General features: G+C 66.6%; 52 protein-coding genes and 3 tRNA genes (2 of these 55 only partly in view). 10 read left to right on the top strand and 45 right to left on the bottom strand.

The genetic code is table 11. The features are described 5' to 3' along the window. From rpmI to thrS, 3 genes are all read right to left on the bottom strand, one after another. Nucleotides 1-113, bottom strand: partial view of a 50S ribosomal protein L35 gene (gene rpmI / locus AC5P76_RS02980; RefSeq protein ID WP_005410436.1) — the 5' portion only. 85 nt of this gene lie to the left of the window's left edge; only the first 113 of its 198 coding nucleotides appear in the window; the start codon lies at nucleotides 111-113; its stop codon lies beyond the left edge, outside the window. A 266-nt stretch (nucleotides 114-379) separates the two neighbouring features. Then, on the bottom strand, nucleotides 380-922 hold the full coding sequence (infC, locus tag AC5P76_RS02975; RefSeq protein ID WP_079222586.1) for a translation initiation factor IF-3: 543 nt from the start codon (nucleotides 920-922) through the stop codon (nucleotides 380-382). 48 nt (nucleotides 923-970) lie between these two features. Continuing rightward, a complete protein-coding gene (thrS, locus tag AC5P76_RS02970) occupies nucleotides 971-2,872 on the bottom strand; it encodes a threonine--tRNA ligase (protein WP_065175534.1) in 1,902 nt (633 codons plus the stop codon). Nucleotides 2,873-3,303: 431 nt separating this feature from the next. Between thrS and AC5P76_RS02965 the strand changes: the two genes are divergently transcribed. Genes AC5P76_RS02965 through AC5P76_RS02955 form a run of 3 tightly spaced genes read left to right on the top strand, consistent with a single transcriptional unit; the run spans nucleotide 3,304 to nucleotide 5,433 of the window. Further along, nucleotides 3,304-3,600: a hypothetical protein gene (locus tag AC5P76_RS02965; RefSeq protein WP_053518685.1), complete on the top strand. Its 297-nt coding sequence runs from the start codon at nucleotides 3,304-3,306 to the stop codon at nucleotides 3,598-3,600. Beyond that, nucleotides 3,600-3,863 (top strand): hypothetical protein, encoded by a 264-nt coding sequence (locus AC5P76_RS02960; RefSeq protein ID WP_053518684.1) that lies wholly within the window; start codon nucleotides 3,600-3,602, stop codon nucleotides 3,861-3,863. Before AC5P76_RS02965 ends, AC5P76_RS02960 begins: the two co-directional genes overlap by 1 nt. Before the next feature lie 10 nt (nucleotides 3,864-3,873). Further along, entirely contained in the window at nucleotides 3,874-5,433 is a 1,560-nt protein-coding gene (locus AC5P76_RS02955) for a PepSY-associated TM helix domain-containing protein (protein ID WP_128988813.1), read from the top strand. 37 nt (nucleotides 5,434-5,470) lie between these two features. Here AC5P76_RS02955 and AC5P76_RS02950 read toward each other — a convergent pair whose 3' ends face one another. Further along, on the bottom strand, nucleotides 5,471-6,661 hold the full coding sequence (locus tag AC5P76_RS02950) for a glycoside hydrolase family 18 protein (RefSeq protein WP_253118687.1): 1,191 nt from the start codon (nucleotides 6,659-6,661) through the stop codon (nucleotides 5,471-5,473). A gap of 248 nt (nucleotides 6,662-6,909) precedes the next feature. Between AC5P76_RS02950 and AC5P76_RS02945 the strand changes: the two genes are divergently transcribed. Further along, the gene (locus AC5P76_RS02945; protein WP_197571686.1) at nucleotides 6,910-7,968 is read left to right on the top strand and encodes a serine hydrolase domain-containing protein; all 1,059 of its coding nucleotides are present in this window, start codon (nucleotides 6,910-6,912) and stop codon (nucleotides 7,966-7,968) included. Here the strand turns inward: AC5P76_RS02945 and AC5P76_RS02940 are convergent. The 28 genes from AC5P76_RS02940 to AC5P76_RS02805 form a co-directional block, all read right to left on the bottom strand. Beyond that, nucleotides 7,937-9,499 (bottom strand): winged helix-turn-helix domain-containing protein, encoded by a 1,563-nt coding sequence (locus AC5P76_RS02940; RefSeq protein WP_253118686.1) that lies wholly within the window; start codon nucleotides 9,497-9,499, stop codon nucleotides 7,937-7,939. The genes AC5P76_RS02945 and AC5P76_RS02940 overlap by 32 nt on opposite strands. A 136-nt stretch (nucleotides 9,500-9,635) precedes the next feature. Beyond that, a complete protein-coding gene (gene pnp, locus AC5P76_RS02935) occupies nucleotides 9,636-11,744 on the bottom strand; it encodes a polyribonucleotide nucleotidyltransferase (RefSeq protein ID WP_053518678.1) in 2,109 nt (702 codons plus the stop codon). A 151-nt stretch (nucleotides 11,745-11,895) separates the two neighbouring features. Next, a complete protein-coding gene (rpsO, locus tag AC5P76_RS02930; protein ID WP_005417886.1) occupies nucleotides 11,896-12,156 on the bottom strand; it encodes a 30S ribosomal protein S15 in 261 nt (86 codons plus the stop codon). Between the two features lie 172 nt (nucleotides 12,157-12,328). Then, nucleotides 12,329-13,237: a tRNA pseudouridine(55) synthase TruB gene (truB, locus tag AC5P76_RS02925; RefSeq protein ID WP_253118685.1), complete on the bottom strand. Its 909-nt coding sequence runs from the start codon at nucleotides 13,235-13,237 to the stop codon at nucleotides 12,329-12,331. 111 nt (nucleotides 13,238-13,348) lie between these two features. Beyond that, entirely contained in the window at nucleotides 13,349-13,732 is a 384-nt protein-coding gene (rbfA, locus tag AC5P76_RS02920; protein WP_053518676.1) for a 30S ribosome-binding factor RbfA, read from the bottom strand. A gap of 123 nt (nucleotides 13,733-13,855) precedes the next feature. Next, entirely contained in the window at nucleotides 13,856-16,498 is a 2,643-nt protein-coding gene (gene infB, locus AC5P76_RS02915; protein ID WP_065181857.1) for a translation initiation factor IF-2, read from the bottom strand. Between the two features lie 92 nt (nucleotides 16,499-16,590). After that, nucleotides 16,591-18,102 (bottom strand): transcription termination factor NusA, encoded by a 1,512-nt coding sequence (gene nusA / locus AC5P76_RS02910; protein ID WP_053518673.1) that lies wholly within the window; start codon nucleotides 18,100-18,102, stop codon nucleotides 16,591-16,593. A 4-nt stretch (nucleotides 18,103-18,106) separates the two neighbouring features. Further along, nucleotides 18,107-18,697 (bottom strand): ribosome maturation factor RimP, encoded by a 591-nt coding sequence (gene rimP, locus AC5P76_RS02905; protein ID WP_053518672.1) that lies wholly within the window; start codon nucleotides 18,695-18,697, stop codon nucleotides 18,107-18,109. Between the two features lie 367 nt (nucleotides 18,698-19,064). Next, a tRNA-Met gene (locus AC5P76_RS02900) sits at nucleotides 19,065-19,141 on the bottom strand. An 82-nt stretch (nucleotides 19,142-19,223) separates the two neighbouring features. Beyond that, nucleotides 19,224-19,300: transfer RNA gene (locus tag AC5P76_RS02895), tRNA-Met, on the bottom strand. 126 nt (nucleotides 19,301-19,426) lie between these two features. After that, nucleotides 19,427-20,887 (bottom strand): NADH-quinone oxidoreductase subunit NuoN, encoded by a 1,461-nt coding sequence (nuoN, locus tag AC5P76_RS02890; RefSeq protein ID WP_253118684.1) that lies wholly within the window; start codon nucleotides 20,885-20,887, stop codon nucleotides 19,427-19,429. A 15-nt stretch (nucleotides 20,888-20,902) separates the two neighbouring features. Continuing rightward, nucleotides 20,903-22,411 (bottom strand): NADH-quinone oxidoreductase subunit M, encoded by a 1,509-nt coding sequence (locus tag AC5P76_RS02885; protein WP_053519919.1) that lies wholly within the window; start codon nucleotides 22,409-22,411, stop codon nucleotides 20,903-20,905. 23 nt (nucleotides 22,412-22,434) lie between these two features. After that, entirely contained in the window at nucleotides 22,435-24,597 is a 2,163-nt protein-coding gene (nuoL, locus tag AC5P76_RS02880; protein WP_053519918.1) for an NADH-quinone oxidoreductase subunit L, read from the bottom strand. A 7-nt stretch (nucleotides 24,598-24,604) separates the two neighbouring features. After that, nucleotides 24,605-24,910: an NADH-quinone oxidoreductase subunit NuoK gene (gene nuoK / locus AC5P76_RS02875; protein ID WP_053519917.1), complete on the bottom strand. Its 306-nt coding sequence runs from the start codon at nucleotides 24,908-24,910 to the stop codon at nucleotides 24,605-24,607. Further along, nucleotides 24,907-25,566 (bottom strand): NADH-quinone oxidoreductase subunit J, encoded by a 660-nt coding sequence (locus AC5P76_RS02870; protein ID WP_053519916.1) that lies wholly within the window; start codon nucleotides 25,564-25,566, stop codon nucleotides 24,907-24,909. The genes nuoK and AC5P76_RS02870 overlap by 4 nt, the downstream gene beginning before the upstream one ends. 9 nt (nucleotides 25,567-25,575) lie before the next feature. Further along, nucleotides 25,576-26,064: an NADH-quinone oxidoreductase subunit NuoI gene (gene nuoI / locus AC5P76_RS02865; protein WP_053519915.1), complete on the bottom strand. Its 489-nt coding sequence runs from the start codon at nucleotides 26,062-26,064 to the stop codon at nucleotides 25,576-25,578. A gap of 4 nt (nucleotides 26,065-26,068) precedes the next feature. After that, nucleotides 26,069-27,163: an NADH-quinone oxidoreductase subunit NuoH gene (gene nuoH / locus AC5P76_RS02860; RefSeq protein WP_053519914.1), complete on the bottom strand. Its 1,095-nt coding sequence runs from the start codon at nucleotides 27,161-27,163 to the stop codon at nucleotides 26,069-26,071. Next, entirely contained in the window at nucleotides 27,160-29,394 is a 2,235-nt protein-coding gene (gene nuoG, locus AC5P76_RS02855; RefSeq protein WP_253118683.1) for an NADH-quinone oxidoreductase subunit NuoG, read from the bottom strand. Before nuoG ends, nuoH begins: the two co-directional genes overlap by 4 nt. Further along, the gene (gene nuoF, locus AC5P76_RS02850) at nucleotides 29,391-30,731 is read right to left on the bottom strand and encodes an NADH-quinone oxidoreductase subunit NuoF (protein ID WP_065175540.1); all 1,341 of its coding nucleotides are present in this window, start codon (nucleotides 30,729-30,731) and stop codon (nucleotides 29,391-29,393) included. The genes nuoG and nuoF overlap by 4 nt, the downstream gene beginning before the upstream one ends. 4 nt (nucleotides 30,732-30,735) lie before the next feature. Beyond that, entirely contained in the window at nucleotides 30,736-31,263 is a 528-nt protein-coding gene (gene nuoE, locus AC5P76_RS02845) for an NADH-quinone oxidoreductase subunit NuoE (protein ID WP_006381132.1), read from the bottom strand. 97 nt (nucleotides 31,264-31,360) lie between these two features. Next, a complete protein-coding gene (locus AC5P76_RS02840; RefSeq protein ID WP_053519911.1) occupies nucleotides 31,361-32,668 on the bottom strand; it encodes an NADH-quinone oxidoreductase subunit D in 1,308 nt (435 codons plus the stop codon). Then, a complete protein-coding gene (locus tag AC5P76_RS02835) occupies nucleotides 32,665-33,411 on the bottom strand; it encodes an NADH-quinone oxidoreductase subunit C (RefSeq protein WP_065181852.1) in 747 nt (248 codons plus the stop codon). The genes AC5P76_RS02840 and AC5P76_RS02835 overlap by 4 nt, the downstream gene beginning before the upstream one ends. A gap of 33 nt (nucleotides 33,412-33,444) precedes the next feature. Next, on the bottom strand, nucleotides 33,445-33,999 hold the full coding sequence (locus AC5P76_RS02830; protein WP_005410463.1) for a NuoB/complex I 20 kDa subunit family protein: 555 nt from the start codon (nucleotides 33,997-33,999) through the stop codon (nucleotides 33,445-33,447). Next, nucleotides 33,990-34,346 (bottom strand): NADH-quinone oxidoreductase subunit A, encoded by a 357-nt coding sequence (locus tag AC5P76_RS02825; RefSeq protein ID WP_053519909.1) that lies wholly within the window; start codon nucleotides 34,344-34,346, stop codon nucleotides 33,990-33,992. The genes AC5P76_RS02830 and AC5P76_RS02825 overlap by 10 nt, the downstream gene beginning before the upstream one ends. Before the next feature lie 111 nt (nucleotides 34,347-34,457). Continuing rightward, nucleotides 34,458-34,542, bottom strand: a tRNA-Leu gene (locus AC5P76_RS02820). Nucleotides 34,543-34,593: 51 nt separating this feature from the next. Then, nucleotides 34,594-35,031 (bottom strand): preprotein translocase subunit SecG, encoded by a 438-nt coding sequence (secG, locus tag AC5P76_RS02815; RefSeq protein ID WP_065175541.1) that lies wholly within the window; start codon nucleotides 35,029-35,031, stop codon nucleotides 34,594-34,596. A gap of 33 nt (nucleotides 35,032-35,064) precedes the next feature. Then, a complete protein-coding gene (tpiA, locus tag AC5P76_RS02810) occupies nucleotides 35,065-35,820 on the bottom strand; it encodes a triose-phosphate isomerase (protein WP_053519907.1) in 756 nt (251 codons plus the stop codon). Between the two features lie 620 nt (nucleotides 35,821-36,440). Beyond that, nucleotides 36,441-37,418 carry an isopenicillin N synthase family dioxygenase gene (locus AC5P76_RS02805; RefSeq protein ID WP_495222618.1) on the bottom strand — a complete coding sequence of 326 codons (978 nt, stop codon included), beginning with the start codon at nucleotides 37,416-37,418 and terminating at the stop codon, nucleotides 36,441-36,443. 149 nt (nucleotides 37,419-37,567) lie between these two features. On the opposite strand from AC5P76_RS02805, the gene AC5P76_RS02800 reads away from it, so the two are divergent. Genes AC5P76_RS02800 through AC5P76_RS02790 form a run of 3 tightly spaced genes read left to right on the top strand, consistent with a single transcriptional unit; the run spans nucleotide 37,568 to nucleotide 41,466 of the window. Further along, a complete protein-coding gene (locus tag AC5P76_RS02800; RefSeq protein WP_253118682.1) occupies nucleotides 37,568-39,451 on the top strand; it encodes a DUF3413 domain-containing protein in 1,884 nt (627 codons plus the stop codon). Nucleotides 39,452-39,470: 19 nt separating this feature from the next. After that, nucleotides 39,471-40,616 (top strand): glycosyltransferase family 4 protein, encoded by a 1,146-nt coding sequence (locus tag AC5P76_RS02795; RefSeq protein ID WP_253118681.1) that lies wholly within the window; start codon nucleotides 39,471-39,473, stop codon nucleotides 40,614-40,616. Next, nucleotides 40,609-41,466: a polysaccharide deacetylase family protein gene (locus tag AC5P76_RS02790; RefSeq protein ID WP_065181850.1), complete on the top strand. Its 858-nt coding sequence runs from the start codon at nucleotides 40,609-40,611 to the stop codon at nucleotides 41,464-41,466. Before AC5P76_RS02795 ends, AC5P76_RS02790 begins: the two co-directional genes overlap by 8 nt. 85 nt (nucleotides 41,467-41,551) lie before the next feature. On the opposite strand, the gene glmM is transcribed toward AC5P76_RS02790, so the two are convergent. From glmM to trpB, 5 genes are all read right to left on the bottom strand, one after another. Continuing rightward, nucleotides 41,552-42,916, bottom strand: coding sequence for a phosphoglucosamine mutase (gene glmM, locus AC5P76_RS02785; RefSeq protein WP_053520077.1), 1,365 nt, complete (start codon nucleotides 42,914-42,916; stop codon nucleotides 41,552-41,554). Further along, nucleotides 42,916-43,791, bottom strand: coding sequence for an acetyl-CoA carboxylase, carboxyltransferase subunit beta (gene accD, locus AC5P76_RS02780; RefSeq protein WP_053520076.1), 876 nt, complete (start codon nucleotides 43,789-43,791; stop codon nucleotides 42,916-42,918). The genes glmM and accD overlap by 1 nt, the downstream gene beginning before the upstream one ends. 205 nt (nucleotides 43,792-43,996) lie before the next feature. After that, a complete protein-coding gene (gene trpA / locus AC5P76_RS02775; RefSeq protein ID WP_065174902.1) occupies nucleotides 43,997-44,806 on the bottom strand; it encodes a tryptophan synthase subunit alpha in 810 nt (269 codons plus the stop codon). Nucleotide 44,807: 1 nt separating this feature from the next. Next, entirely contained in the window at nucleotides 44,808-45,497 is a 690-nt protein-coding gene (locus AC5P76_RS02770; RefSeq protein WP_155760155.1) for a hypothetical protein, read from the bottom strand. Continuing rightward, nucleotides 45,494-46,711: a tryptophan synthase subunit beta gene (gene trpB / locus AC5P76_RS02765; RefSeq protein ID WP_053520073.1), complete on the bottom strand. Its 1,218-nt coding sequence runs from the start codon at nucleotides 46,709-46,711 to the stop codon at nucleotides 45,494-45,496. The genes AC5P76_RS02770 and trpB overlap by 4 nt, the downstream gene beginning before the upstream one ends. Nucleotides 46,712-46,807: 96 nt before the next feature. Between trpB and AC5P76_RS02760 the strand changes: the two genes are divergently transcribed. Then, nucleotides 46,808-47,695: a LysR family transcriptional regulator gene (locus tag AC5P76_RS02760; RefSeq protein ID WP_053520072.1), complete on the top strand. Its 888-nt coding sequence runs from the start codon at nucleotides 46,808-46,810 to the stop codon at nucleotides 47,693-47,695. Between the two features lie 23 nt (nucleotides 47,696-47,718). On the opposite strand, the gene AC5P76_RS02755 is transcribed toward AC5P76_RS02760, so the two are convergent. From AC5P76_RS02755 to prmB, 8 genes are all read right to left on the bottom strand, one after another. Continuing rightward, on the bottom strand, nucleotides 47,719-48,375 hold the full coding sequence (locus AC5P76_RS02755; protein ID WP_053520071.1) for a phosphoribosylanthranilate isomerase: 657 nt from the start codon (nucleotides 48,373-48,375) through the stop codon (nucleotides 47,719-47,721). Next, nucleotides 48,372-49,142 (bottom strand): tRNA pseudouridine(38-40) synthase TruA, encoded by a 771-nt coding sequence (gene truA / locus AC5P76_RS02750; protein WP_053520070.1) that lies wholly within the window; start codon nucleotides 49,140-49,142, stop codon nucleotides 48,372-48,374. Before truA ends, AC5P76_RS02755 begins: the two co-directional genes overlap by 4 nt. Before the next feature lie 32 nt (nucleotides 49,143-49,174). Then, nucleotides 49,175-49,534, bottom strand: coding sequence for a VOC family protein (locus AC5P76_RS02745; RefSeq protein WP_065174912.1), 360 nt, complete (start codon nucleotides 49,532-49,534; stop codon nucleotides 49,175-49,177). Between the two features lie 26 nt (nucleotides 49,535-49,560). Next, nucleotides 49,561-51,477 carry a motility hub landmark protein FimV gene (locus AC5P76_RS02740; protein WP_253118680.1) on the bottom strand — a complete coding sequence of 639 codons (1,917 nt, stop codon included), beginning with the start codon at nucleotides 51,475-51,477 and terminating at the stop codon, nucleotides 49,561-49,563. Between the two features lie 70 nt (nucleotides 51,478-51,547). Further along, on the bottom strand, nucleotides 51,548-52,576 hold the full coding sequence (locus AC5P76_RS02735; protein WP_053516858.1) for an aspartate-semialdehyde dehydrogenase: 1,029 nt from the start codon (nucleotides 52,574-52,576) through the stop codon (nucleotides 51,548-51,550). Between the two features lie 89 nt (nucleotides 52,577-52,665). Next, entirely contained in the window at nucleotides 52,666-53,703 is a 1,038-nt protein-coding gene (locus tag AC5P76_RS02730; protein WP_053516856.1) for a 2-hydroxyacid dehydrogenase, read from the bottom strand. Further along, nucleotides 53,696-54,799 (bottom strand): chorismate synthase, encoded by a 1,104-nt coding sequence (gene aroC, locus AC5P76_RS02725; RefSeq protein WP_253118679.1) that lies wholly within the window; start codon nucleotides 54,797-54,799, stop codon nucleotides 53,696-53,698. Before aroC ends, AC5P76_RS02730 begins: the two co-directional genes overlap by 8 nt. Next, nucleotides 54,796-55,725, bottom strand: a complete 930-nt coding sequence (prmB, locus tag AC5P76_RS02720; RefSeq protein WP_053516852.1) for a 50S ribosomal protein L3 N(5)-glutamine methyltransferase — start codon at nucleotides 55,723-55,725, stop codon at nucleotides 54,796-54,798. Before prmB ends, aroC begins: the two co-directional genes overlap by 4 nt. Nucleotides 55,726-55,847: 122 nt before the next feature. Between prmB and AC5P76_RS02715 the strand changes: the two genes are divergently transcribed. Both AC5P76_RS02715 and asd read left to right on the top strand, forming a co-directional pair. Beyond that, the gene (locus AC5P76_RS02715) at nucleotides 55,848-56,498 is read left to right on the top strand and encodes an SCO family protein (protein ID WP_065174897.1); all 651 of its coding nucleotides are present in this window, start codon (nucleotides 55,848-55,850) and stop codon (nucleotides 56,496-56,498) included. Further along, a protein-coding gene (gene asd / locus AC5P76_RS02710) for an archaetidylserine decarboxylase (RefSeq protein WP_053516850.1) crosses the window boundary here: on the top strand, nucleotides 56,495-57,222 show its 5' portion. 115 nt of this gene lie beyond the right edge of the window; 728 of the gene's 843 nt are visible here — the first part of the coding sequence; it begins with the start codon at nucleotides 56,495-56,497; the stop codon falls past the right edge of the window. Before AC5P76_RS02715 ends, asd begins: the two co-directional genes overlap by 4 nt.

Raw genomic sequence — 57,222 nt, 5'->3', positions numbered from 1 at the left:
GTCGCTTTCTTCGTGAGGATGTGGCTACGGTTGGCGTGGCCGCACTTGTACTTGCCCGAGGCGGTCTTGCGGAAACGCTTGGCCGCTGCCCGGTTGGTCTTGATCTTGGGCATTGCAATGTCCTTGATGGGATTTGACCCTGGTTTCTGACTGATCTGGCGGCGGCCTGGGCCGCTCTTTCCGTCCTGCCATGATCGGCGTACGACCCGTCCTGGGTGGGTCGAGCCGGGCATGATACAGGCAAAACCGCCCTGCCACCAGCCCCAGCACCCCTTGCGCCGGCATTTCACCGGCATCCTGCAAAAGCAAAGGGACGCCAGTGGCGTCCCCTTACCCTGAACCATTCAGCCAGGCGCCCCGGAAGGCGGCCCGTCAGGCCTCAGGTCTTCTTCTTCGGCGCGATCATCATGACCATCTGACGCCCTTCCAGGCGCGGACGGGATTCAATGACGATGTCCTCGCCCAGATCGGTCTCGATCCGGTTGGCCATTTCGCGACCCAGTTCCTGGTGGCTCATTTCACGGCCACGGAAACGGATGTTGACCTTGATCTTGTCGCCTTCTTCAAGGAACCCGCGCATCTTGCGCAGCTTGATCTGGTAGTCGCCCTCGTCCGTGACCGGACGGAACTTCACTTCCTTGATCTCGACCTGCTTGGTCTTCTTCTTGGCCTCGCTGGCCTTCTTCTGCGCTTCGAACTTGAACTTGCCGAAGTCCATGATCTTGCAGACCGGCGGATCGGCCTGCGGCTGGATTTCGACCAGGTCCAGGCCTTCATCTTCGGCCATGGACAGCGCTTCGTCGCGCGACAACACGCCGATCATTTCTCCGTCACTGCCGATCACGCGGACGCGCGGCACACGGATTTCCTGATTCTTGCGGTTCTGTTTGTTGTCAGGGGTGCTGATATTACGTTCTCCCAAGGGTATCGAACCGGTCCGGGTGCCTGTGCCCCCGGACCGGACCTTTGCTTACGCGCCCTCGGCCTGGAGCCGCTCGATGAAGGCCTGCAGGCTCATGCTGCCCAGGTCTTCGCCAGAACGCGTACGCACCGCCACAGCCCCATTTTCCTTCTCGCGGTCACCAATGACCAGCAGGTAGGGCACGCGCTGCAACGTATGCTCGCGGATTTTATAGCCGATCTTCTCGTTACGCAAATCCGAGCTGACGCGGAAGCCTTGCTCCGCAAGGGTTTTGGTCACGCCCGAGACGTAGTCGGCCTGGGCGTCGGTAATGTTGGCCACCACCACCTGGGTCGGCGCCAGCCAGGCCGGGAACTGGCCGGCATGGTGCTCGATCAGGATGCCGATGAAACGCTCCATGGAGCCGACGATCGCCCGGTGCAGCATGACCGGGTGCTTCTTCTGGCTGTTCTCGTCCACGTACTCGGCGCCCAGGCGGCCGGGCATCATGAAGTCGACCTGCATCGTGCCCAGCTGCCAGGTACGGCCGATGGCGTCCTTCAGGTGGTACTCGATCTTCGGGCCGTAGAAGGCGCCCTCGCCCGGCAGTTCCTGCCACTCCACGCCGCAGCTGGCCAGCGCCGAGCGCAGTGCGCCCTCGGCCTTGTCCCAGGTGGCGTCATCGCCCAGCCGCGATTCCGGCCGCAGCGCGATCTTGATCTGGATCTCCTCGAAGCCGAAGTGCCGGTAGACCGCCAGCGCCTGCTGGTGGAAGGCGGTCACCTCGGATTCGATCTGCGCCTCGGTGCAGAACACATGGCCGTCGTCCTGGGTGAAGCCGCGCACGCGAAGGATGCCGTGTAGTGCGCCGGAGGGCTCGTTGCGGTGGCAGGAACCGAACTCACCGTAGCGGATCGGCAGGTCGCGGTAGCTGTGCAGGCCCTGGTTGAACACCTGGACGTGGCCCGGGCAGTTCATCGGCTTGACCGCGTAGGTGCGCTTCTCCGACTCGGTGAAGAACATGTTGTCCTGGTAGTTGTCCCAGTGACCTGACTTCTTCCACAGGCTCACGTCCAGGATCTGGGGGCAGCGCACTTCGCCATAGCCGCTGTTGCGATAGACCTTGCGCATGTACTGCTCGACCACCTGCCACAGCGCCCAGCCCTTGGGGTGCCAGAACACCAGGCCCGGCGCCTCTTCCTGCAGGTGGAACAGGTCCTGCTGCTTGCCGATGCGGCGGTGGTCGCGCATTTCGGCTTCCTCGATGCGCTTGATGTAGGCATCGAGCTGCTTCTTGTCGGCCCAGGCGGTGCCGTAGATGCGCTGCAGCTGCTCGTTCTGCGCGTCACCACGCCAGTACGCACCGGAAATGCGGGTCAGCTTGAAGGCCTTCAGGAAGCGCGTGTTCGGCACGTGCGGGCCACGGCACATGTCCACATACTCCTGGTGGTAGTACATGCCCATGGCCTGGATGTCGTCGGACATGTCCTCGATCAGGCGCAGCTTGTAGTCCTCGCCACGCGCCTTGAAGATCTCGATCACTTCCGCGCGCGGCGTCATCTTCTTGATGACGTCGTAGTCCTGGGCGATCAGTTCACCCATGCGCTTCTCGATCGCGGCCATGTCGTCCGGGGTGAACGGGCGCTCGGAGTAGATGTCGTAGTAGAAGCCCTCGGCGATCACCGGGCCGATGACCATCTTCACGTCCGGGTACAGCTGCTTGACGGCATGGCCGACCAGGTGGGCGCAGGAGTGGCGGATGATCTCCACGCCCTCCTCGTCCTTGGCGGTGATGATGCGCAGGCTGGCATCGTGATCGATGACGTCGCTGGCATCGACCAGCACGCCATCGACCGAGCCGGCGATGGTCGCCTTGGCCAGGCCGGCACCGATCGACTGGGCGACGTCCATGACGCTGACGGGGTTTTCGAACTCGCGGCGGCTGCCGTCGGGAAGGGTAATGTTGATCATCGCAGTGGCTTCGTGCGGGGGCCCGCGCTGCGGGCTGGAAAGCGGCTCCGGGCAGGCGCCCGGGCAATAAAAAAGCGCCGCGAGGGCGCCTGGAACGCAGGGCCTTCGGGGGCAGGTCAACCGTGGGCGGTGGTAGTGCTCATGTCGCACGCTCGGCCGGCGCTGGGCGCGGGCCACCTTGTTCCAGTCAGGATAATGACTGCGATTTTAGACCAGTGCGCGGGAAAGCCCAAGCACTCCCCGTCGCGCCCCTGAATGGCCGTCGCTGGCAGCTTGAAATCGCAATGATTACCATATCCAGGCAGCCCGCCCCGTGCCAGCCTGCCCGCTTTCCCCCAGGACCTCGTGATGCGCCACCCGCTCCGACCGGCCTACGCCGGCCCCGCCCGTGTCCCGCGTTCGCCGCCCTCGCGCCGCGCAGGCTGCCGGCAATGATCACTGTCGGCCTTTCCACGCTCGGCTTCTGCAGCCTGGGCGTGCTGTCTGCGATGTTCTCGGCGACGGCCTTCTATGCCGCCTCGCCGCATTGCCGCTGGCCGCGCCTGCGCCGGGCTGGCCGGCTTGGCCGACAGATCGGCCTGGTTGCCGCTGCGGCCGCACTGTGGCTGTGGATGGCCGAACTGGGCTTCGCCGCCGGGCTGGTGGCGATGCTGTGCACCTGGATGCTGGCGGCGATGCTGCTGCCGGCCATCGCCGCCTGGCACCGCCCCGGCGCGGAGCCGCGCTGATGTGGGCCCGCGCCCTCGCCGGCATCTTCGCCGGCTTCCTGCTGGCCGCGGCCGCCACCGGACTGGTGGCCTGGCTGCCGCCCGGCCCATGGCAGCACGCCCTGGTACCGGCCCTGATCGCCTTCATCCCGCTGTGGATGCTGGCCGCCCTCTGGGCGTTCAGCTTCCGCCGCGCCGCGCACGCCTGGCTGGCCCTGGCCGGCAGTGCTGGCGCCGGCTTCGCCGTGCTCGGCCTGCTGCGCCTGGCCGGTGCGGTGCAATGAGACCGTCCCCATGAAGTTCTCCTCGCAGACGCTGCGAACGTTCACCACCCTGCACACCTGGGTCGGCCTGGTCGCCGGCTTTGGCCTGTTCGTGGCCTTCTATGCAGGCGCCCTGACCCTCTTCCACCATGACCTGCCGTTGTGGCAGACGCCGGGCGCGGCGACGGCATTGCCCGCGGACCTGGATGACGCACAGCACCTGCTCGAGGACGTGCTGGCAGCCCACGCGGAGGCACGCCGCCATGTCGGCATGACCTTCCCCGGCACCGACCATCCGCAGCCGCTGGCCTACTGGCAGACCGATGACGGCAGCTGGCGCTATGCGTGGCCGGGACACACCGCCGGCAGCCCGACGCCGCCGCAGACCGGTCTGGCCGAACTGGTCAACGAGCTGCATTACAGCCTGGGCCTGCCGGTGGCCGGCGTGTATGTAATGGGCATCGTCAGCCTGCTGTACGGCATGGCCCTGCTCAGCGGCCTGGTGATCCACCTGCCGAAACTGCTGGGTGACCTGTTCGCGTTGCGCCCGGGCCGCAACCTCAAGCAGCAGTGGCAGGATGCGCACAACGTGATCGGCGTGCTCAGTCTGCCCTTCCATCTGATGTTCGCCGTTACCGGCGCCCTGCTCTGCCTGGCGTTCGTACAGATGGCACTGCTCAATCCGCTGATCTTCGATGGCAAACTGCTGCAGGCCGTGCCGACCGCGATGGATACCGCTCCGGTGCGCGAGGCCAGCGGCGTTCCGGCACCGCCGGGCAGCCTGCAGGTCCTGCATGCGCGCGCCCTGGAAGTGGCCCGCGCCCAGGGCGTGGCCAACTTCGAACCGGCCTATCTGAAACTGGCCAATGGTGGCGACGCAAAGGCCACCATCGAGATCACCGGCGAATCCACCGGCACGCTGGGCCCGCTGGGGGCGGTCGCCCTGGACGTGGCCACCGGCGACGTGCTGGCCACGCAGCTGCCGGGCCAGCGCGATGCCAATCACGCTACGCTGAGCGCCGCCTATGCGCTTCATTTCGGTGAGTTCGGCAACGGCGTGGTGGTCTGGTTGTACTTCCTGATGGGGCTCGGCGGCGCCTTCCTGTTCTATTCCGGCAACCTGCTGTGGATCGAATCGCGACGCAAGCGACGCCAGCCCGAGCAGTCGCGTGCGGCCGTCAACATGGCGCGTGCCACCGTCGGTGTCTGCATCGGCCTGTGCGTGGCGATCTCGTTGGCGTTCGTGGTGGCGCTGGTGCTCGAACGCGCAGCACCCGCGGCGGTCGACCCGGGCATCCGTTGGGCCTGTTTCAGCAGCTGGGCCGCGTGCGCGCTGTGGGCATTCCTGCGCAGGCCCGCACAGGCTGCCCGGGAACTGCTGTGGGCCGCTGCGGCCGCGACCGCGCTGGTGCCGGTCCTGCATGGTGCATTGAACGGTGACTGGCTGTGGCGTGCCGCCGCTGCCGGGCACTGGCCGCTGTTCTGGATCGACGCCGTCGCCCTGGCGATGGCCTTCGGCTTTGCGCGCCTGGCGCTGGCCAGCCAACGCCGGGCGCGCAACGGCGACCCCAACAGCGTCTGGGCCGACTGACCGCCCCGCCGGGCCATGCCGGCGGAGCGCGGCGCCTTCAATCGCCCACGCGGGCCTTGTGCCAGGGCGCCAGCATCGCGTTGAGCAGGCTGGCCTGTTCATCGTCGCCGGTCAGCTCCCACATGAAGACACCGGCCAGCCCCTGTTCGCGGGCGACCTGCGCCCGCAGGCCGATCGAACGCGGGTCTTCATAGCTGATGAAGACGTTCTCCCGCGGGTTGTACAACCACGGGCTCTGCGCCTGCGGGTGCCAGTGCCTGGTCCAGCCCGGCTGATCGAGGTAACGCGCCTTGATCACCCGCCAGTCGCCGGCATCGGCCGGCGCACTGTAAGCCTGGTACAGGCCGTCGGCAGTCTCCCCGGTCACCTTGAAGCCGCGCCCGTAGAACGGCACGCCCAGCACCAGTTTGTCCGCCGGCACGCCATGTTCGCGGTAGTACTGCACCGCACCGGCCACGTTGTTCCAGCGCCGCAGTTCCGGCGCCAGCGGGTCGGCCGGCACTTCATGCAATGGCGCGTTGAAGGTCGACACGGCCGAAAAACCGGTACCCATGTCGTAGCTCATCAGGTTGATGAAATCGAGTATCCGGGCCAGCGCCGGCAGGTCGTAGCTGGCGGCGGGATCATAGGGGCCATCGGTCTGCAGCCGGCCAGCGGCCAGCGCGGCGGTCAGCAGCATCGGCTGCCCTGCCCTGCGCCCGTACGTATCGAGCGCGGTACGGAACGCCTGCGCCAGGCGCGTCATGTTGGCCCGGTCCTGCGGACGATGCGCCAGTTCCCTCGGGCCGCCACTGACCGGGAACTCCCAGTCGATGTCCACGCCGTCGAAGCTGCCTGCGTGCCGTTCGAAGAACAGTGTCATGCAGGAGTCGACCAGGCGCCTGCGGCTGGCTTCGGTCAGCGCGGCATCGGAGAACCCACCGGCGCCCCAGCCGCCGATCGAGATCAGCGTGCGCAGATGCGGATGCGCTTTTTTCAGGTCAGCCAGCTCGGCAACGTTCTTCGATGCGTCCGCACCGATCACGCATCGGCCGTCTTCGATGGTGGAGAACGCGTAGAACAGATGCGTCAGGCGCTCGGCTGGAATGCTCGAAACCGGATAGCGCCCGGCCGAGCCACCGGGGTAGTAGGCGCCGAAGATCGGCGACTGCGCCGGCGCAGCGTGCACTGCGCCGGGCACGGCAGCGGTGACGAGTACGGCAAGGACGGCCAGGGGCTGGCGGAACATGGGATCTCCCGGTTCGAAGGCGCAGCCACGGTAGCAAACCGATCACGCCCCGGCGCGGCTTCATCGAATGTCGTCCACTGGACAGGCACGGACGCCCGCAGGATGACATCGGCATGTCCCTGACGCCCCACGGCAGGACAGCGCGCTGCCGTCGCCGGTACTGGCCCTTCAGAATTCTTCAGACACGCTTCCAGCACTTCAGCGAAGGACCGGGCTCAATCCAGTCTCCTTTCCGATGGAGCCCGACCATGCGTCCGTTGATGCCCTTCCTCCTTCTGCTGCTGGCATTCATACCCCACACCACCGGCGCCGCAACGCCTGCCTCCGTCCGCCTGCCCGCCCTGGAGCAGGCCATCGCCCGCGATGACCTCAAGCAGATCCGCAGCGTGCTGCTGCAGGTCGACGGCAACGTCGTCTACGAGGGCTACTTCAACGGCGCGGACGCGGGCACCCTGCACGATGTGCGCTCGGCCAGCAAAAGCGTGACAGCACTGCTGATCGGCGCCGCCATCGGCGAGGGGGCGCTGCCGGGCGTGCAGGCCCGGGTCTACGACTACTTCCCCGGATTCACCGCGCGCCACGTCGTCGACCCGCGCCTGCGCGCCATCACCCTGCAGGATCTGCTGACCATGAGCAGCCTGTGGGAATGCGACGACGAGAACCCATTCTCGAGCGGCCACGAAGAGCGCATGTACGTGAGCGAGCGTTGGCTGGACTTCGCCCTGTCCCTGCCGGTGAAGGGCTTCGCGCCCTGGATGCAGCGACCGGAGGACAGCCCTCATGGCCGTTCCTTCGCGTACTGTACGGCCGACTCGTTCGTGCTCGGCGCCGTGCTCGAGAGGGCCACCGGCATGCCACTGTCGGACTATGCCGCCCGGGCACTGGAGCGTCCGCTGGGCATCACCGAGAGCCACTGGAACCGTTCACCGGAGGGCATCGGAATGGGAGGCGGCGGCACGCGCTACCGCAGCCGCGACCTGGCGCGGCTGGGGCAGCTGGTGCTGGATCAGGGGCGCGGCAATGGCCGGCAACTGGTTCCCCGTGATTTCATCGCTGCAATGATCCAGCCACAGGCCCGCACTGGCGATGGCAGCGAGTACGGCTACCAATGGTGGGGCCTGCAGCTGACGGTGCAGGGCAGGCAGCGGACCGTGTGGGCGATGTCCGGCAACGGCGGCAATTATGTCTTCCTGATTCCTGACAGGAATGCCGTGGCCGTAGTCACCAGCCAAGCCTACAACCGCAGCTTCGCCCATCCGCAGTCGCGGCGGATTCTCACTGAGTTCCTGCTTCCGGCACTGCGCTGAGACCGGACAGATCGGAGGGTCGCCATGCGGCGGCGAGGACCTGCGCGCGCTGCCTGGCGACATCCGCATCGATACGCGCCAGCAGCGGCTCCCACTCCGGCGCGCTGCGCAGCGGAGCATACAGCGGCGTGGCACGCAGCCATGCCGCATCGCGGAAGCCATCGTCCACCGCTTGGTGCAGCGCGGCCACGGCGGCCTTCGCATCACCCACCGACTGCAACAGCAGAGCCCGCTCGAGCGCAGCATCGGCCCAACCATCACCACTCCCCGCCGGCAGGCGCTGCAATCGCGCACGTGCCCATGCCGGATCGATGGCCGTCGATCCGTACAGGCCCGCCAGCGTCTCTCCCAACGATTGCTGCGGCCGCAGCCGGTGCGCCGTCGCGAACGCCTCGGCCGCCGCCGCGGTGTCACCGGCCAGCAATGCCAGTTCTCCCTGTAGGCGCAGCAGCTGGGGGTGTGGTGTGCCACGCGTCAATGCGATGGCCAGCTCCTCCCGGGCGCGCCCGGCGGCCCCGGCAACGTACAGGCTGCGCGGCCACGCGATGTTGGCGAACACGTTGTCCGGGTAAAGCTGGAAGTTGCGCGCATGGCGCTGCGCTGCCGCCTGGGTGAAACCGAGCAGTTCCATTTCGCGCGCCACCTGCACATCACGGAAGCGGATGCGTTCGGGTGCCTTGAGCGCGAGGTTGGCGCGCAGCGCCAGCGACAGGTAGCCCTGCTCCTGCTGCAGGTAGGCCAGCGATGCGCGGGTGCGCTCGTCCGCAGGATCGAGCTGGATCGCGCGCGCGTAGTCGGCTACCGCATCGTCCATCCGCCCAAGGCAATCATGCGCATACCCGCGCAGGGCGTACGTGGCACCGTCATGCGGCGCTCGTGCACGTTCGGAGTCGGCCAGCGCCAGCGCTTCGCGCATCTGCTGCGGAGAACCGTTGAACAGGCATCCCTGCGCCGACAATGCACGTGCCAGCCCACGCCGGGCCGCGCTGGATTCTGGATCGACCTGGAGTGCCTGGCGGTAGAGGGCGATCGCGCGTTCGTTGTTGCTCGCCTGGCCGATGCCGGCGTAATAGTCCGCGCGCTGCAGCAGGGACGTCGCTGCGGCGGGCGGAGCCTGGTCCGGCCACGCCAGCACCGCCACCGCCAACCCGCCCACCGCCACCAGCGCTGCAGCCCACCACCAGCGCCCTCGTGACGATCCGATCACTGGCGGCGGTGCCATCGGTATCGGTGCGGCGCACAGCTGATAGCCGCGCCCGCGCACCGAACGGATGTAGCGCGGCCGACGGCTGTCATCGCCGAGTGCCTGCCGCAGCAGTTTCACCCGCTGACTGACCGCATCCTCACCAACCACCGCAGGTGCCCAGACCTGGGCCGCCAACGTGTCGAAATCCACTACACGGGTGCCGTGTGCAAGCAGCACGTCGAACAGGGTCCAGCTCAGGCCACTGATGGGCAGGGCCTCACCGGCCCGGCTCACGCGCTGCGCCGGGCGGTCGATGTCCAGGTCGAGCAGGCGCAGGAGGTCCATGACAACAGCATAGCGGCAAGCCCGCTCAGGATGCCGGACAAAGAAAAAGCGGGCCGAAGCCCGCTTTCTCATTCCAGCGATGTCAGCGGCGGTGCTCAACCCGGGTTGACACCTGCCGTGATCGACCGTGGGTCGATCATTCGGCGCTGGCGCCCTCGCCTTCTTCCACGGCCTTCATCGACAGGCGGATACGGCCCTGCTTGTCGACTTCCAGCACCTTGACCTTGACCACATCGCCTTCCTTCAGCTTGTCGCCGACCTTCTCGACGCGCTCGCTGGAGATCTGCGAGACGTGGACCAGGCCGTCCTTGCCCGGCAGGATGGTGACGAACGCGCCGAAGTCCATGATCTTGGCGACCTTGCCTTCGTAGATGCGGCCCGGCTCGACGTCCGAGGTGATCTGCTCGATGCGGGCCTTGGCGGCCTGGGCAGCGATCGCGTTGACCGAGGCAATGACGATGGTGCCGTCATCCTGGATGTCGATCTGGGTGCCGGTTTCCTTGGTGATGGCCTGGATGGTCGAGCCACCCTTGCCGATCACTTCGCGGATCTTGTCCGGGTGGATCTTGATGGTCAGCAGGCGCGGCGCGTAGTCGGACAGTTCCGAACGCGGAGCGGTCAGGCCGTGGGCCATTTCGCCCAGGATGTGCAGACGGCCAGCCTTGGCCTGCTGCAGCGCCTGCTTCATGATCTCTTCGGTGATGCCTTCGATCTTGATGTCCATCTGCAGGGCGGAGATGCCCTCAGCGGTACCGGCCACCTTGAAGTCCATGTCGCCCAGGTGATCTTCGTCGCCCAGGATGTCGGACAGGACGACGAAGCGGTCACCTTCCTTGACCAGACCCATGGCGATACCCGCCACCGGGGCCTTCACCGGCACGCCGGCGTCCATCAGGGCCAGCGACGAACCGCAGACCGAGGCCATCGACGAGGAACCGTTCGACTCGGTGATTTCCGAGACGACGCGGATGGTGTACGGGAAGGCTTCCAGCGACGGCATGACAGCCAGCACGCCGCGCTTGGCCAGGCGACCGTGGCCGATCTCGCGGCGCTTCGGACCCATCATGCGGCCGCACTCACCCACCGAGAACGGAGGGAAGTTGTAGTGGAACAGGAAGTTTTCCTTGTACTCACCGGCAACGGCATCGATGACCTGACCGTCGCGGGCGGTGCCCAGGGTGATGGTCACGATGGCCTGGGTTTCGCCGCGGGTGAACAGCGAGGAGCCGTGGGTACGCGGCAGCACGCCGGTCTTCACGGAGATCGGGCGGACGGTATCCAGCGCACGGCCGTCGATGCGGACCTTGGTGTCCAGCACCGAGTCGCGCATGGTGCGGTATTCCAGTTCGCCGAATTCCTTCGACAGCTCGGCCGGGTTCCAGCCTTCGGCAGCCACGCGGCCGGCCAGGGCTTCGACCACGTCCTTCTTGATCGCCGAGATGGCATCGCGACGCTGCAGCTTGTCACGCACCTGGAAGGCTTCGCCCAGGCGCGGGCCGATGGCTTCCTTCAGGGCGGCGATCAGCGCTTCGTTCTTGGCCGGGGCTTCCCAGGTCGACGGCTTGGTGCCGGCTTCGACGGTCAGCTCGTTGATCGCGTTGATGACCTTCTGCATTTCGCGGTGACCGAAGGTCACGGCGCCCAGCATCACTTCTTCCGACAGCAGCGCGGCTTCGGATTCGACCATCAGCACGGCGTTGGAGGTACCGGCAACGACCAGTTCCAGCTGCGAGTCAGCCAGTTCACTGACGGTCGGGTTCAGGATGTACTCGCCGTTCTTGTAACCGACCTTGGCAGCGCCGATCGGACCCATGAACGGAGTGCCGGCCAGAGCCAGGGCCGCCGAAGCACCGATCAGGGCCGGAATGTCACCGTCCACGTCCGGGTTCAGCGACATCACCGTGGCGATGATCTGCACTTCGTTCTTGTAGTCTTCCGGGAACAGCGGACGGATCGGACGGTCGATCAGACGCGAGATCAGGGTTTCCTTCTCGGTCGCACGGCCTTCGCGCTTGAAGAAACCACCCGGAATGCGGCCGCCGGCGTAGAACTTCTCCTGATAGTCGACGGTCAGCGGGAAGAAGTCCTGGCCTTCGCGCGCGCTCTTGGCGGCGACGGCGGTGACCAGCAGTACGGTGTCGTCCATCTTGACGATGACGGCGCCGCTGGCCTGACGGGCGACTTCGCCGGTCTCAAGCGTGACGGTGTGCTTGCCGTACTGGAAGGTTTTGGTGATTTTTGCCACGGAGGGTGTCCTTGGGGATGCTGTCTGCGAATTTGGACCGTCGGCGACCCTTGCCGCCAGCGGGTGACCGGATCGTTCCGGCCTGAATCGGGGATTGCGGTACTACAAAACAAAACCGCGGCGCATCGCTGCGCCGCGGGGGATTCGTTGCTTAGCGACGCAGGCCAAGCTTCTCGATCAGGGCCTTGTAACGCTCGACGTCCTTCTTCTTCAGGTAGTCGAGCAGGCTGCGACGGCGGTTGACCATCTGCAGCAGGCCGCGGCGGCTGTGGTGATCCTTCTTGTGGGTCTTGAAGTGGCCGGTCAGCAGTTCGATGCGGGCGGTCAGCAGGGCCACCTGGACTTCCGGGGAGCCGGTGTCGGCGGCGCTGCGCTTGTTGTCTTCAATGACCTTCTGGGTGTCGATCGACATGTCTTTTTCTCAGTGATGCGTGGCCGGCAGGAACGCGCTTCGCGCACCGCCAGGCTCGCCGTGGACTACAGGGATGAAACCTGCGCGGGGCAGGCTGCCAGAAAATGGCCGCGAAATTGTAACGGCCAGGGGCTCCGGGGACAAGGACCGGGGCTGAACCGCCCCGCCCTGCTCAGAGGTTGAAGCGGCGCTGCGGGGCCAACAGGCCACTGTCATCGACCTGACCGAGGCCCTGGACAGCGGCGTCCGGACCGAACACCGCCACCAGACCGCGCGGCCAGCCGGCATCGCGCAACCGCTGCCCCATGCAGAACCGTTGCGTCTGGCCGGCGTCCAGCTCGACCCGCGGATACCCGGCCAGACCGTCGGCCAGCGGCAGCAGCAGCGCATCCATGGCCGCCAGGTCGCCCGCTTCGACCATGGCCCGCAGCTGGTCCAGGGTGACCATCGCCGGCTCGCGGAACGGCTCCACCCACAGCCGGCGCAGGGCGCTGATGTGCGCACCACAGCCCAGCGCCTCGCCGAGATCACGCGCCAGGCTGCGGATGTAGGTACCCGAGCCACAGGTGACGCGCAGGCGCAGCCGCTCGGGCTGCTGTTCCAGGACCTCGATGGCATGCACCTGGACCTGCCGCTCCGGCGCCTCGATGGCGTCGCCGCGGCGGGCCTTCACGTACAGCGGCTCGCCTCCCTGCTTCAGCGCTGAATAGATCGGGGCCCGCTGGCGGATGCTGCCGGTCAGCTGTGCCAGCGCGGCCTGCAGGACGTCAGCAGTGATCTGCGGCACCGGGCGCTGCAGCAGCACCTCGCCTTCGGCGTCATCGGTGTCGGTGGTCTGGCCGAGCACGATCTCGGCGTCATAGGCCTTGGCCGAGCCCAGCAGCAGGCCGGCGATCTTGGTCGCCTCGCCGAAGCACAACGGCAGCAGGCCGGTGGCCAGCGGGTCGAGACTGCCGGTATGCCCGCCCTTCTCGGCACGGAACAGGCGGCGCGCCACCTGCAGGGCAGCGTTGGAGCTCATGCCGGTCGACTTGTCGAGCAGCAGGATGCCGTCCAGGCGGCGGAACTGAATTCGGGTCATGACAGATACGGGTGTAGCGCCGGACCATGCCCGGCAAGCGCGCGGCGCGGCCTGCATCAGACATCGCGCAGCCGGAATGCAGCAACGCCGGGCATGCCCGGCGTCGCGCGGTTATTCTTCGTCGCTTTCGCGGCGCTTCTCGGCAGCCACGGTGTCGGGCAGATCGCGCAGGATGTTGTCGATGTGCTCGCCCCGATCAACGGAGTCGTCGTAATGGAAATGCAGCTCCGGCACGTGACGCAGCTTCATCGCCCGGGCCAGGTCCATGCGCAGGCGATAGCCCAGTTCCTTCAGGCCGGCCACCGCTTCGGCCGAACGTTCCGGCATCAGCGCGGTGACAAAGACCTTGGCATGGGCCATGTCGCGGGTGATTTCCACGTCGGACACGCTCACCGAGGGCAACCCGTGCTCGCGCACGGCGTTGTGCACCAGGGTGCCGAGTTCACGGCGCAGCTGGGCGGAGACACGGTCGGTTCGATGGAAAGTCTTGGGCACGCGGTCGGGCTCTTGAATTGAATGTGACCCGACCAAGGTCGGGCCCTACCGGGAGAGACGGCCCGACCGGGGTCGGGCGCCACCAGGGGTGGACCCGCCCGCGAGGGCCGGTCCGTTGCAGCATTACAGGGTACGCGGCACTTCGATGCGCTCGAAGCACTCGATCTGGTCGCCCGGCTTGACGTCGTTGTAAGCCTTCACGCCGATACCGCATTCGGTACCGTTGCGGACTTCCTCGACGTTTTCCTTGAAGCGACGCAGCGATTCCAGCTCGCCTTCGAACACCACCACGCTGTCGCGCAGGACGCGGATCGGCTTGCTGCGCTTGACCACGCCTTCGATGACCATGCAGCCGGCGACGGCGCCCAGCTTGGAGCTGCGGAAGACATCGCGGACCTCGGCGATACCGATGATCTCTTCGCGGATCTCCACGCCCAGCAGACCGGAGGCCACCTGCTTCACCTGATCGATCACGTCATAGATGATCGAGAAGTAACGCAGGTCCACGCCGTTGGATTCGATGATGCGACGGGCCGAAGCATCCGCACGCACGTTGAAGCCGATGACGGTGGCCTTGGAGGCGGCAGCCGAATTGGCGTCCGACTCGGTGATGCCGCCCACGCCGGAGTGGATCACGTTGATGCGGATGTCGTCGTTGGACAGAGCGACCAGGGCCTGGCTCAGCGCCTGCACCGAACCCTGCACGTCGGCCTTGATGACCAGGTTGAGGACCTGCTGGCCCTCACCCTTGCCCAGGGTCGCCATGATGTCTTCCATCCGGCTGCCCGCCGTGGCGACCAGGCGCGACTCGCGGCGCTTGGTCTCACGCTGCTGGGCAACGTCCTTGGCCAGACGCTCGTCCTCGACCACCACGAAGTCGTCACCGGCCTCCGGCACGCCGGACAGGCCCAGGACCTGCACCGGGATGGACGGGCCGGCGAACTCCGGCTGCTTGCCGGTTTCGTCGAACAGCGCTCGCACGCGGCCGTACTGGATGCCGCACACCAGGTAATCGCCCTTCTTCAGGCGGCCCTGCTGCACGAGCACGGTGGCGACCGGGCCGCGGCCCTTGTCCAGCGACGATTCAATCACCACGCCGGACGCGCGGCCTTCATCGACAGCCTTCAGCTCCAGCAGTTCGGCCTGGATCGAGATGGCGTCCAGCAGGTCGTCGATGCCCAGGCCGGTCTTAGCCGAGATCTCCACCATCTGGGTGTCGCCACCGAAGTCTTCGGCCACGACCTGCTCGGTCAGCAGCTCGTTCTTGACCCGCATCGGATCGGCGTCGGACTTGTCGATCTTGTTGATTGCCACGATCAGCGGCACGCCGGCGGAACGGGCATGCTGGATCGCTTCCTTGGTCTGCGGCATCACGCCGTCATCGGCAGCGACCACCAGCACCACGATATCGGTCAGCTTGGCACCGCGGGCACGCATCGAAGTGAAGGCTGCGTGGCCCGGGGTATCCAGGAAGCTGATCACGCCCTTCGGCGTATCCACGTGGTACGCACCGATGTGCTGGGTGATGCCGCCGGCTTCGCCGGTGGCGACCTTGGTGCGGCGGATGTAATCCAGCAGCGAGGTCTTGCCGTGGTCGACGTGGCCCATGATGGTGACCACCGGCGGGCGCTGCACGGCTTCGCCCTGGTTTTCACCGGTCGATGCCAGCAGTGCGTCTTCGGCGTCGTTGTCGTTGGCACGGATCGCCTTGTGGCCGAGTTCCTCGGTCACCAGCGCCGCCGTGTCGTGGTCGATGGACTGGGTGATGGTGGCCATCACGCCCATCTTGAACAGCGCCTTGACCACCTCGCCGCCCTTCAGCGCGAGCTTCTGCGCCAGGTCGGCCACGGTGATCGTGTCGCCGATCGCCACTTCACGCACGACCGGTGCGGTCGGACGTTCGAAGGCATGCGGACCGGCGTTGCTGCCACCGCGCGACATGTCGCGACGGCCGCCGGCCTGGTTCCGGCCGCCCGGACGACCACGGGTCGTGCTGTTGCTGTTGCCACGACGTGCACGGTCGGCGGCCGACAGGTGCATCTGGCCGGAGAAACGATCGCCCGGGCCACGCTCGTTGCGCGGCGCGCTGCGGTTGTTGCGGTCCTCGCTGCGTGGCGGAGCGCCACGCGGGGCAGCCGGGGCTGCGGCCGGGGTACGCGGCGGACGCGGTGCGGTTTCGTCGATCGGAGCGCGCGTCTTCGGCTGGCTGGCGGCCAGCGCCTCGGCGGCCTTGGCGGCAACCGCTGCTTCCTCTGCAGCCTTCTTCTCGGCTTCGGCACGCTCCTTGGCGGCAATCTCTTCCTCGCGTGCACGGACGATGGCCTCGTCGCGCAGACGGTCCTTCTCGGCCAATGCCTGCTGTTCGGCGAGGTTGCGGGCGCGCGACTCTTCCAGCTTGCGCAGGATGTCGGCGCGCTCTTCGTCCGGAGTCATCGCACGACCACCATCGGACTTGACGTAGGTACGCTTCTGGCGCACCTCGACATTCACGGTCGTCTTGCTGCGACCGGAATTGACCGTCACTTCCTGCTGTTTACGGCGGTTGAGGGTGATCTTCTTTGCAGACTGATCGGTCTCTTCCGGCGCCTGCTCGGGCTTGCCGTGCGAACGACGAAGGAAGCCCAGGAGCTTCACCTTCTCGGTGCTGGTCACGACCTGGTCGGGACCGCTGAACTTCATGCCGGCACCGGCCAGCTGTTCAAGCAGTTTTTCGACCGGTGTGTTGACCAGTTCGGCAAGCTTGCGGATGGTGGTTTGCTGCGACATTCGGATCCTATGATCTTGTGGGCGCCCCCCCGCATCTGGAGGTGGCGCGGATTCTACGCCCTGAGCGGCTCAGGGCCCTGTTCATTGCCGGCTCATTCGCCGCGTTCCAGTCGGGCGATCTCCTCGGCACGCGCGGCCAGGATCAGCGCGGCGGCGCGCTCCTGGTCCAGCCCTTCGATGCCGAAGTCCACGACCTCGTCGGCGGCCAGGTCGGAGAGATCCTCGCTGGTGCGCACGCCGTGGCCGGCCAGCGCATACGCGGTGGCTTCGTCCATGCCCTTCAGGGACAGCAGGTCCTGCGCCGGCTGGCCGTCTTCAAGGCCTTCCTCGACTGCCAGGGCCTCATTGAGCAGCGCATCGCGGGCACGAGCGCGCAGCTCTTCGACGATATCCTCGTCGAAACCTTCCACGGCCAGCAGTTCGCCGACCGGGACATAAGCGATTTCCTCGACGGTGCCGAAGCCTTCGCTGACCAGGATGCCGGCGATCTCCTCGTCCACTTCCAGCTTGTCCATGAACAGCTGGCGGGCCGAAGCCTGCTCGGCCTCCGACTTGGCGGTGACCTGGTCCTGGGTCATCACGTTGAGCTGCCAGCCGGTCAGGCGGCTGGCCAGGCGCACGTTCTGGCCACCCTTGCCGATCGCCTGGGCCAGGCGGTCCTCGGCAACGGCCAGATCCATCGAGTGCTTGTCCTCATCGACGATGATCGACTGCACCTCGGCCGGCGCCATCGCATTGATGACGAAGTTTGCCGGGTTGTCGTTCCACAGCACGATATCCACGCGCTCGCCATTGAGCTCGTTGGACACCGCCTGCACGCGCGAACCGCGCATGCCGATGCAGGCACCGATCGGATCGGTGCGCTGGTCGTGGGCCAGCACGGCGATCTTGGCGCGGTCGCCCGGATCGCGGGCACAGGCCTTGATTTCCACCAGGCCCTGACCGACTTCCGGCACTTCCAGCTTGAACAGCTCGATCATGAACTCCGGTGCGGCGCGGCTGATGAACAGCTGCGGGCCACGCGGCTCCGAGCGCACTTCGGCCAGGTAGCCGCGGACGCGGTCACCGGCGCGCAGCACGTCGCGCGGAATGCCCTTGTCCTTCGGGATGAAGCCTTCGGCGTTGCCGCCGAGGTCGACGTAGATGTTGCCACGCTCGGCACGCTTGACCACACCGGTGATCAGCTCGCCGACGCGGTCCTTCCATGCGTCCACGACCTGCTGGCGCTCGGCTTCGCGAACGCGCTGCACGATCACCTGCTTGGCGGCCTGGGCGGCGATGCGGCCGAAGTCCGGGTTCTCGATCTGCTCTTCGATGTAATCGCCGACGTCCACGCCCTCGGCTTCATCGATGGCGTCCATCAGGCGGATCTGGCGGTCGGGCGACTCCATGACCACGTCATCAGCCACCACTTCCCAGCGACGGAAGGTTTCGTAGCTGCCATCCTTGTGGTCGATGACCACGCGGGTCAGCACTTCCTCGTCGGGATAGCGCTTCTTCGCTGCCGAGGCCAGGGCGGCCTCGATGGCATCGAAGATCACTTCACGCGGCACGCCCTTCTCGTTGGCGACCGCGTCGACTACCAGCAACAGTTCCTTGCTCATTGGCTCACTCCGCGCGCGGCTTCTTTGCCGCCGGCTCGTTGGAAGAAGAATTCTTGTTCGGCTTCGGACGCTTCGGTGCCGGACCGGTCGGCTTGCTCGGGGCCAGCCCCAGCGCCACCCAGTCGGGCAGGATCCGTGCCTTGTCGATGTTGTCCGCCGACACGACCACTTCGGCCTTGTCGACGATGAAGGTGATGGTGCCCGCCGCCTCGTCGGTCGCTTCGATACGGCCCTGCAGGCGACGTCGGTTGTCCTGCGGCAGCTTCAGGGTGACCTTGGCCGACTCCCCCAGGTGGCGAGTGAACTGCTCCAGGTTGAACAGCGGACGATCGACGCCCGGCGAGGACACTTCCAGCGTGTAGTTGCCGCTGATCGGGTCTTCGACGTCCAGCTGCGCCGACACTTCGCGGCTGACCCGCTCGCAGTCGTCGACATTGATGATGCGCTCGGGCTGTTCAGCCAGCGGAACGTCGATGTAAAGGCGCAGGGTCGCACCGCCGGGGGCCGGCAGATACTCAACGCCCAGCAGCTCCAGGCCCAGCGACACAACGGTCGGGGCGAGCAGATTCGCGATGTCGGTTGCCTTGTCGCTCACAGCCTGCCTTGATCTCTTGGTTGGGTGCCGGCCATGGCCGGCGTGAACATGACGCCCCGGAAACGACAAAGGGCCCGCAGGGCCCCTTTTTCCGGAAAGACTCCGGTGACTGGATTCCGGTTGCAGCACGCCGCGAAGGCATGTTGCGAGCCCTCCTTCCGGGTGAGGTCTCCCCAGGGGAGCGCCGCCTTCAGGGGTACTGCTTAGGCCGATGATGATAGCGGCTGCACCGCGCTGGTGCAAGGCAGGGACCCGGGTCAGATCCCTTTTCCACGGAAAAAGGGATCTGACCCCGAACACGTGGAAAGCACACAGACCTCAAAGAAAAACGCCTTCGAAGCAGGACTTCGAAGGCGATCTCTTTACTTGGTAGCGGGGGCAGGATTTGAACCTGCGACCTTCGGGTTATGAGCCCGACGAGCTGCCAGACTGCTCCACCCCGCATCAGAAGCGGAATCATGAGGCATAACTGCAATAAACGCAAGCTTTACCTCATTCATCAAGCCGGATGGCGCCGGCCCGATGTTGGTAGCGGGGGCAGGATTTGAACCTGCGACCTTCGGGTTATGAGCCCGACGAGCTGCCAGACTGCTCCACCCCGCACCGGAAGTGTTTGAGCTGCTGCCCCACCCTGACGAGGGGGATGTCGCAACGATGTTCTGGCTGAACCGCTGCAGTGACAACTCAGGCTGCGCATATTACACGAATCGCGCAGCTTTGTGTCAACTTTTATGCAAGATGCGCAAAAGCCTGCTGACACCAGACCATGATCGGGTTCCAGGCCAGGCCCAGGGCCAGCAGCGCCAGCGCGTTCACGCCCAGCACCAGGCCCAGCACGCGATCGTTGCCGCGCGGAATGGCCTCGCCCACCGGCTCATCGAAGTACATGACCTTGATGACCCGCAGGTAGTAGAAGCAGCCGACCACTGCGCACAGCACGCCGAGGATCGCCAGCCACAGCAGGCCGCCGTTGACGGCCGCACCCAGCACCGCCAGCTTGGTCCAGAAGCCGAGGAACGGCGGAATGCCCGCCAGCGACGCCATGATGCACAGCACCAGGCCGGCCATCCACGGGTTGCGGGCGTTCAGGCCCTTGAAGTCCTCGATGTTCTCGGCCTCGAAGCCGGCACGCGACAGCGCGATGATCGCGCCGAAGGCGGCGGTGGACATGATGGCGTAGGCCAGCGCATAGAACAGCGCGGCAGCGTAGCCCTGCGAGCCACCACCGGCGATGCCCATCAGCAGGAAGCCGATGTGCGAGACGGTGGAGAACGCCAGCATGCGCTTGAGATTGCTCTGCGCGATCGCCATCAGGTTGCCGATCACCAGCGATACGGCGGCCAGGCCGGCGATCAGCAGCTGCAGCTCGGTCGACAGCGGACCCACGCCCATTTCCAGCAGGCGGTAGGCCATGCCGAACGCAGCCAGCTTCGGTGCCGAGCTGATGAACAGCGCGATCGGCGCCGGCGCACCCTGGTAGACGTCCGGCAGCCACATGTGGAACGGTGCCGCACCCAGCTTGAAGGCCACGCCCGCGATCATGAACACCGCGCCGGTGATCAGCAGCACGCGCTCTTCGGAATGCGGGACGGCATCGCGGATCACGTCCAGGTGCAGGCTGCCGGTGGCGCCGTAGATCAGCGACATGCCATACAGCAGCAGGCCGGAGGCAAGCGAACCGAGCACGATGTACTTCATCGCCGCTTCCGAGGCCAGGCCGCTGTCGCGGTTGCTGGCCACCAGCGCATACGAGCACAGCGCCAGCAGTTCCAGGCCCAGGTAGACCATCAGCAGGCTGCCGGCCGAGACCAGGATCATCATGCCGGCCGTGCCGAACAGGATCAGCACCGGGATCTCGCCCTGGAACAGGTTGCGGTCGCGCAGGTAGCGCCAGCCGTACACGAGGGTCAGGCCGCTGAGCAGCACGATCCCGGTCTTCATCACGTCCGCGGCGGTATCGCGCACGAACATGCCATGGAAGACCTCTCCCTGCCCGCCCACGCCGGTCGCCAGCATGAACAGCACGACGGCCAGTGCAGCAACCGAGAACAGGTGGGTGACGATCTTGTTCCGCTCGCTGACGAACAGGTCGAGGATCATCAGGGCGAAGGCGCTGCCGATCAGCACCAGCTCGGGGGCGAGCGGAGGCAGGTCAGCAGCGGTCAATGGCAGCAGCGGCGAGGTGGTCATCATCAAATCCTGGAATTACAGCAGCTTGCTGGATGCGATCTGCATCGCCAGCTTCGCGATCGAGGGCTCCATCAGGTCGGTCAGCGGCTTGGGGTAGATGCCCAGGGCAAGCACGCCGATGGCGAACACGCCCAGCACCAGCCATTCGCGGCCGTTGATGTCCTTCAGTTCGGCGACATGGCTGTTGGCCACTTCGCCGAAGAAGATGCGCTTGTACAGCCACAGGGTATAGGCCGCACCGATGATCAGGGTGGTGGCCGCGCCCAGGGCGATCCACGGGTTACGCTGGAAGGCGGACAGGATGACCATGAACTCGCCGACGAAACCGCTGGTGCCCGGCAGGCCCGCATTGGCCATGAAGAACAGCATGGCGAAGGTGGCGAACCAGGGCATCACATTGACCACGCCGCCGTAATCGGCGATGCGGCGGCTGTGCATGCGGTCGTACAGCACGCCGACGCAGGAGAACATCGCACCCGACACGAAGCCGTGCGAGATCATCTGCACCATCGCGCCCTGCAGGCCCAGGCGGGCCGCATCGACGTTGCCGGCTTCACGCACCAGCCACAGGGCAATGAAGGTACCCAGGGTGACGAAACCCATGTGCGCGATCGACGAGTACGCGATCAGCTTCTTCATGTCGTCCTGGACCAGGGCGACCAGGCCAACGTAGATCACCGCGATCAGCGACAGCGCGATCACCAGCCAGGCCCACTCCAGCGAAGCATCCGGCACGATCGGCAGGTTGAAGCGCAGGAAGCCGTAACCACCGATCTTCAGCGCGATGGCGGCCAGGATCACCGAACCGGCGGTCGGCGCTTCCACGTGCGCATCCGGCAGCCAGGTGTGCACCGGGAACATCGGCACCTTGACCGCGAAGGCGATCAGGAAGGCGAAGAAGATCCAGGTCTGCTCCTTGGCCGTCAGCGGCAGCGCGTACAGATCGGCCAGCTGGAAGCTGCCGCCCTTCATGTACAGGTAGATCAGCGCCACCAGCATCAGCACGGAGCCGAGGAAGGTGTAGAGGAAGAACTTCAGTGCGGCGTAGATGCGACGCGGGCCACCCCAGACACCGATGATGAGGAACATCGGGATCAGCATCGCTTCGAAGAACACGTAGAAAAGCATCGCGTCCGTCGCAGCGAAGATGCCGACGGTGACGCCTTCCAGGATCAGGAAGGCCGCCACGTACTGGTTGACGCGCTTGTCGATCGCGCTCCAGGCACCGATCAGGGCAAGCACGCTGACCAGGGTGGTCAGCAGGATCAGCGCCACGGCGATGCCGTCCACGCCCAGGTTGTAGCCGATCTTGTACGCCGGGATCCACGCATGGGTCTCGACGAACTGCAGGCCATCGATGCCCGGGTTGTAGCCGCCCAGCAGCGAGAGGCTCGCCACGAAGGTCAGCACCGCCACGCCCAGCGACGCCCAGCGGGCGGTCTGCGCATCACGGATCGCAAGGATCAGGGCACCACCGATGATCGGCAGCCAGATGAGGACACTGAGTAGAGGCCAGTTCGACACGTCTTCTTATTCCGTACAGGTCATCAACGCAGGTAATGCATCAGCACGCCCAGCAGGGCAATCAGGCCGATGATCATCGCGAAGGCGTAGTGATAGAGGAAACCGGATTGGGTACGACGCAGCACGCCGGCTGCGACGTCCACAACACGTGCCGAGAGATTGACCACGCCGTCGACGATGTTGCTGTCGATCCAGCGCGAGACCCTGCCGAGCTTGACGCTGCCACCGGCAAAGCCATCGATCCACAGCTTGTCGAAGCCGTACTTGTTTTCCAGCACCGACACCAGCGGGGCGAAGGCCTTGCGTGCCTTGCCCGACAGGTCCGGCTTCCACAGGTAGAACAACGCGGCCAGCAGGAAGCCCGCCAGGGTCAGCCAGAACGGCGGCAGCATCATGCCGTGCAGCGCGAACGCCACCGGGCCATGGAACTCCTCGCCGAGGAAGGCCACGGTGTTCTTGGCCGGATCGTAGAAGTCGACGATGCCGGTGAAGAACGTGGTCGCCTGGCCCTTGATCGCCTCATGGGCGTGGTGGCCGGCCCAGTCGGTGCCGTGCAGCATCGGACCGATGCTGAAGAAGCCGATGGCGATCGACGGGATGGCCAGCAGGATCAGCGGCAGGGTCACCACCCACGGGGTCTCGTGCGGCTCGTGCGCGCCGTGGCCATGACCGTGGTCGTCATGGTGGGCGTCGGCATGGTGCGCATCGGCGGCATGGTGATCGTCATGGCCGTGGCCATGATCGTCATGCGCGTCGCGGAAGCGCTCCTTGCCATGGAAGGTCATGAACAGCAGGCGGAAGCTGTAGAAGCTGGTCACCAGCACGCCGCCCAGCACCGCCCAGTAGCCATAGGTGGCCACCCAGCTGCCCTGGATATGGGCATGGATCTCGGCGGCCTCGATGATGGTGTCCTTCGAGTAGAAACCGGAGAAGAACGGCGTACCGACCAGGGCCAGGGTACCGATCCACATGGTGATGAAGGTGATCGGCATGTACCTGCGCAGGCCGCCCATCTTGCGCATGTCCTGCTCGTGGTGCATGGCGATGATGACCGAACCGGCGCCGAGGAACAGCAGCGCCTTGAAGAAGGCGTGGGTCATCAGGTGGAACACGGCAGCCGAATAGGCCGAAACACCCAGCGCCACGGTCATGTAGCCCAGCTGCGACAGCGTCGAGTACGCGACCACGCGCTTGATGTCGTTCTGCACGATACCGATCAGGCCGGTGAAGAAGGCCGTGGTGGCACCGATGAACAGGATGAAGTCCAGCGCGGTCTGCGACAGCTCGAACAGCGGCGACATGCGGGTGACCATGAAGATACCGGCGGTCACCATGGTCGCGGCGTGGATCAGCGCCGAGATCGGCGTCGGGCCTTCCATCGAATCCGGCAGCCACACGTGAAGCGGGACCTGGGCCGACTTGCCCATGGCGCCGATGAACAGGCAGATGCAGATCAGCGTGGCGATCGACCAGATCACCGGCTCGTTCAGCAGCTGCATCCCGAACAGGGTGCCGTCCCAGATCTGCAGCTGGGCGCGCGGGTCGGCCAGCATGCTGGCCTGCGAGAACACCTCGGAGTAGTCCAGGGTGCCGAACACCCACAGCACGCCGGCGATGCCCAGCAGGAAGCCGAAGTCACCGACGCGGTTGACCAGGAACGCCTTCATGTTGGCGAAGATCGCGGTCGGGCGCTTGAACCAGAAGCCGATCAGCAGGTACGACACCAGGCCCACCGCTTCCCAGCCGAAGAACAGCTGCAGGAAGTTGTTGCTCATCACCAGGGTGAGCATCGAGAAGGTGAACAGCGAGATGTAGCTGAAGAAGCGCTGGTAGCCCGGATCGTCCTGCATGTAGCCGATCGTGTAGATGTGGACCAGCAGCGACACGAAGGTCACCACCACCATCATCATCGCGGTCAGCTTGTCGACCATGAAACCGACGTGGGCCGAGTACTGGCCGACTTCGAAGAAGGTGTAGACGTTCTGGTTGAACGGCTGCGCCCCGCCCCACAGCAGCTGGTAGAGCGTGTACATCGACAGGCCGCACGCAACCGCAACGCCGAGGATGGTGATGGTCTGCGCGCCGAAGCGCTTGACCTGGCGACCGAACAGGCCGGCGATGATGCTGCCGAACAGCGGTGCAAGCACCACTGCGATCAACAGACTCTTGGAGAGAGTGATTTCCATCTGTGGATCAGCCCTTCAGCGAATCGACTTCGCCGACATTGATCGTGCGGCGGGTACGGAACAGGGTCACCAGGATCGCCAGGCCGATGGCGGCCTCGGCAGCGGCGACGGTCAGGATGAAGAACACGAACAGCTGGCCGGATGGATCGCCCAGCTGGCGCGAGAATCCGACGAAGTTGATGTTCACCGACAGCAGCATCAACTCGATGGACATCAGCAGCACGATGATGTTCTTGCGGTTGAGGAAGATGCCGGCAAGGCTGATGCAGAACAGCACCGCGCCCAGCGCCAGGATATGGCCCAGAGTGATCATGCCTTGGTCTCCTCTTCGCCCGCCGCAGGCGTGCTGTTGCTGTGCACCACCGGCTGCTCGGCACTCATCTTGACCACGCGCAGGCGATCGTGCGCCTTGACCATGGTCTGCTGCGTCGGGTTCTGGGTCTTCAGGCCTTCGCGGCGACGCAGGGTCAGCATCACCGCGGCCACCACGGCCACGGTCAGGATGACGGCGGCGAACTCGAACGGCAGCAGGTACTCGGTGAACAGGCTGCGGGCCAGCCAGGTGACGTTGGACGTGTCAGCGGCCAGAGCGGCGGCATTGTCGGCGGGGAACGGGTTGACCGCCCTGCCCTTGACGCCGATCAGCATCAGCATCTGCACCAGCATCGCCACGGCCACGACCAGGCCCACCGGCAGGTAACGCACCCAGCCCTCACGCAGGTTCGACGGATCGATGTCAAGCATCATCACCACGAACAGGAACAGCACCATCACCGCGCCGACGTAGACCAGCACCAGCGCCACACCGAGGAACTCGGCGCCCACCAGCAGCCACACGCAGGCAACGGAGAAGAAGGTCAGCACCAGGCACAGAACGGCGTGCACGGGGTTGCGCACGCTGATCACCGCCGCGGCGGAGATGCCGGCCACGATGGCGAAGACCCAGAAAGCGATATTTACCCAATCCATCTCTCGACCTCAGCGGTAAGCGGCATCGGCGGCGCGACGCTCGGCGATCTCGGACTCGAGACGGTCGCCCAGGGCCAGCAGCTGCGGCTTGGTAACGATGTTTTCGCCACGATTCTCGAAGTGGTACTCGAGGATGTGGGTTTCGACGATCGAGTCCACCGGGCAGCTTTCCTCACAGAAGCCACAGAAGATGCACTTGAACAGGTCGATGTCGTAGCGGGTGGTGCGGCGGGTGCCGTCCTCGCGCTTGGCCGAATCGATGGTGATGGCCAGCGCCGGGCAGACCGCCTCGCACAGCTTGCAAGCGATGCAGCGCTCTTCACCGTTGGGATAGCGGCGCAGCGCATGCAGGCCACGGAAGCGCGGCGACTGCGGGAACTTCTCCATCGGGTACATCATCGTGTACTTCGGCCTGACGCTGTACTTCAGCGTCAGCCAAAGGCCGGCCAGCAGTTCGAGCAGCAGCAGGCTCTTGAAGTAATGGGTAATCCTGTTCATCACTTTAGACGCCCTTTTGAATCACGCCGAAGAACACCATGACGGCGGTGACCGCGATCCAGAAAATGGTCAGCGGAATGAAGACCTTCCAGCCCAGGCGCATGATCTGGTCGTAGCGGAAGCGCGGGAAGCTGGCACGGAACCAGATGTAGGCACTGGCGAAGAAGAACACCTTGACGAACAGCCACGGCGCGCCACCCTTCCAGATCCAGTCGACCAGCGGCGACACAGTGCCCGGATCGACCCAGCCCTGGATCGGGCTCAGCCAGCCACCGAGGAAGAAGATCGAGATCAGGAAACTGATCAGTATCATGTTCGCGTACTCGGCCAGGAAGAACAGCGCGAACGCGCCGCCCGAGTACTCGACCATGTGGCCAGCGACGATTTCCGACTCGCCTTCCACCACGTCGAACGGCGCACGGTTGGTCTCGGCCACGCCGGACACCCAGTACACGACGAACAGCGGGAACAGCGGAATCAGGAACCAGTCGAAGAAGCCGGAACTGCCGGCCTGGGCCATCACGATGTTGCTCAGGTTCAGGCTGCCCGAAGCGATCATGACGCCGACCAGGGCGAAGCCCATCGCGATTTCGTAGCTGATCATCTGCGCCGAGGCACGCATCGCACCCAGGAACGCATACTTCGAGTTGGACGCCCAGCCGGCCAGGATGATGCCGTAGATGCCCAGCGAGGTCATCGCCAGCAGGTACAGCAGGCCGGCATTGGCGTTGGACAGCACGATCTGCGAATCGAACGGAATCACCGCCCAGGCCGCGAACGCCGGGGCCAGGGTGATCAGCGGTGCCAGCAGGTAGATCGCCTTGTTGGCGTTGCTCGGCTGGACCACTTCCTTGAACAGCAGCTTGAAGACGTCGGCGAAGGCCTGGAAGATGCCCATGCCCACGTACATCGGGCCATGGCGGACGTGCATCCAGCCGATCAGCTTGCGTTCCCAGACCACGTAGAAGGCCACCGAGACGATCACCGGTACGGTGATCACCAGGATCTTCAGGATGATCCAGAGCAGCGCGCCGATGTCACCGAGGCCGAGCAGCCACTGGTGCAGCGGATCGACCGCGTTCAACAGCAATTCGTTCATGCAGCCACCACCGTTACGCGAGCGGCACCCAGCGGCGCGGTCGCGCCGTGGCCCGATTCAATCCAGACCGAACCCGCAGCGACGCGGGCGTCGACCACCACCGGCAGGGTGGCGCGACCGGCATCGGTGCCGACCTTGGCCATCTGCCCTTCCTGCAGCTGCAGGCGTGCGGCATCTTCCGTGTTGAGGACGATGCGCGGGGCGTTGTTGAGCGGATGCGACTGCAGCGCCGGAGCGCGGCGGACCACGGCATCGGTGCGGTAGATCGCCGCCGTCGAGGCCACTTCCAGGCCTTCGCCTGCAACGGCCGGCTGGGCCGACGCAGCCACGGTGACCGATACCGGTGCCAGGCTGGCACGCAGGCCCGCCAGATCGATGAAGTCGAAACCGGCCACCGCCAGCTCACCGCCCAGCGCACGCAGGACGCGCCAGCCTTCACGGGCCTCGCCCGGCAGCTTGCCACCGGCACGGGCCGACTGTTCGCGGCCATCGAGGTTGGTCAGGGTGGCGTCGATTTCCGGCAGCGCACCGATCGGCAGGATCACATCGGCGACGTCGCGGGTCGAGGCGCAGGCGAAGTGGCTGAACGCCACGACCTGGGCACCGGCCAGCGCCTTGCGCGCGGCAGGCGCATCGGCAAAGTCCAGGCCCGGCTCCAGGCCGTACACCACGTAGGCCTGGCGCGGCTGCGCCAGCATCGCGGCGACGTCCCTGCCGGCCGGCAGCACGCCCGCACGGGTCAGGCCGACGGCGTTGGCGCCCTGCGGAATGCGGCACAGGCGGGCACCGGTGGCGGTGGCGAAATCACGCGCGGCGGCGCGGATCGCGGCAGCCTGCGGGTGGCTCTCGGCGATGGCGCCGACGATCAGCACGGTGTTGCTGCCACCCTGCACCGCCGAACGCAGCTCGGCGTTGGCCAGGGCATCGACGAACTGCGACGGTGCGACGATCTGCTTGCCGGCGATGCTGAAGGCGAAGTCGAAGTCGACCGGGTTGACGACGTGGATCTTCGCGCCGTTCTGGGTCTGCGCCTTGCGCAGGCGGGCATGCAGCAGCGGCAGTTCATGGCGGATGTTGCTGCCCAGAACCACGATGCGGTCAGCGCCTTCGATCTCCGCCAGCGGCAGGCCGAACACTTCGGCGGTGGCGGCGTCGGAGAAATCGCGGTTGTTGATGCGGTGATCGATGTTGCCCGAACCCAGGCCCTTGGCCAGGCGCGCCAGCAGAGCGCCTTCCTCGTTGGAGGTCGACGGGTGCACCAGCACGCCCAGGGTGTCGCCCTGGTTCGCCTTGAGGATATCGGCGGCAGCGGCCAGGCCTTCGGCCCAGCTCACTTCCTTCCACTCGCCGTTGACCTTGCGCAGCGGCTTGACCGCACGGTCTTCGCTGTACAGGCCCTGGTGCGAGTAGCGGTCGCGGTCGGACAGCCAGCATTCGTTGACCGCTTCGTTGTCGCGCGGCACCGAACGCAGCACTTCACCGCGGCGCACATGCAGGAACAGGTTCGACCCCATCGCGTCGTGGTAACCCAGCGACTCGCGCGCGGTCAGCTCCCACGGACGGGCACGGAACTGGAACACCTTGTTGGTCAGCGCGCCGACCGGGCAGACGTCGACGACGTTGCCGGACAGTTCGGTGGTCAGGGGCTTGCCGTCGTAAGTACCGATCTGCAGGTTCTCGCCGCGGTACATGCCACCCAGTTCATAGGTGCCCGCCACTTCGGCGGTGAAACGGACGCAGCGGGTGCACTGGATGCAGCGGGTCATCTCGGTGGCGACCAGCGGACCCATGTCCTCGTCCGGGACCACGCGCTTGCGCTCGTTGAAGCGGCTGACCGAACGGCCATAGCCCAGCGACACGTCCTGAAGCTCGCACTCGCCGCCCTGATCGCAGATCGGGCAGTCCAGCGGATGGTTGATGAGCAGGAACTCCATCACCGAGCGCTGGAACTTCAGCGCCTTCTCGCTGCGGGTGGCGACCTTCATGCCGTCCATCACCGGCGTGGCGCAGGCCGGCGCCGGCTTCGGCGACTTCTCCACGTCCACCAGGCACATGCGGCAGTTGGCGGCGATCGGCAGCTTCTCGTGGTAGCAGAAGCGCGGAATCGGAATGCCGGCCTTGTCGGCGGCCTGGATGATCATCGAACCCTTGGGCACGACCAGGGACTTGCCATCGATCTCGATGGTCACATGGTCCGGTGGCACGTTCGGGTTTACGGGTTGCGCGCTCATGCGGCGGCTGCCTCCACCTTCTTGCCGTCAACCATCGAATGACCGTTGACGATGTAGTACTCGAATTCGTCCCAGAACTGGCGCAGGAAGCCCTGGATGGGCCATGCCGCCGCTTCGCCGAACGCACAGATGGTGTGGCCTTCGATCTGGCCGGCCACCGCCTTCAGCTGGTGCAGGTCTTCCATCGTGGCCTTGCCGGCGACGATGCGCTCGAGCACGCGGTGCATCCAGCCGGTGCCTTCACGGCACGGCGTGCACTGGCCGCAGGATTCCTTGTGGAAGAACTGGCTGATGCGGCAGGCGAACTTGACGCAGCACACGCTGTCATCCAGCACCACGACCGCCCCGGAACCCAGGCCGGAGCCCAGCGCACGGATGGTGTCGTAGTCCATCGGCAGGCCCTTCAGCTCCGCCGCGGTGAGCACCGGCATGGAGACGCCGCCCGGAATCGCACCCTTCAGGGTACGGCCCGGGCGCAGGCCACCGGCCATTTCCAGCAGCTCGTCGAAGGTGGTGCCGAGCGGCACTTCAAAGTTGCCGCCGTTCTGCACGCAGCCGGAGACCGAGAAGCACTTCGGGCCGCCATTGGCGGTCCGGCTCAGGCCCTTGAACCACTCCGGACCGTTGCGGATGATCGCCGGCACCGAGCCGTAGGTCTCGGTGTTGTTGATCGTCGACGGCTTGCCGTACAGGCCGAAGTTGGCCGGGAACGGCGGCTTGTAGCGCGGCTGTCCCTTCTTGCCTTCCAGCGATTCCATCAGCGCGGTTTCTTCGCCGCAGATGTAAGCACCGGCACCGAGAGCACCGTAGATGTCGATGTCCACGCCTGAGCCCAGCACGTTCTTGCCCAGCCAGCCGTTCGCGTAGGCGTCGGCCAGGGCCTGCTCGAAGTGCTCGAAAGGCTCGTGGTGGAACTCGCCGCGCAGGTAGTTGTAGCCCACGGTCGAACCGGTGGCGTAGCAGGCGATCGCCATGCCTTCCACCACCGAATGCGGGTTGTAACGCAGGATGTCGCGATCCTTGCAGGTGCCCGGCTCGGATTCATCCGAATTGCAGAGGATGTACTTCTGCATGTTGCCCTTGGGCATGAAGGACCACTTCAGGCCGGTCGGGAAGCCTGCGCCACCGCGGCCGCGCAGGCCGGAGGCCTTGACCATCTCGATGACCTGCTCCGGCGGGATCTTCTCTTCGAGGATCTTGCGCAGGGCAGCGTAGCCACCGGTCTTGAGGTAGCTTTCGTACGACCACGGAGTGTCGTAATGCAGGGTGGTGTAGACCACCTGGTGCGGCAGCGGAGCGGGACCGACCGGGCCCTTGGATTCGTGGTGATGTGCCATGCCCTTACTCCAGCCCGTCCAGCAGCTCGTCGACCTTTTCCAGGGTCAGACGCTCATGGTAGTGACCGTTGATGACCATCATCGGCGCACCGCCGCAGCCGGCCAGGCACTCTTCCTCGCGCTTGAGGTAGACGCGGCCATCCGGGGTCGATTCGCCGTGCTTGATGCCCAGCTTCTTCTCGCAGTGGCGCACGATGTCCTCGGCGCCATTGAGCCAGCAGCTGATGTTGGTGCAGATGGCCACGTTGTTGCGGCCCACCTTCTCGGTCTCGAACATCGAGTAGAAGCTGGCGACCTCGTAGGCCCACACCGGCGGCAGGTCCAGGTACTTGGCCACGCCGGCGATCAGCTCGTCGGTCAGCCAGCCCTCGTTCTGCTCCTGGGCCGCATGCAGGCCCTGCAGCACGGCAGAGCGCTTGCGGTCCGGCGGGAACTTGGACAGCCAGTGATCGATGTGAGCGCGGGTCTTGTCGCTCAGCACCACCATCGGGTCGACGTCGCGCGCCGCCTCGAAATTACCTGTCGCCTTCATCGGCCGACCTCAGCGAAATGCATAACGTGAAATTCCAGGAACTGCGGCGCCGGCTTGCGCCGGCTGCCTGCAGCAGGCGTTGGCGTGGCAGACGGCATTACCGGTCAACCTCGCCGAACACCAGATCGTAGGTACCGATCATCGCCACCACGTCGGCCAGCATGTGGCCGCGCACGACCGAGTCGATCGAGGACAGGTGGGCGAAGCCAGGCGCACGCAGGTGCACGCGGAAGGGCTTGTTGGCGCCGTCGGAAACCAGGTAGCAGCCGAACTCACCCTTCGGGGCCTCCACCGCCGAGTAGGTCTCGCCGGCCGGCACGCAGTAGCCTTCGCTGAACAGCTTGAAGTGGTGGATCAGCGCTTCCATGTCGTCCTTCATGTCCTCGCGGCTGGGCGGAGCGACCTTGAAGTTCTTGACCATGACCGGGCCGGGGTTGGCCTTCAGCCATGCCACGCACTGCTTGATGATGCGGTTGGACTCACGCATCTCGGCGACGCGGACCAGATAACGGTCGTAGCAGTCGCCTTCCTTGCCCAGCGGAATGTCGAAATCAACGGCATCGTACTTGGCATACGGACGCTTCTTGCGCAGATCCCAGGCGATGCCCGAGCCGCGCAGCATGACGCCGGTCATGCCCCACTGGTGCGCCAGTTCCGGGGTGACCACGCCGATGCCGACGGTGCGCTGCTTCCAGATGCGGTTGTCGGTCAGCAGGGTTTCGTACTCGTCGACGCGACCCGGGAACTCATTGGTGAAGTTCTCCAGGAAATCCAGCAGCGAGCCCTCGCGCGAAGCATTGAGCTGCTTCAGCGCCTTGCCCTTGTGCCAACGGGATTCCTTGTACTTCGGCATGTGGTCCGGCAGGTCGCGGTAGACACCGCCCGGACGGTAGTACGCCGCGTGCATGCGCGCGCCGGAAACCGCTTCGTAGCAGTCCATCAGCTCTTCGCGCTCGCGGAAGGCATACAGCATCACCGCCATCGCGCCCAGGTCGAGCGCGTTGGAACCCAGCCACATCAGGTGGTTGAGGATGCGGGTGATCTCGTCGTACATGGTACGGATGTACTGCGCACGCTCCGGCGCTTCGATGCCCATCAGGGTCTCGATCGCGCGCACGTAGGCGTGCTCGTTGCACATCATCGACACGTAATCCAGGCGATCCATGTAACCGATCGACTGGTTGAACGGCTTGGACTCGGCCAGCTTCTCGGTACCACGATGCAGCAGGCCGACGTGCGGGTCGGCGCGCATGATGGTCTCGCCGTCCATCTCCAGGATCAGGCGCAGCACACCATGCGCGGCCGGATGCTGCGGGCCGAAGTTCATGGTGTAGTTGCGGATTTCCTGCCGGCTTTCGGCGGCATTGCTGGCGAACGCTTCGCCGGCCTGGTGTACGTGGCTCACTTCACTGCCTCCTGCGCGCGCTCGCCGGCTGCGGTCTGCAGACGGGCGTCGTCGCGGATCACGCGCGGCACGCCGACACGCGGCTCCACCGAGGTGACCGGTTCGTAGATCACGCGCTTCTTTTCTTCGTCGTAGCGCACTTCGACATTGCCGATCAGCGGGAAGTCCTTGCGGAACGGATGGCCGACGAAACCGTAGTCGGTCAGGATCCGGCGCAGGTCCGGGTGGCCTTCGAAGATCACGCCATACAGATCGAACGCTTCGCGCTCGAACCAGTTCAGGCCCGGCCAGATGCCGGTCAGCGAGGACACCACCGGCAGCGCTTCGTCAGGTGCGAAGCAGCGCAGGTGCATCATCAGGTTGTGCTGGTACGAGCGCAGCTGCGCCACCACGGCAAAGCGCTGGGTCGGCATGTGCTGCGGGCGGGCGCCTTCGGCACTCTCCTCGCTGGGGAACTCGCCCCACGCGAAGCGGCCCTGCGCCTTGCCCTCGACGCCGCGGCTGAAGCCGTGCGAGGACACGTCGGCGGTGTCCCATTCGTCGGAGCCATAGCCCAGGTAGTCCACGCCGCAGAGGTCCACGGCCTGCTCGAAACCAAACTCGTCACGCAGCGCCAGGGCGGTGGCGTGCCACTCGGCGGCAGGCACTTCCAGCGTCACTTCGCCGCGGGGTTCGACCACGATGACCTTCGCACCAGCGAAACGTGCGGAGAGTCGGTCGATGAAGGATGCTTGCTCTGCCATGGGGGCTTGGCGCGCTCTTGTCAGGTGAAGGGGTCAGCGGGCGATGGTCTGTGTACGCCAGATCTTCTTCTGCAGCTGCAGGATCCCGTACACCAGCGCCTCGGCGGTCGGCGGGCAGCCCGGGACGTAGACGTCCACCGGCACCACGCGATCACAGCCGCGCACGACAGAATAGGAATAGTGGTAATAACCACCGCCATTGGCACAGCTGCCCATGGAGATCACCCACTTGGGGTCGGGCATCTGGTCGTAGACCTTGCGCAGTGCCGGGGCCATCTTGTTGACCAGCGTACCGGCGACGATCATCACGTCGGACTGGCGCGGCGACGGGCGGAACACCACGCCGTAACGGTCCAGGTCCAGGCGCGCGGCGCCGGCGTGCATCATCTCCACGGCACAGCAGGCCAGGCCGAAGGTCATCGGCCACATCGAGCCGGTACGCGCCCAGTTCAGCAGGGCGTCGACGCTGGTGGTGACGAAGCCTTTTTCCAGCAGGGGATTGTCGCCTTCCGGCCGCAGGATGTCATCAACCCGCCCTTCCGGGGTCGGATTGTTCATCAGGCCATCGAGCGTCTGAATCACTCCCATTCCAGCGCTCCCTTCTTCCAGACGTAAATGAAACCGAGGAACAGCATGCCGACGAACAGGCCCATGGTGACCAGCGAACGGGCACCCAGCTCCATGAAGACCTGGGTCCACGGCACGATGAAGATGATTTCCAGGTCGAAGACGATGAACTGGATCGCGATCAGGTAATAGCGCACATCGAACTTCATGCGCGCGTCTTCGAACGCCTCGAAGCCGCACTCGTACGGCGAGAGCTTTTCCAGATCAGGGCGGCGGGGACCGAGGAGTCGGCCGACCAGCATCAGCACGACGCCGATACCGGTGGCAACGATCAGAAACAGCAGAGACGGCAAATATTCGGCCAGCACAGCGATTCTCTCTTGCCTCTGCCGCTGCGCCTGCAGGCGCTTTGGCATGGGGGAGTGGACGGGAATCGCCCTGGCGCATTGCGCGCCAGGTGAACCCGCTTTACTTACAAATGGTGCCCAAGAGGGGACTCGAACCCCTACGACTTGCGTCGCTACCACCTCAAGGTAGTGCGTCTACCAATTCCGCCACCTGGGCAAACGATCACATCAGACTATCTTCCCGATGCGCCGCGTATTGTAACCGGCTTCAGTCTTTCTGGGAGCCTTCCGACGGCTTTTCTTCACCAGAAACCGAAGATTCCGCCTGAGCCGGCACAGTCGCCGCCGGAACCGGGGCTGCCGGGACCTCATCGGCCTTCGGAACGGCCGGCAGTTCGCCCGCAGGGGCGGCCGGAGCGCTGGCCGCCGGGGCGGACATCAGACCCAGGTCCTGCTCGGCGGCAGGACGGCTGCCGTGGCCGGCATACCAGGCCATGAAGAGACTGATGCCGAAGAACACCACGGCCAGCCACTTGGTCGACTTGGACAGGAAGTTCGAGGCGCCACGCGCACCGAACACCGTTCCCGAGGCACCGGCACCAAAGCCCGAACCAGCCGCTGCGCCCGAGCCACGCTGCATCAGGATCAGCGCGATCATGGCTACGGCAACCAGCACGTAGACGACATTGAGGATCAACATCAGCATTGGAAATCCGCCCTCGGACAATACTTCTAGGATTTAGTTCGCGGCCGCCGCCTTCGCGATGGCCAGGAAGTCCGCAGCCACCAGGGAGGCGCCACCGACCAGCCCACCATCGACATCCGGCTGCGCGAACAGTTCCCCGGCATTGTCGGGCTTCACGCTGCCGCCGTAAAGAATGGGCAGTGAATCAGCAATTCTAGCATCGATGCGCGCGACTTCGCCACGGATGAACGCGTGCACCTGCTGCGCCTGCTCCTTGCTCGCGGTGCGGCCGGTGCCGATCGCCCAGACCGGCTCGTAGGCGACCACGGCGCTGGCGAAGCCGTCGGCACCGACGAGATCCAGCACCGGCGCCAGCTGGCTGGCGATGACCGATTCGGTCTGTCCGGCCTCGCGCTGCTCCAGGGTCTCACCCACGCACAGTACCGGCACCAGGCCGGCATGCAGGGCAGCGGCGAACTTGCGGGCAACCAGTTCGCTGCTCTCGTGGTGGTACTGGCGACGCTCGGAATGTCCAACCAGGCCGTAACGGGCACCGACCTCGTGCAGCATGGCCGCGCACACTTCGCCGGTGTAGGCCCCCTTCTCGTTGCTGCTCACGTCCTGGGCACCGAAGGTCATGCCGGTCGCGCCGAACTCCTCGACCAGCTCGCCCAGGTACGGCAGCGGCGGCAGGATGACGACATCGACCCCGTCCAGCGGCAGCCCCGCAGCCACCTGCCCCAGCAGTTCATTGGCGAATTGACGGCTGCCGTGCAGCTTCCAGTTTCCGGCGACGATCTTGCGGCGCATGAGCGGGTGGCTCCTGTGTGAAGTCAGCCGGTCATGATACCCGTTACGGCAAAAATCCGTTTCCGTGTAAGCGGTTACATGGATTTCCAGCCAACGGCGCGGCCCCTGGTGGCGGGGTGGGGTTGGTCGCGGGGAGCCCCGGGTAGTTGATCGGCCTGGCCGGGCGGGCGGGACTGCACAGGGGACGCTGCAAGTACGTCCCTGTAAGCTCGATCGCCGCATCCCTGCGGCTCACGCCCCTGCGCAGCCCCACCCGCCCGGCTTCTGACACATTCCGGCGGTTCCGCCCGCCACGGAAAGAGAAAAGAAGATCAAAGGCAAAAGCGGCGTTGCAGGTGACTACCGGGGTCAGATCCGGATCTGACCCCTGCCCCACCTCGGTGTGACAGATCTCATCCATCCGTCACCGGGAAACTGTCGAAGGCGGGGAGGTGTCGGATGGGGGGTGTCCGCGGCATGGATGCCGCGGCCAAGTCCCCAGGGATGGGTTTACGCCGTCCCCGCCATCCGACGCCTCCCCGCCTCCCCACGGAACATCCCGGAGCCGCTTTGGCTTTGGCTCGCCGGGCACGGCCCGGCGCTACCCGTAATGGAAAGGCCGCCTCGCGGCGGCCTTTTCATTACTTCAGCTTGATCTCGCGCAGGCGTTCCTCGAGGAAGCCGTGGGCGGTGATCGGCTCCGGATACCGGCTCGGGTTCTCCGGGGTGATGCAGGACGGCAGCACGTCGATCAGGAAGTCCGGGTTCGGGTGCAGGAAGAACGGCACCGAGTAGCGCGGCTGGCGGGCCAGCTCGCCCGGGGGATTGACCACGCGATGGATGGTGGAGGGATACACGTGATTGGTCAGGCGCTGCAGCATGTCGCCGATGTTGACCACGATGGTGTCCGCATCCGACGTGAACGGCACCCACTTGCCATCGTGCGACTGCACCTCCAGGCCCGCCGCACTGGCACCGACCAGCAGGGTGATGAAGTTGATGTCGCCATGCGCACCGGCACGCACGTTGGGAATGTCGTCGGTGGTGATCGGCGGGTAATGGATCGGGCGCAGGATCGAGTTGCCGAAATTGGTCTTGTCGGCGAAGAAATCCTCCGGCAGGCCGATGTGCAGCGCCAGCGCCGACAGCACGCGCGACCCGAGGTTGTCCAGCGCCTGGTACAGGCCGTAGCCCCGCTCACGGAAGCCCTCGACCTCGGTCGGCCACAGGTTCGGCGGCATCACGTCGCGGTACCTGGAGTCGTCGCCGATCTCCCGGCCGATGTGCCAGAACTCCTTCAGATCGAAGTGCTTGGACCCCTTCGCGGTTTCCACGCCGAACGGGGTATAGCCACGTGCACCGCCCCCGCCGGCCACGTGGTACTTCCGCTTGATCTCCTCCGGCAGGGCGAAGAAGGCCTTGAAGACATCGTAGGCCGCGTCGACGTCGGCCTGCGGAATGCCGTGGTTGCGGATGCCCGCGAATCCCCATTGGCGATAGGCCGCCCCCAGCTCGGCCACGAAGGCCTCGCGGTCGCTGTCAAAACGGGTGATGTCGAGGGTCGGGATCTGGCTCACAGCGGTTCCTGGCTTGTCATTGGGTCTGGAGGGCCGCCGCATTCAGGGCCCACCTGAACATTGTGACAGATCGCCCGCAGGTCGACACCGATACGTTGAAACAAACCGATACAATGCGCGACCCGCGCGCGGATCCGCCGGCCGCGGCGGCGCCGCCCCCTTGTCCCGCTCCTGCTGAACACGTACCGACGATGCCCTCCGCTCCACCCGCCGCCGATCCAGCTTCCCGACCCGGTTGTACCCAGCACTGGCGCCGGCTGGCCTGGTGGTCCTTGTTCGTGGCGGCAAACGCCGTACTGGCAGCCGTCATCACCCTGGGGAACGTGCCGCTGCGGGACAACCCCGGCGGCCCCGTCGGCCTGGCGTATCTGGCCGTTGCCCTGCCCGGCCACCTGCTGGCGTTCGGCGCGCTGGCCGGCCTGCTGCCGCTGCTGCTCGGACTGTGGGCCCGCAGCGCGCGTCCTCTGAGCATCGGCGCGGTGGTGCTGCAGGGCCTGTGGCTGTGCCTGCTGCTGGTCGATGCCAAGGTGTTCGCGCTGTACCGCTTCCACCTCAATGCCATGGTGGCGAACATGGTGTTCGGCGGCGCGCTGCACGATCAGGTCGCACTGTCGTGGAAGACCTGGCTGCAGGCGATCGCCCTGGTATCGGCCATCTTCGCCGCCGAAGCCCTGCTGGCGTGGGCCTGCTGGAAGCTGCTGCCCGCCCTGCCCCGACGGCGCCACGTCCTGCAGGCATGGACACTGGTCATCCTGCTGATGGCAGGTGGCCAGGTGGCGACCGCCTATTACGATGCACGCGGCGAGCGTGACGTGATCAGCCAGTGGAACTACCTGCCCTGGGCGCAGCCGATCACCGCCAAGAGCTTCATGCGTCGCCTGGGCGTGGTCAGCCAGCAGCAGGCGGGCCTGCCCGACCCCCGCCATGCCCAGCTGCACTACCCGCTGCATCCGCTGCGCTGCCAGAGCCACCGGCGGCCGAACGTGCTGATGGTGGTACTCGAATCACTCCGCCACGATGTGCTGACGCCACAGATCATGCCGAACACCACGGCATTGGCGCAGTCCTCCCGCGTCTACGAGCATCACTTCAGCACCGGCAACGCCACCCGCTACGGCCTGTTCGGCCTGCTCTACGGCCTTCCCGGTGGCTACTGGGCAAGCATGCTTGACGAGCAGCGTGGCTCGCAGCTGTTCCAGGTCCTGGGACAGCAGGGCTATGACCTGCACCTGTACGGCAGCGCGCCGATGTACAGCCCGGAATTCGACCGCACCGTGTTCGCCGATGTCCGTGACCAGCTGCACCAGGGGCCGTCGGCACTGAAGCCCGATGGCCGCGACCGTGCCATCGTCGCGTCGCTGCAGCAGGACATCCGTAGCAGCCAGGCCGCGCAGCGCCCGTGGTTCGGTTTCGTGTTCCTCGACTCCACCCACGCGCCCTACCACCTGCCGGCCGACTATCCGCCCCTGGCCACGCCGATGGCCGCGGACATCGACTTCCTCAAGTTCGGGCCGGACCACGATCCGACGCCGGAACTGAACCGCTATCACACCTCCGTCCACTACGCCGACAGCCTGGTCGGATCGCTGCTCGATACCCTGCGTGCGCAGGGCCTGGAGCAGGACACCATCGTGCTGGTCACTGGCGATCACGCAGAGGAGTTCAACGACCTCGCGCTGAACTACTGGGGCCACAACGGCAACTTCTCCGACTACCAGTTGCAGGTGCCGTTCGTGCTGCACTGGCCGGGCGAGGCCAGCGGCCGTGATGCGCGCACCAGCTCGCATGAGGACTGGGTGCCCACGCTGATGCGGCACGCCCTGGGCTGCGAGAACCCGCTGGCCGACTACAGCACCGGCCAGGATCTGCTGGCGGCCCCGGAAGGGCTCCGTGCCCTGGTGGTGGAGAGCTGGTCGCAGCGCGCCGTCCGCCACGGCGATGCCCTCTACGTGTTCGACAAGTTCGGCAATGCCACCGCGCTGGATCGGCACTATCGCCCACTGCCACAACAGGCGCCGAACGCAGCCGCGATCCGTTCCGCCTGGGAAGCGCTGACGCGCTTCCGCAATCGTTGATATCAAGGATCGAGTCCGCATGAAACGTTCGCTGCGCATCCTGCACACCGAAGCCGCCAAGGGAATGGGCGGGCAGGAGATCTACATCTTCCGCCACATGCAGGCCATGCGCGCGCGCGGCCACGACGTCTCGCTGCTGTGCCAGCCCGAGGCACGGCTGGCGCAGCTGGCGCGCGATGACGGCTTCACCGTGCATACGCTGCGCATGGGAGGGCTGGCGCGCCTGCTGCGCGGCATCTGGTCGGTTTCGCGCCTGGTGCGCCGCGAACGCTATGACGTGGTGAACACCACCAGCCGTCGCGACGCCTTGATTGCCGCCGCCGGCGCCCGCCTCGGCGGTGCGCCGCTGGTGGTGCGCTCGCGCCACCTGATGAGTCCGGTCAACTCGCTGCTGACCTATACCCGCCTGCCGCACCGGGTGCTGACCGTCAGCAGCTTCGTCAAGCAGCTGCTGGCCGACCGTGGCATTCCCGCTGAGCGCATCGGCATCGTGCCGCCGATCGCGGTTCCACCGCGCTGGACCGATATCCGCAAGGAAGATCCGTGGCAGTGCCTGCAGGACGTGCGTGCCGAAGTCCGTGCCGAGCTCGGCTTCGGCGAACAGGACATCGTGGTCGGCTGCGTGGCGGTGCTGCGCGAGCCCAAGGGCCATGCCGATCTGCTGCAGGCAATGGTGCCGCTGTGCAAGGCCAATCCGAACCTGCACCTGGTGGTGATCGGCGACGGGCAGCCAGTGATGGAGCGCCTGCAGGCGATGTGCGCCGAGCACGGCCTGCAGTCGCAGGTCCACCTGCTCGGCTACCGCGACGGCGCCTGCCGGCTGATGGCCGGCTTCGATATCTTCGCCCTCGCCTCGCACAAGGAAGCCGCCGGCACCGTGTTCCTGGAAGCGGCGTACGTCGGCGTGCCGATCGTGGCGACGCGGGTTGGTGGCGTGCCGGAGATGGTCGTGGACGGCAGCAATGCGATCCTCACCCGGCTGGGCGACAATGCTGCCCTGACGGGCGCTCTGCGCCTGCTGGTGGACGATCCGGAACGGCGCCGGCAGATGGGCCGTGCCGGCTGGGAATGGATGCGCGCTGCGCACCGCTTCACACCCACCGGCCACGGCGAGACCACCGAACACTACTACCGCCAGTGGCTGAAGGAGCTGGGACATGGCTGATGCCCGAACCGTACCGGTGCTGATGCACCATCACGTCAGTCCGTCGCCCGGCATGATCACGGTGTCGCCGGAGAATTTCGAAAGCCAGATTGCCTGGCTGGCCAACAGTGGCTGGACCTCACTGACACTGGAGCAGTACGCCGGGTTCCTGGCCGGCAGGCCGGTGCCGCGCCGGTCGATCGTCATCACCTTCGACGATGGCTACCTGGACAACTGGGTCTACGCGCATCCGATCCTGCAGAAGTACGGCATGCACGCGGTGGTGTTCGTGGTCACCGGATGGATGGGCGAAGGCCCGGTGCGGCCGCATGCAGGCCTGCCCGGCGCGGTACTGCCGGCAACGCCGGACCATCGCGGCTGCGAGGCCGCCATCTACGAGCAGGGGCGCAGCGACGATGTGATGATGCGCTGGAGCGAAGCGCGCGCGGCGATCGACGCGGGCACCTTCGAGGTGCATTGCCATACCCACACCCATACACGCTGGTTGCGCCGCGAAGACCTGGACCGCGCGCAGCGCCGGGCCGGCATCAGCAACGACCTGGCACTCTCGCGCCAGGTCCTGCAGGACAAGCTGGGCGAAGTTTCGGACACATTGTGCTGGCCGTACGGTGACTTCGACGATGACCATGTCGAAGTCGCGCGCGAGCAGGGGTTCCGTTACCTGCATACCACCCACCCGTTCGGCCGCAACGTGATCGGCGGCGATCCCGAACGCATCTACCGCTTCGCGATCCGCAACCGGCCGGCCAGCTGGTTGCGCAAGCGCATCGCGCAGAGCTACAACCCGTTGATCGCGCCGCTGTTCAACGGCTTCAAGGCCCGCCAGAAGAAGATGGTGCCGGGCCCCTGAGTCCGCCTCGGCCCAGCAGCGGCCCTCTGAACAGAAAACGCCCCGGTCGTCCGGGGCGTTGTCCGTTGCGGAACCACCTGCGGGCTCAGGCCGCGGCGGCGGCCTTCACTGCGGCCGACAGGCGATCCAGCGTGTCCTGCATCAGTGTTGCGTCATCGGCCTCGACCGTCACCCGCACCACCGGCTCGGTGCCGGACGGGCGCAGGAATGCGCGCCCACGGCCGGCCACGGCCTGCTGCGCCTCCAGCAGTGCCGACTGCACGCTTTCGGCCTGCACGGTGGTCTTGGCCGAGACATTGCCCAAGCGCACGTTCACCGTCTTCTGCGGGACCTTCACCAGCGGCTGCAACGCCTGCCGCAGCGTCTGTCCGCTGCTGCGCAGCGCAAGCAGCACCTGCAGCGCACTGACGATGCCGTCACCGGTCGTGGCCCGGTCCAGGCACAGCAGATGGCCCGACGCTTCGCCACCGAGCACGCCGTCACCTTCGATCAGTGCCTGGTGCACGTAGCGGTCGCCGACGTTGCTGCGCTGGAACGGAATCTGCAGGTCGGCCAGCGCCTTCTCCAGTCCATAGTTGCTCATCAGCGTGCCGACCACCGGCCCACGCAGGCGACCTTCCGCCTGCCAGGTGCGTGCCAGGATGTACAGCAGGTCATCGCCGTCGACCGGATTGCCCTGGTCGTCAGCCATCAGCACGCGATCGCCGTCACCGTCGAAGGCGATGCCGAGATCGGCACGGGTCTCGCGGACCTTGGCGGCGAGGTTGTCGATATGGGTCGAACCGACGCCGGCATTGATGTTCACCCCGTTCGGCTCGGCACCGATGCCGATGACCTCGGCACCCAGCTCGCGGAACAGCAGCGGGGCGATCTGGTAGGTGGCACCATGCGCGCAGTCCAGTACCAGACGTACGCCACGCAGATCGAATGCACGCGGCACGCTGGCCTTGCAGAACTCGATGTAGCGGCCTACGGCCTCGCGCGCGCGCGACGCCTTGCCCAGCCGCTCCGATTCGGCCGTGGTGAAGGGCACGTCCAGTGCGGCTTCCAGCGCCAGTTCGGTGGCGTCGTCCAGTTTCTCGCCCTGTGCGGAGAAGAACTTGATGCCGTTGTCGTAATGCGGGTTGTGCGAAGCACTGATGACGATGCCTGCATCAACGCCCAAGGTGCGGGTCAGGAACGCCACCGCCGGGGTGGGCATCGGGCCCAGCAGCTGCACATCTGTGCCGGCGGCAACCAGGCCCGCCTCCAGCGCCGCCTCGAACATGTAGCCGGAAATGCGGGTGTCCTTGCCGATCACCACGATCGGGCGGCGCCCGTCCTGGCCGTGCCGGGCCACCAGCACGCGGCCCAGCGCATTGCCCAGGCGCAGCACGAAGTCGGCCGAGATCGCTCCCTCACCGACACGTCCGCGGATGCCATCAGTACCGAAGTACTTGCGGCCTCCCATCAAGCCACCTCCGGCGCCGGCTGGCGGCCCAGCATCGCCAGCAGGTCGGACAGGCGGTCACGCATTTCGCGGCGGTCGCAGATCTGGTCGATGGCACCATGCTCCAGCAGGAATTCCGAACGCTGGAAACCTTCCGGCAGTTTTTCGCGCACGGTCTGTTCGATCACGCGCGGGCCGGCGAATCCGATCAGCGCTTGCGGCTCGGCAATGTTGATGTCACCCAGCATCGCGAACGAGGCCGATACGCCACCGGTGGTGGGATGGGTCAGCACCGAGATGTACGGCAGGCCGGCTTCACGCAGCTTGCCCAGCGCAGCCGAGGTCTTGGCCATCTGCATCAGCGAGAACAGGCCTTCCTGCATGCGCGCGCCGCCACTGGCGGAGAAGCAGACGTAAGGCGCACCGATCTCCACGGCAGCCTCGGCCGCCAGCGAGAAGCGCTCGCCGACCACCGAACCCATCGAACCGCCCATGAAGGCGAAATCGAACGAGGACGCGACCAGCGGACGGCCCTTGAGCAGGCCGCGCATGGCGATCAGCGCGTCGTACTCGCCGGTGTTCTTCTGCGCGATCTTGATGCGCTCGCTGTACTTCTTCTGGTCCTTGAACTTCAGCAGGTCGGTCGGCCCCAGGCGCGCGCCGATCTCGGTGGTGCTGTCCGCATCGAACAGCGCGGCCAGGCGCGCGCGCGCGCGGATCGCCATGTGGTGGCCGCACTTCGGGCAGACCTCCAGGTTCTCTTCCAGTTCCGGCCGGTACAGCGCGCTGCCGCAGTTGCTGCACTTTTCCCACAGGCCCTCGGGGACGCTGCGCTTCTTGCTGGGGGTGTTGTCGGTGCGGATGCCGGACGGCATCAACTTGCTGAGCCAACTCATGCGGGAGGACACTTCCGTTCAGGGCGGCCCGGGGGCCGCAAAGGCGGACAGTCTAGCTCCGCTTTCCCCGCCCGTGCACCCCTTGCCGGCCTGTGGGCGGCGGCGGAAAAACCATGCTGGGACGTACGTTTAGCGCAGGCAGCGCCGGGCCACGCCCGGCGGATACGCCGTAGCGCGCACCGCCGGGCATGGCCGGGCGCTGCCGTCAGGCGTCCAGGGCCTGGCGCAGGGGCGCCAGGAATGCGTGCGCCCGCTGGGCCGCCTCTTCGGCCGAGGTCGCTTCGGCCAGTGCCGCGACCAGGGCGCTGCCCACCACCACACCGTCTGCCTCGCGCGCCATGGCCGCCGCACTGGCGGCATCGCGGATGCCGAAGCCGGCCACCACCGGGACCGTGGCCCGTTCACGCAGCGCCTGCAGGCGTACGCTGGCGGCCTCGCTGTCGAGGCGGTCGGACGCACCGGTGACACCGGCAAAACTGACGTAGTACAGGTAGCCCCGCGCCAGCGCGAGCAGTTTGTCCGCGCGTGCCGGGCTGGTGGTCGGGGAGGCAAGCAGGACCAGGGCCAGGCCTTCCGCATCAAAGGCCTGCTGGGCTTCGCCGGCTTCCTCCGGCGGCAGGTCGACCAGCAGCACGCCATCCACGCCGGCGCTCACCGCGGCCTTGGCGAATGCCGCGTAGCCATGGATCTCCACAGGATTGAGATAGCCCATCAGCACCACCGGCGTCTGCGCATCGCGCTGGCGGAACTGCGCTACCGCCTGCAGGACGTAACGGCTGCCTGCACCGCGCGCCAGCGCACGTTCGGAACTGCGCTGGATGGTCGGGCCGTCGGCCATCGGATCGGAGAACGGCACCCCCAGTTCGATCACATCGGCGCCCGCCTCAACCAGTGCATGCATGACCGGCACGGTTGCTTCCAGCAGAGGATCGCCAGCGGTGACGAAGGGAATCAGTGCCTTGCGCTGCTGTTCGCGCAGGCGCTGGAAACAGGCGTCGAGTCGGGATACGGGCATGTCAGATACATCCTTCGATCAGGTCAACGGCGCCGCTGGCGCCCCAATGCATTCTGGATACGGTGCCATCCACGATCTCCACGCGGATCGCCAGATCGGAACCGGGGTCCTGCCAGAGCAGGGATTCGCCGGCGTCGGCATCAACGCCCAGCGCAGCTGCGATGACGCCCTGCGGCATCTGCTGCAGCACCTGCGCACGCGGCATGTCCAGGCGCAGTCCGAACGGCCCGGGCTGGGTCACCACCAGGCCCGAATCGTCGATCGGAGCCAGGTCGAAACGCACCACGTTGCCGTCCTGCACCAGCATCGCCACGCCCTCGGGCAGCGTGCCGCGCTCGTAATAGTCGCAGCGCCCGGCCGTCGCCTCGGCGAGGCCCGCCGAGTGCCACTGCGCCTCGGCCTGCAGTTCGCTGAAAGGCTGGCCGATCAGCACCTCGCCGGCATGGTCCAGCGCGACCGAAGCCACCGTCGGCGCCGCCCCGTCATCTGCGACCTCCCCCGCTGCAGGCAACGGTGCATCCTCGATCGGGTGATGGGCGGCATCGTCGTCGTTGCTGGCCACCTGGCGGGCCGGGGCGATGGCCGCCGGAGACGTCGCCGCGGGCGCCAGCACCGGCGGATCGGGCGGCGTGCAGCCGCCCAGCCCCACTGCCAGTACCAGCGCGCCACCATGGCGCAGCATGGGCCTCACAGCACCAGCCCTTCGCGTGCGGCGATGGTATGCACGTCCTTGTCGCCACGCCCGGACAGATTGCACAGCACGATCTGGTCGCGCGGACGCTCGCGCGCCAGCTTGATCGCCTGCGCCAGCGCGTGGCTGGACTCCAGCGCCGGCAGGATGCCCTCGGTGTGTGCCAGCAGATGGAACGCCTGCAGCGCTTCTTCGTCGGTGATGCCGAGATAGCGCGCGCGCCCGCTGTCGGCCAGGAACGCGTGCTCCGGGCCGACCCCCGGATAATCCAGGCCGGCCGACACCGAGTGGGTCTCGATGATCTGGCCGTCGTCGTCGCACAGCACGTAGGTGCGGTTGCCATGCAGCACGCCTGGACGCCCTGCCGCGATCGAGGCGGCATGGCGGCCTGTGTTGATACCGTCACCGGCCGCTTCGGCGCCGACGATCTCGACCTGGCGGTCGTTGAGGAAGGCATGGAACAGGCCGATCGCGTTGCTGCCACCGCCCACGCACGCCGTGATCGCATCCGGCAGCCGGCCGTACTCGGCCAGCATCTGTTCGCGCGCTTCGCGGCCGACGATGGCATTGAAATCGCGCACCATGCGCGGATACGGGTCCGGGCCCGCCACGGTGCCGATGATGTAGAAGGTGTCCTGCACGTTGGTCACCCAGTCGCGCATCGCTTCATTGAGCGCATCCTTCAGGGTCGCCGAACCGGAGGTGACCGGCACCACCGTCGCGCCGAGCAGCTTCATCCGGTAGACATTGATCTTCTGCCGCTCGATGTCGGTGGCGCCCATGTACACCACGCACTCCAGGCCCAGGCGTGCGGCAACGGTGGCGCTGGCGACGCCATGCTGGCCGGCGCCGGTCTCGGCGATGATGCGCGTCTTGCCCATCCGCGCCGCCAGCAGCGCCTGGCCGATGGTGTTGTTGATCTTGTGCGCGCCGGTGTGGTTCAGGTCCTCGCGCTTGAGCAGGATCTGTGCGCCGCCGACGTGGTCGCTCAGGCGCTGGGCATGATAGATCGGGCTCGGCCGGCCCACGTAATGAGCCAGATCGCGGTCGTAGGCCGCCTGGAACGCGGGGTCCTGGCGGGCCTGGTCATAGGCCTGGGCCAGCTCCTGCAGCGGACCGACCAGGGTTTCGGCGACAAAGCTGCCGCCATAGCGGCCGAAGTGGCCCTGGGCATCCGGGAAGGCGTGGTAGTCGGCAATGGGGGAGGCAGACATGGCAGGGACCGGTGATTCAGACAGGTGGATACTCTAGCGCACGGGTCATGACCGGAAAATGCATATTATCTGGCACCTATCGTCAGGAAATCTCACATGAGCCGATCCCTGCTGCCGCCACTCAATGCCCTGCGCGCGTTCGAGGCCACCGCCCGTCTGGGCGGTGTGGGCCGCGCCGCGCAGGACCTGCATGTCACCCACGGTGCAGTCAGCCGGCAGCTGAAGCTGCTGGAGGATCATCTGGGCCTGGCCCTGTTCCAGCGCGCCGGGCGTGGCCTGCGCCTGACCGCATCGGGAACACTGTTGCAGGCGGCCTGCAGCGAAGCCTTCGCCGGCATCGAAGACTGCGTGCGCGAGCTGCGGCGGCCCGCGGCGTCGCCAGCGCTGGTACTGGGCTGCAGCGGCAGCGTGCTGGCGCGCTGGATGATTCCGCGCCTCCCCGCCCTGCAGGCCGCACTGCCCGGTGTGCGCCTGCAGTGGTCGGCACTGGACGGTAGCTTCACCGAGGCGCAGGCGGCACTGGATGCGGTCCTGCTGCTGGCGCAGGGGCCGTGGCCACGGGGCTGGCAGGTGCGCGAGCTGGCGCCCGAGCGGGTGGGCGTGGTGGTGGCACCGTCACATCCGGCGGCGCAGCGCCTGCGCCATGTGCCGCCCTCGGCACTGCTGCAGGAGACGCTGCTGCACACCAGCTCACGGCCACAGGCGTGGCCGACGTGGGCGCAGGCGCACGATCTCGACCCCGCCCGGCTGCGGCTGGGCACGGGTTTCGAACACCTTTACTACCTGCTGGAAGCGGCGGTGGCCGGGCTGGGTCCAGCGATCGCGCCGGAGCCGCTGGTCGCTGAGGATCTCGCGGCAGGCCGGCTGCTGGCCCCATGGGGTTTCGCCGCCACGGGCGGCTTCTGGGTCCTGGCGCGGCCGGAGGGCCAGGCCGACGCACGCGTCGACGCCCTGGCGGACTGGGTCGCGGCCCAGCTGAGGTAACGTGACGCCGCAGCCTCCCGGTCCTACTCCAGCACGGTGCAGTCGGCGCGGCGCACTTCCTCGACGAAGGTGCGCATCCTGTAGCCGTCCTTGATGCCCGGCTCCAGTTCAATGCCGCTGGAGACGTCGACGCCCCACGGCAGGGTCGCCAGCACCGCGTCGTACACATTGTCCGGGGTCAGACCGCCGGCCAGCAGGAATGGCCGATGCAACCCGGTCGGAATGCGGGTCCAGTCGAATGCAACACCGGTACCGCCACCGCCCCCCGGTGCATGGCTGTCGAACAGGAAGCCGGCCGCGCTCGGATAGCGCAGTTGCAGGGTACGCGCGTTGACTTCCTCACGTCCCCCCATCGCGACCGCCTTCAGGTAAGGCATGTTGAAGCTGCGGCAGAAGCTCTCGTCCTCCTCGCCATGGAACTGCAGCAGGGTGGGCCGCACGGTGCGCAGCACTTCGCGCACCTCTTCCTTGCTGTTGTTGCGGAACAGCGCCACCACGTCAACCATCGGCGCGATCGCCTGGCGCATCGCGCGCGCTTCGGCGGGCGCAACCCGGCGGCTGCTCTCGCGGGCGAAGATGAAACCCACCGCATCCACGCCGAGCTCGCCGGCCAGGCGCACGTCGCCGGCACGGGTCATTCCACAGAACTTGATGCGTGTACGGTAGTAAGAGCGGCTCATAGCGTGACCTCGGCGGGCAGATGCCAGTTGTCGGGGTACAGCGGTCCAAGAAACACCAGGCCCTGCGGCGGTGCAGTGGGACCGGCTACGGTGCGATCCCTTCCGGCCAGCAGCTCGGCGATCCACTCCACCGGTTTCTCGCCGCTGCCGACCAGGATCAGCGAACCGACGATATTGCGAACCATGTGATGAAGGAATGCATTGCCTTGTACCGCCACCTCGATCACCTCGCCGTGGCGGCTGACCTGCAGTGACTGCAGCTCGCGCCGCGCATGCAGGGCCTGGCACTGGACCGAGCGGAACGCGCTGAAGTCGTTCTCACCCAGCAGCGCCTGCCCGGCCGTGTGCATCAGCGTCGCGTCCAGTGCGCGACGCTCCCAGCTCAGCGTCTGCCGGTCCAGCGCCGGCCGTACTTCGCGATTGAGCAGCCGGTAACGGTAGCGGCGCGCCCGCGCTGAGAACCGCGCATGGAAATCCTCCGCCACCGGTACGCACCAGCGCACCGCGATCGAGCGCGGCAGGCGGGTGGTGGTACCCAGCATCCAGGCGCGCGGGTCGCGCACTACGTCGGTATCGAAATGCACGACCTGGCACTGGCCGTGCACGCCGGCGTCGGTTCGGCCAGCGCAGACCACCTGCAGCGGCGCGTCGGCCACCGAAGACAGGGCCTGCTCAAGACTGGCCTGGACGCTGGGACCGCCCTCTCCCAGGTTCTGCCAGCCTCTGAAATCGCTGCCGTCGTACTCGACGCCAAGCGCATAACGCATGTGCTACCTCGATGTTGCGGAGTGGACGACGCTCAGGCCGGATCGCGTTCCGACCAGACCGCCAGTTCATTGCCACCGGGTTCGACGAACTGGAAGCGGCTGCCGCCCGGGAAGGAGAACACCGGCCGCACCACCTCACCACCCGCCTGGCGCACGGCCATTTCGACCGGGGCCAGCTGATCGGCGTACAGCACCAGCAGCGGGGCGCCTTCGGTGGCGCGTTGCGGCTGGCCGCGGAAGAAGCCCCCCTGCAGGCGACCATCGTCGAAGGCGGTGTAGTCGCTGCCGTAATCGACGAACGACCAGCCGAACACCTTCTCGAAGAAGGCACGGCTGGCGGCCGGGTCGCGGGACGCGAACTCAACATAGTCGATGCGACGCTCGCGGGTCATGGCAGGGTCCTTGTCGAAGGTATCGGTCACGGCAGCCGGGCCAGCAGCTCGCGCGCCTGCGCCTGGCAGTCCGGGTCGCCCCCTTCGGCAACCTCCAGCAGCAGGGTACGCGCGGTCTGTGCGTCGCCCAGATCCAGGTAGGCGATCGCCAGCTCCAGGCGTTCCTGCCCAGCGCGGGGCGACCAGGTGTCGCCGGCATCCTCCACCGACGGGGCGTCGTTGTCCTGCAGATCGGCGGGCAGGTCGAACACGCCGCGGAACTGCGGCTGCTGCTCGGCATGCAGCGCGTAGTCCGGGACCGAAACCCCGGAATCGGCTTCCTGGGCCGTCGGCCGGCCAACACCCCTCTCGTCCACCGGTTCGTCCCAGCGCGGCAGGTCGGTCACGGGTTCCGGCAACGGTGCCTCGTCCTTGCCATCGCCCGACGGCTGCTCGTCCGTGCCGCCCGATCCGTCTTCGGATCGGGCGTCGGCGATCGTCGCCCAGGCCGGCATCGCCGGCTCCTGGCGCCCGCTGTCGGCATCGGCGGTAGACCACGCAGACTGCTCGGCCAGCGTATCGAGCGCGGCACCGGCCGGCACGGCCGCCGCCAGAGCTGTGGCATCGTCTTCCTCGCGCAGCGGCGGCAGCGGCGATGGCTTGCGACGGCGCAGCAACCATGCGGCGCCTGCCAGCACCAGCAGCACCGGCAGTCCCAGCCAGTACCACGGCGTTCCGGCGTCACGCGCGCCCGGCGCCTGTGCCAGCCGTTGCTGGGCCGCCGCCAGGTCGTTGTCCTTCATCGCGATCAGCGACTGCTGTTGTGCCTTCAGCGTTTCCAGTTCGGCCACACGCTGTTTCAGCTCGCCGATCTCGGCATCGCGGGTGGCGATGTCCTCGCGCGCCTGGCGAAGTTGTTCGTTGCCCAGCATGTCACCCTCGCTGCCGGCTCCGGTGCCGGTGGTTGTGCCCGCGTGCGCGGCGTCGGACGCCAGCGCCGGGGCGATCTCAAGTCGTGCCCCGGCCGCGGCGGCCGGAGAAGTGGCCCGCGCAGCGACCGCAGGTGCAGGAACGCCTGCCGGCTGCGGCACGGTACGCGCCTGCCGCCACTGCGCGGCGTGTTCGCGGACCAGGGCACCGGCTTCGGCCGCATCCACCGCCGCCAGCGCGTCACTGCCGGGCATGCGCAGTACCGCACCCTGTTTGAGCAGGTTGATGTTGCCCCGGATGAAGGCCTCGGGATTGGCACGCAGCAGCGCAATCATCGCCCGGTCGCGGCTGACCTGGTTGCCGCGGGCGACCGCGCTGGCGATCTGCGACAAGGTCTGCCCGCGCTGCACGGTGATGCTGCCATCGGCAGCCGGCGGCAACGACGGTGCAGCGGCAGCGCGCGGACGCACCGGTGCAGCCGCCGTGGCCGCACTGGCCGGCGTCCCGCCCTGTGCAGGCGCCGGTACCGCCGCCTCGGCGGGCGGATCGCGGGCGATGGTATTGGAGAGCGTGCCCGCCGGTGCGACGATTTCCGGTTCCGCCACGGCCAGCGCGCTGGAGGGCGCATCGATCAGGGCCGAATACTCGCGCACCAACCGTCCCTGTCCCCAGTCGGCCTCGACCAGGAAGCTCAGCGACGGCGTCTCCACCGGCATCTGCGAGGTGACCCGCACCACGGCCCGCCCCTGCGCATTGCGGGTCAGCTCGAACTGGAGCTCGCCCACCAGGCCGGTCGGCTGTTGCAGGCCGACACGTTCGAACGTGGCTGGCGATGCCAGCGCCACGCGCAGATTCTCCAGCTCCGAAGGATCGGCGGACACCACCGGAATCTCCGCCAGCAGCGGCTGACCGGGTCTGGACAGGACGCGGATGTCGCCCAGCCCCAGCGCGAACACCGGACTGCTGGCCAGAGCCAGCAGTGCGGCAGACAGATAGGTGAGCGGGCGCGATGCGCCCTTGGCCCGTTTATTCATGGGCGACACTATAAAGCGTGCGGACCGGGGTCCGCACGCACAGAGCAGCCCAGGGAGCCCGGGCTGTCGATCAACGCTGCTCGGCAGCGACCAGCTCTGCCAGCTGCACCGCGTTCAGGGCTGCGCCCTTGCGCACGTTGTCCGACACGATCCACAGATTGAGGCCACGCGGATGCGACAGATCCTCGCGGATGCGGCCGACGTACACCGCATCGGTGCCCGATGCGTGGGTGACCGGCGTCGGATAGCCGCCGGCTTCATGGCGGTCGACCACCTCGATGCCGGGCGACTGTTCAAGCAGCGCACGGGCCTCGGCCACGGTGACCTTGTCGCGGGTCTCGATCGCCACCGACTCGGAATGGCCGTAGAACACCGGCACGCGCACCGCGGTCGGGTTCACCAGGATGCTGTCGTCGCCCAGGATCTTGCGGGTTTCCCACACCAGCTTCATTTCTTCCTTGGTGAAGCCGTTGTCCTGGAAGTCGTCGATGTGCGGGATCAGGTTGAAGGCGATCTGCACCGGGAAACGCTGCGGATCGATCTCCTGGAAACTCAGCAGCTGGCCGGTCTGCTTGCCCAGCTCCTCCAGTGCGGAGCGTCCACCGCCGGACACCGACTGATAGGTGGAGACGTTGATGCGCTCGATGCCATAGCGACGATGCAGCGGCGCCAGCGCGACCAGCATCTGCATGGTCGAGCAGTTGGGGTTGGCGATGATGCCGCGCGGACGATTGCCGATCTGGTCCGGATTGACCTCCGATACCACCAGCGGCACGTCATCGTCGTAACGGAAGGCCGAGGAGTTGTCGATCACCACCGCACCGGCGGCGGCGAACTTCGGTGCGTACTCCTTGGAGACGCTGCCACCTGCGGAGAACAGGGCGATCTCCACACCCTTCGGATCGAAGCTCGCCAGGTCCTGGATCCTGACCTTCTCGCCGTTGAACTCGACCTCACCACCGGCCGAACGCTCGGAGGCAAGCAGGCTCAGGGTTCCGACCGGGAAACCGCGCTCGGCCAGGATGGCCAGCATGGTCTCGCCGACGGCGCCGGTGGCACCGACGATGGCGACATGGAAGCGGCGTTGTGCATTGCTCATGGGGGAACTCTCAAGAAAACGGATGGGAAAAATTCACGCACGACAGCTGGGTTCGGGGAACCTCCTCGGACGGAACGCGCGGAGGCTCCCTATCGTTTCCCGTTTTTTTTGCCCAGGGCGGCACGTGCGGCCAGCGCCGCGTCGGCATTGATCGCGCTCGGCATGTGCGCCGGCCCGCCGGCCAGGCCGAGCGCGGCCAGCAGGTTGTCCACGGCCCGCTGCACCATCGCCGTACGCGTGGCCAGCGAAGCGCTGCCGATGTGCGGGGTCAGCACGACGTTGCGCAGCGCCAGCAGTTCCGGGCGTACGGCCGGCTCGCCTTCGTAGACGTCCAGCCCGGCAGCGGCCAGGCGCCCATGGGCCAGTGCATCGGCCAGCGCTGTTTCGTCGACCAGGCCTCCGCGCGCGATGTTCACCAGCGTGGCCGTCGGTTTCATCTTCGCCAGCGCAGCGGCGTCGATCAGGTGGTGCGAGGCCGGGGTGTAAGGCAGCACGAGCACCAGATGGTCGGACTGCGCCAGCAGCGTATCCAGATCGACATAAGCGGCACCGACTGCTGCTTCGGCATCTGCTGGCAGTCGCGAGCGGTTGTGGTACAGCACCTTCATGCCGAAACCATGCGCGCCGCGACGGGCGATGCCCTGGCCGATCCGCCCCATGCCGAGAATGCCCAGGGTGCTGCCGTGGATGTCGGCACCGAGCATGGTCTGGAACGACCATTGCTGCCAGTGCCCTTCACGCAGCCAGCGCTCGGATTCGGTGATCCGGCGCGCGGCGGCCATCAGCAGTGCGAAGCCCAGATCGGCGGTGGTCTCGGTAAGCACGTCGGGGGTATTGCTGGCCAGGATGCCCGCCGCGCTGAGCGCGGTCACATCCAGGTTGTTGTAGCCCACGCCGACGTTGGCAACGACCTGCAGCCGCGAGGCATTGGCCAGCTCGGCCGCGCCGATACGCTCGTTGAGGGTGATGATCGCGCCATCGGCGCTGGCCAGTTGTGCGGCGATCTGCTCAGGCGACCACACGGTGACGGCGTCGGTGGTGCGCAGCTGCACGCGATCACGCAGCGGCGCGATGGCCGCCTCGATCAGCGGCTGGCTCACCCACACCGTCGGCCGCGTTTCAGCCATCGACCTGCCCGGGAATGCGGGGCGTGATGGTGCCGACATCGCCGCATTGCGCGCGGTGACGCAATGCCTGGTCCATCAGCACCAGCGCCACCATCGCTTCGGCGATCGGCGTGGCGCGGATGCCGACGCAGGGATCATGGCGGCCAGTGGTGACCACTTCGACCACGTTGCCGGCGGTGTCCAGCGATGGGCCCGGCAGGCGCAGGCTGGAGGTCGGCTTCAACACCATCGACGCAACCACGGGCTGGCCGGTGGAAATGCCGCCCAGGATGCCGCCCGCGTGATTGCTGGCGAAACCCTGCGGGGTCAGCAGGTCACGGTGTTCGGTGCCCTTCTGGGCCGCGCTGGCGAACCCGTCGCCGATCTCCACGCCCTTGACCGCGTTGATGCTCATCAGCGCCGCCGCAAGCTCGCCATCGAGCTTGCCGTAGATCGGCTCGCCCCAGCCCGGGGGCACGTTGTCGGCAACCACGTCCACGCGCGCGCCGACCGAATCGCCGGACTTGCGCAGCGCATCCATGTACGCCTCCAGCTCCGGCACCTGCGCGGCGTGCGGCCAGAAGAACGGATTGTCTTCCACCGCCGACCAGTCGAAACCTGCAGGAGTGATCCCGCCCAGCTGCGACAGATACCCGCGCACGGTGACGCCGAAGCGCTCGGACAGCCACTTCTTGGCGACCACGCCCGCGGCCACGCGCATGGTGGTCTCGCGCGCCGAGGAACGGCCACCGCCCCGCGGATCGCGGATGCCGTACTTGTGCCAGTAGCTGTAGTCGGCATGGCCCGGCCGGAACTGCTGGCCGATGTTCGCGTAGTCCTTGCTGCGCTGATCGGTGTTGCGGATCAGCAGCGCGATCGGCGTGCCGGTGGTCAGGCCCTCGTACACGCCGGACAGGATCTCGACCTCATCGGCCTCGCGCCGCGCCGACGTGTGCCGGCTCTTGCCGGTGGCACGGCGCTGCAGATCGTGGGCAAATTCGGCCTCGTCCAGCGCCAGCCCGGGCGGACAGCCATCGATCACGCAGCCGATGGCCGGCCCGTGCGACTCGCCGAACGTGGTGACGGTGAACAGCTTGCCGAACGAATTGGAGCTCACGGCCGTTGCGCCGCCAGTTCGGTGATGCGGGCGCTGTGGGCGATCAGCTCGCGGCATTCGACCGCGAAAATGCCCATCTGCCCGACCTTGAACTCGATCCAGGCGAAGTCCACTTCCGGCAGCAGCTTGACCAGGTGCTGCTCGGACTCGCCCACTTCGCAGATCAGCAGGCCGTCCTCGCTCAGGTGCAGCGGCGCATCGCGCAGGATCTTCAGCACCAGGTCCAGGCCGTCATCGCCGGCACGCAGGCCCATTTCCGGCTCGTAGGAATATTCCTGCGGCAGGGCATCGGTCTCGTCGTTGGTGACGTACGGCGGGTTGGTGACGATCAGGTCGTAATGGCGGCCGGTCAGGCCACTGAACAGGTCGGACTTGATCAGCGTGACGTTGTGCGCCTGCAGGCGCTCCTTGTTCTCTTCGGCCAGCGACAGTGCGTCGTCGCTCAGGTCCACGCCGTCCACCTCCCAGTTCGGGTAATAGTGGCCCATGGCGATGGCGATGCAGCCCGACCCCGTGCACAGATCCAGCGCGCGGCTGACGTCGCGGCCGGCCAGCCATGGTTCGAAACCACACTCGATCAGCTCGGCGATCGGCGAACGCGGCACCAGGGCGCGCGCGTCGCTCTTGAAGCTCAGGCCGGCGAACCACGCCTCGCCAGTCAGGTAGGCGGCCGGGATACGTTCGTCGATGCGGCGCTGGAACAGCTCCAGCACCCGCACCTTTTCCTCCTGCAGCAACCGCGCCTGGCCATACGCCGGGCCCAGGTCATGCGGCAGGTGCAGGCTGTGCAGCACCAGTTGGGTCGCCTCGTCCAGGGCGTTGTCGTAGCTGTGCCCGAAGGTCAGCCCGGCGGCGTTGAAACGGCTGGTGCCGTAGCGGATCAGGTCGATGATCGTGTGGAGTTCGGCGGCCGTTTCAGCGGTCATGGCGGTACTGCGGGCAAAGTGGCCCCCGATTATAGGGGCTGGCGCCTGCGCCGGCATCCGTTGCGACGGAAACGATCAGGCCGCAGCCGGTATGATGGGGACCACTTCGCGCGGGGGCTCCCATGTTCAATCGCAACGTCGGCATCATCCTGCTGATCGCCCTGGCGGCGGGCCTGGGCCTGCTCGCCGCGCAGCAGGTCTTTGCTCCGAAGCCCCCTGCCGGCCAGCCGGCCACCGAAGCGATCACCCTGTACCCGCAGCCGCGCGAGCTGCCCGACTTCAACCTGGCCCAGTCCGATGGCACGCGGCTCATTCCGGGCGAGTTGAAGGGCCATTGGACCCTGGTGTTCCTGGGATTCACCTTCTGCCCCGACGTGTGCCCGACCACCCTGGCCGAACTGGCCGGTGCGCAGCAGCAGTGGGAAGCACTGCCCGACGGGCTGCGTCCGCGGGTGCTGTTCGTCTCCGTCGATCCCGAGCGCGACAGCGCCACCCGCCTTGGCGAGTACGCGCACGGCTTCCACAAGGACACCCTGGCGGCCACCGCCGACGTCCCTTCGCTGGAACGCTTCGCCACCGCACTGGGCTTCGTGTTCCAGAAGGTGCCGGGCAAGCATTTCGATGAGAATCCCGAGGATTACACCGTCGAGCACTCGGCCAGCCTGGCCGTGCTCGATCCGCAGGGCCGGCTCGCCGGCCTGGTGCGCCCCCCGTTCAACGCGCCGGCGATCGCCCGCGACCTGCAGAAGCTGACCGAGAAAACCGCCCCATGAGCCTCACCACCGCCCTGACATACGCCCTGCCCCATCGCCTGTTGTCCTCGATGGCGCGCTCGCTGGCGTACTCGGACAACCCGCGCGTGTCGCGCTGGCTGATCGACACCGTCAGCCGCAGGTTCAACGTCAATCTGGACGAAGCCGCCAACCCCGACCCGCGCAGTTACGCCACCTTCAACCAGTTCTTCACCCGTGCGCTGAAACCGGGCGCACGCGTGGCCGATGCCGATCCGCGCACCCTGGTGATGCCGGCCGACGGCCGTGTCAGCCAGCTCGGCAACATCGAGGCCGGCCGCATCTTCCAGGCCAAGGGCCAGTCGTTCACCGCCGCCGAGCTGCTGGGCAGCGCCGAGGACGCCAAGCCGTTCAACGACGGCCTGTACGCGACCGTCTACCTGTCCCCGCGCGACTACCACCGTGTGCACATGCCCTGGACCGGCACCCTGCGCGAGACCGTGCATGTGCCAGGCCGCCTTTTCAGCGTGGGTCCGGCCGCCGTGGCAGGCGTGCCACGCCTGTTCGCACGCAACGAGCGCCTGGTCTGCCATTTCGATACCAGCTTCGGCCCGATGGTGAGCGTGATGGTCGGCGCGCTGCTGGTCTCCGGCGTGGAGACAGTGTGGAGCGGTGAGGAGATCCCTCAGTACGGTGACCGCATCACCCGCAAGGACTATCGCGGCCAGGGCATCCGCCTGGAGCGCTTCGCGGAGATGGCACGCTT

Source organism: Stenotrophomonas sp. YJH_SMC_36 (assembly GCF_059369935.1).
The sequence above is the reverse complement of the archived record's forward strand: the minus strand, read 5'-3'. Positions and strand labels throughout refer to the sequence as shown.

Coding starts and splice junctions, on each gene's coding strand:
- AC5P76_RS02805 (WP_495222618.1), bottom strand. CDS start 37,418: ATGCGGCGGCCCTCCAGACCCAATGACAAGCCAGGAACCGCTGTGAGC.
- glmM (WP_053520077.1), bottom strand. CDS start 42,916: ATGGGAGGCCGCAAGTACTTCGGTACTGATGGCATCCGCGGACGTGTC.
- AC5P76_RS02730 (WP_053516856.1), bottom strand. CDS start 53,703: ATGGCTGAAACGCGGCCGACGGTGTGGGTGAGCCAGCCGCTGATCGAG.
- nuoK (WP_053519917.1), bottom strand. CDS start 24,910: ATGATCACTCTGGGCCATATCCTGGCGCTGGGCGCGGTGCTGTTCTGC.
- secG (WP_065175541.1), bottom strand. CDS start 35,031: ATGCTGATGTTGATCCTCAATGTCGTCTACGTGCTGGTTGCCGTAGCC.
- infB (WP_065181857.1), bottom strand. CDS start 16,498: ATGTCGCAGCAAACCACCATCCGCAAGCTTGCCGAACTGGTCAACACA.
- AC5P76_RS02740 (WP_253118680.1), bottom strand. CDS start 51,477: ATGAATAAACGGGCCAAGGGCGCATCGCGCCCGCTCACCTATCTGTCT.
- AC5P76_RS02950 (WP_253118687.1), bottom strand. CDS start 6,661: ATGTTCCGCCAGCCCCTGGCCGTCCTTGCCGTACTCGTCACCGCTGCC.
- nusA (WP_053518673.1), bottom strand. CDS start 18,102: ATGAGCAAGGAACTGTTGCTGGTAGTCGACGCGGTCGCCAACGAGAAG.
- tpiA (WP_053519907.1), bottom strand. CDS start 35,820: ATGCGCCGCAAGATCGTCGCCGGAAACTGGAAGCTGCACGGCAGCCGT.
- AC5P76_RS02940 (WP_253118686.1), bottom strand. CDS start 9,499: ATGGACCTCCTGCGCCTGCTCGACCTGGACATCGACCGCCCGGCGCAG.
- AC5P76_RS02755 (WP_053520071.1), bottom strand. CDS start 48,375: ATGAGCCGCTCTTACTACCGTACACGCATCAAGTTCTGTGGAATGACC.
- AC5P76_RS02800 (WP_253118682.1), top strand. CDS start 37,568: ATGCCCTCCGCTCCACCCGCCGCCGATCCAGCTTCCCGACCCGGTTGT.
- AC5P76_RS02960 (WP_053518684.1), top strand. CDS start 3,600: ATGTGGGCCCGCGCCCTCGCCGGCATCTTCGCCGGCTTCCTGCTGGCC.
- AC5P76_RS02965 (WP_053518685.1), top strand. CDS start 3,304: ATGATCACTGTCGGCCTTTCCACGCTCGGCTTCTGCAGCCTGGGCGTG.
- AC5P76_RS02745 (WP_065174912.1), bottom strand. CDS start 49,534: ATGACCCGCGAGCGTCGCATCGACTATGTTGAGTTCGCGTCCCGCGAC.
- AC5P76_RS02945 (WP_197571686.1), top strand. CDS start 6,910: ATGCGTCCGTTGATGCCCTTCCTCCTTCTGCTGCTGGCATTCATACCC.
- nuoI (WP_053519915.1), bottom strand. CDS start 26,064: ATGAACAGGATTACCCATTACTTCAAGAGCCTGCTGCTGCTCGAACTG.
- AC5P76_RS02760 (WP_053520072.1), top strand. CDS start 46,808: ATGAGCCGATCCCTGCTGCCGCCACTCAATGCCCTGCGCGCGTTCGAG.
- accD (WP_053520076.1), bottom strand. CDS start 43,791: ATGAGTTGGCTCAGCAAGTTGATGCCGTCCGGCATCCGCACCGACAAC.
- nuoL (WP_053519918.1), bottom strand. CDS start 24,597: ATGGAAATCACTCTCTCCAAGAGTCTGTTGATCGCAGTGGTGCTTGCA.
- nuoH (WP_053519914.1), bottom strand. CDS start 27,163: ATGAACGAATTGCTGTTGAACGCGGTCGATCCGCTGCACCAGTGGCTG.
- truA (WP_053520070.1), bottom strand. CDS start 49,142: ATGCGTTATGCGCTTGGCGTCGAGTACGACGGCAGCGATTTCAGAGGC.
- truB (WP_253118685.1), bottom strand. CDS start 13,237: ATGACCCGAATTCAGTTCCGCCGCCTGGACGGCATCCTGCTGCTCGAC.
- AC5P76_RS02790 (WP_065181850.1), top strand. CDS start 40,609: ATGGCTGATGCCCGAACCGTACCGGTGCTGATGCACCATCACGTCAGT.
- nuoG (WP_253118683.1), bottom strand. CDS start 29,394: ATGAGCGCGCAACCCGTAAACCCGAACGTGCCACCGGACCATGTGACC.
- nuoF (WP_065175540.1), bottom strand. CDS start 30,731: ATGGCACATCACCACGAATCCAAGGGCCCGGTCGGTCCCGCTCCGCTG.
- AC5P76_RS02715 (WP_065174897.1), top strand. CDS start 55,848: ATGTTCAATCGCAACGTCGGCATCATCCTGCTGATCGCCCTGGCGGCG.
- AC5P76_RS02795 (WP_253118681.1), top strand. CDS start 39,471: ATGAAACGTTCGCTGCGCATCCTGCACACCGAAGCCGCCAAGGGAATG.
- AC5P76_RS02870 (WP_053519916.1), bottom strand. CDS start 25,566: ATGGATTGGGTAAATATCGCTTTCTGGGTCTTCGCCATCGTGGCCGGC.
- thrS (WP_065175534.1), bottom strand. CDS start 2,872: ATGATCAACATTACCCTTCCCGACGGCAGCCGCCGCGAGTTCGAAAAC.
- prmB (WP_053516852.1), bottom strand. CDS start 55,725: ATGACCGCTGAAACGGCCGCCGAACTCCACACGATCATCGACCTGATC.
- trpA (WP_065174902.1), bottom strand. CDS start 44,806: ATGCCCGTATCCCGACTCGACGCCTGTTTCCAGCGCCTGCGCGAACAG.
- rpsO (WP_005417886.1), bottom strand. CDS start 12,156: ATGTCGATCGACACCCAGAAGGTCATTGAAGACAACAAGCGCAGCGCC.
- AC5P76_RS02735 (WP_053516858.1), bottom strand. CDS start 52,576: ATGAGCAATGCACAACGCCGCTTCCATGTCGCCATCGTCGGTGCCACC.
- trpB (WP_053520073.1), bottom strand. CDS start 46,711: ATGTCTGCCTCCCCCATTGCCGACTACCACGCCTTCCCGGATGCCCAG.
- AC5P76_RS02835 (WP_065181852.1), bottom strand. CDS start 33,411: ATGGCAGAGCAAGCATCCTTCATCGACCGACTCTCCGCACGTTTCGCT.
- AC5P76_RS02830 (WP_005410463.1), bottom strand. CDS start 33,999: ATGGGAGTGATTCAGACGCTCGATGGCCTGATGAACAATCCGACCCCG.
- nuoE (WP_006381132.1), bottom strand. CDS start 31,263: ATGAAGGCGACAGGTAATTTCGAGGCGGCGCGCGACGTCGACCCGATG.
- nuoN (WP_253118684.1), bottom strand. CDS start 20,887: ATGACCACCTCGCCGCTGCTGCCATTGACCGCTGCTGACCTGCCTCCG.
- AC5P76_RS02955 (WP_128988813.1), top strand. CDS start 3,874: ATGAAGTTCTCCTCGCAGACGCTGCGAACGTTCACCACCCTGCACACC.